The following is a 57671-nucleotide window of genomic DNA, read 5'->3' as shown; positions in this document are numbered from 1 at the left end:
CATCATAATCATCTAATGCTACAATGGCATCAATTTGATTCGACTTCATTAAGTTCCCAACACCCAATAATAAATGCTCTAAGTTCCAATCGATATCCTGACCTTGCATATAAAAGGTTTCGTCTATAGAATCATGCGGCCATGGTTTGTCTCTCAGTTTTTCACTGGTTATGAGGTAGACTTTGTTGCCCAAACTTTTTAAATGAATTAAAAAATCGGCTCCCTTGAAATAATTCGAAATACAAATGAAGGTTTTAGGATTTTGCATAAGCTTATAAATTTTCAATGAATTTGGTTAATAAATGTACTCCGTATGCCTTAGCATGTTTGCTTTTTGCAAATTCATCGTCGCCAAATGCTACACCAGCGACATCCAAATGTGCCCAAGCAGCATGCTCGTTTGTAAAATATTCTAAAAATTTAGCCGCGCTAATAGCACCAGCTACTGGTTTTCCGCTATAATTTTTTACATCTGCAATGTCACTTTCAATGTCTTGTTTGTAGACATCCCAAAGTGGTAATTGCCACAGACGCTCGCCTACTGAATCTCCCGCTTCCTGCAGCTTTTTGGAAATAGTTTCATTATTGGTAAACAAAGCACCACATTCGTATCCTAATGTTCCAACACTACTTCCAGTAAGTGTAGCGATATCAACTATATATTCTGGCTTGTAATTTTTTATAAGATAGGAAATACCATCTGCTAGGACCAAACGACCTTCAGCATCAGTATCAATAATTTCGATTGAAGTTCCGTTGTAACTATGAATCACATCACTTGGTAAAAATGCTTTTGCATCGACAGCATTTTCTGCACAAGGGACAATAGCAGTGACTTTTACAGGCAATTGCAAATCAGCAATCAATTGCATGGCTCCAAACACGGCAGCACCACCAGCCATGTCACACTTCATATGAACCATTCCTGCTGTTTTTATATTCAAACCTCCAGTGTCAAAAGTAATTCCTTTACCCACTAGCCCAACATGCTTTAAGTTAGGAACATCTTCTTTTGGGGTATAAGTCATGATAACAAATTGTGGTTCATTTTCACTGCCTTTTCCAACCGCTAAAAAAGCACCGAGTCCTTCTATTTGACATGCTTCAAGACCAAGAACATTGACCTCAAATCCATATTTACCGCCTTTATCTTGAGCCCAATTTGCAAGATACTTCGGTGTTACTTTATTTGGTGGTAAATCAACCAGTTCTAAAGTTTGAAGTTGGGCGCGAGCAATTTTGATCGCTTTATCGATTGTTGCCGAATAATCTTTAGAAGATAAAATTTCTAGTTCAAAATCCGGATTTAAAAAAGGATGTTCGTCCACTTTTTTGAAATGACCTAAATTATAAGTACCTAACAATAGACCAGAAACGGTTGCTTCTACTTGGTCAGTATTGAATTCTTCTGGAACAAATAATGCTACATTTTTTCCAAAAGATTCTTTTTCCTTAGCGGAAATTCTCCTCGCTATTGTTTTTAATCCCTTGTACTCGATTGCTTTACCTAGTCCAATAAATAGGTAGGTAATGTTATTATTCTCGGCTAAATAAGAGGTATCCTTCTTGCCGTAGAAAACTTTAGACGATATTTCTAAACCTTCAAATTGGATTGGAACTATACTTTTTGCATTAGTTTCAAAAACGGGTATTAAAACGGTTCCTGAAAAATTCTCTAATTTATCTATTTGCTTCGTTTTCATTTAATTATCTTTTGTGTTAAAAAAAAGCCACTCAATAGCTTTAGGAAATTCATCACTCCAATAGGTCTCGTTGTGTTTTCCTTCTTTATTGATGCTCAAATTAATTTTCATTTTATCTTTTACAAATTCGTTTGCAATGGCGCGATCCTTGAATTTTTTTACATGTTCTATCATAGTGTCACTTTCATCACCACCGGCATATAAATATATTTTGGTGTCTTCTGTAACGTCTTCGTCCACTTTTATTTTCATATCAGGCTTAACCCAAAGCGAAGGAGAAAAAATCATCAATTTACCAAACACTTTTGGATATCTCAGTCCACTAAAAATACTGATTAATGCACCCATTGAACTACCCCCTATTCCGGTATTAGCGCGGTCTGTTTTAGTACGGAAATTAGTATCTACAAACGGTTTCAACGTTTTGGTTACAAAACGGATGTATTTTTTTCCCTGTCCTTTTCCTAATATTGTTTTACCTACATTATATTCTTTTAGTCTGTCTTCTTCCGCATGTTCAATGGCAATTATAATAATCTTTCCAATTTTATACTCTGACATTACAGCCAATTTTTTGTCAATCTCCCAATTACCATATTCTGTATTCTCATTGAATAAATTCTGGGCATCCTGTAAATACATCACGGGATAGCTTTCGTGTGAAGTATCATAATCGTGAGGAAGCAACGCCCATATTTTCCTAGTTCGATTCAGTTCAGTAATTTCAAATTCATCCGAAATGAGTAGGACTTGTGGCAAATAGCTTGGTTTGAATGGCAGCCAGTTTTTTCTCCACCTACTTACATGTTCGTTTTGTATTCCCGTATGCTTCTTTGTTGACCTGTTTTCAGTACGATTGCCGTTCCTGTCAATTTCCACTTCGCTCCAATCCCCTTTTGTAAATTTATACAATAAAGTTTCAGGATAGTCAAAATCATGGGTGAATTTGAAATGATATAAACCACTTCCAATTTTTTCCATTACGAACTCTTTATCTTGCGTATCCCAATCGTTAAAATTACCCGAAAAATATACTGGACGTAAATCATCTTCATCGGTGGTTAATATTATGTGCAGTCCTGTTTTTATGATTGTACCTTTAAGATCTAAAGTGTTGCTTGTATTGTCAAAATTCATAACGTGTAATGTGGTATTTTATAAATAATAGTAAATATAGGGGATTGCAACTTGAAATAAAAGAAAAAATAAAACCCAACAGCAAATGAAATTACTGTTGGGTTTTATATCGTTTAATTAAAAAGAAAAAAAATATCTATTTTTGGCGACTTTTTAATACGTCAACTACATCGTTGATTTTGAACCCTTTTGCCTGTAGTAGAATTAGGTAATGGAAAAGTAAATCGGCACTTTCACTTAAAAACAAGTCGTCGTTTTCATCTTTTGCCTCGATAACCACTTCGACTGCTTCTTCACCGACTTTCTGTGCAATCTTATTGATTCCTAATTTAAATAAAGAAGCCACATAACTCTTTTCAGAATCTGCATTTTCTCTTCGTGCTTGAATGGTGTCTTCAAGAGCAGAAATGAAACCGTAATTCGTTTTGTTTTTTGTTGCCCAGCAGGTATCAGTTCCTTTGTGACATGTAGGGCCTTCCGGTTTTACTTGAATTAGCAAGGTGTCATTGTCACAGTCATTTTTGATGTCTATTAGATTCAAAAAATTACCACTTTCCTCTCCTTTTGTCCAAAGTCTTTGTTTCGATCTGCTGTAAAATGTCACTTTTTTAGTATCCACAGTTTTTTGATAGGCTTCCGCATTCATATAACCTAACATTAAAACAGTATTGGTTTCACTATCCTGAATTATGACAGGAATTAATCCGTCTGTATTTTTTGAAAAATCTATATTCATTATTTTTAGTCTAAAGTTATAAAGTCGAATGTCTTAAAGATAAAACTATATTCTAACCTCAATATTATTATTTTTAAGTTCTTTTTTTAGTGTTTTGATTTCAATTTCTTTAAAGTGAAATACGCTTGCTGCCAATGCTGCATCTGCCTTTCCATCAATAAAAGTATCTACAAAATGTTGTATGTTCCCAGCACCACCCGAGGCAATTATTGGAATATTGACTAAACTTGAAAGTTTGGCTAAAGCTTCATTTGCAAATCCGTTTTTGGTTCCATCATTATCCATTGATGTAAACAGGATTTCCCCCGCGCCTCTTTGTTCTACTTCTTTTGCCCAATCAAACAAGTTCAATTCCGTTGGCACTTTTCCCCCTACCAAATGTACAATCCAGCGACCGTCAATCTGTTTGGCATCGATTGCAACAACTACACATTGACTTCCAAATTTTTGAGCCAAGTCATTAATCAATTGGGGATTTTTTACAGCCGAGGAATTGATTGAAACCTTATCCGCTCCATTCTGAAGCAAAATTTCAACATCCTCCACGGATGAAATTCCACCACCTACCGTAAACGGGATATTAATTGTAGAAGCCACTTTTCGTACTAAATCAACCAAAGTTTTTCTTCTTTCTTCTGTTGCAGAAATATCCAAGAAAACCAATTCATCAGCTCCTTCATCGGAATAGATTTTGGCTAATTCCACAGGATCACCAGCATCACGCAAATCTACGAAATTTACACCTTTAACGGTTCGTCCGTTTTTTATATCTAGACAGGGGATTATTCTTTTTGTTAGCATGTCATTTTTTGTTACACAGAGGTTCGCAGAGCTTCCACAGAGATACGCAAAACTTTTGTCAAGCTCTGTGTTCTCTTTGTGTTACTTTGCCGAATACTCTATGGCATTATACATTCATTTAATTGTTTATTCCACATAGATTCTCGAAGTTTTCACACAGACACACAAAAATCTCAGCTAATCTTCGTTTTTCCTTTGTGTCTCTTTGCGAAATACTTATTTATTTAATATGTAGTTTTCTAATTGTTTCAAACTAATTCGTCCTTCGTAAATCGCTTTTCCTATTATAGTGCCTTCGCAACCTAATTCGGCTAATTTAGGCAATTCATCAAAGGTAGAAATTCCACCTGAAGCGATTAATTTTATTGCTTTGGCTTTCGCCAACTTCTCGACTGCGCTCGAAGTGACGTTGCATTCATCAATAATTTTTTTATACAAATCAAAACTTGGTCCTTCAAGCATTCCATCTTTGGCTATATCTGTACAAATAACGTGTTGAATTCCTTTAGCTTGATATCCTTGTATAAATGGAATTAAGTCTTCATCAGATTCTTCTAACCAACCTGATACAGCTACTTTTTCATTAGTTGCATCTGCTCCAAGTATGATTTTATCAGCACCGTATTCTTGAATCCATTTTTCGAATAAGGCTCTGTTTTTGACTGCAATACTTCCACCGGTGATTTGGTTAGCACCACTTTCAAAAGCAATTTTCAAGTCGGCATCCGACTTCAATCCACCGCCAAAATCAATTTTCAATTTTGTTTTAGAAGCAATTTGCTCTAATATTTTGTAGTTGACAATCTGACTTGACTTTGCACCGTCAAGATCCACTAAATGTAAATATTCAATTCCGTGCGCTTCAAATTCTTTGGCAACCTCAAGCGGATTTTCATTATAAATTATCTTGGTGTTGTAATCCCCTTTTGACAAGCGAACACATTTTCCGTCGATGATATCTATTGCAGGTATTATTCTCATTTGATTTTCGATTGTAGATTAACGATTTTTGATTTCAGATTGTACTTGAAATTGATTTTTGCCATTGTCATTAAAATAGTTATAATTTTAGAAAGTTTCCAAGAATTTTCTCCCCTACATCACCACTTTTCTCGGGATGAAACTGGGTTCCGTAAAAATTATCCTTTTGCAATGCTGATGCATATTCTACTTCATAATTTGTTGTGGCAATCGCTTCATCACAAAGTGGTGCATAAAAACTATGTACTAAATACATGTATTCGTTTTCAGCAATCCCGTCGAATAAAGCCGACTTCAAATTGTATATTTGATTCCAACCCATTTGTGGCACTTTTACTTTTGAAGTAAATTTAATCACATCTATATTAAAAATCCCCAAACCATTGGTATTCCCTTCTTCTGATTTGTTGCACATTAACTGCATTCCCAAACAAATTCCTAAAACAGGTTGCGTTAATGTTGGAATTAAACTGTCCAATCCGCTTGCTAAAAGCATTTTCATCGCTGAACTGGCTTCACCCACTCCTGGAAAAATCACTTTGTCAGCTGCTTTGATTTCATCAGGGTTGTTACTCAAAACCGCTTTGAATCCCAATCTTTCGATAGCAAACATAATGCTCTGAATATTTCCTGCTCCGTAATTTATGATTACTATTTTCATCTATTTTTGTTTCAAGTTTAAAGTTTCAGGTTTAAAGTTATCGTGCTAACTTTAAACCTGAAACTTTAAACAACTTTTTTAAAGCATCCCTTTCGTCGATGGCAAAATCATTTTCTCGGTATCGCGTTTTACGGCTACTTTTATCGCTTTGGCGAAAGCCTTAAAAATTGCCTCAATTTTGTGATGTTCATTTTGTCCTTCCGCTTTTATATTGATGTTCGCTTTGGCACCATCAGAGAAAGATTTAAAGAAATGCAAAAACATCTCTGTTGGCATTTTTCCTACCATTTCGCGTTTGAATTCGGTTTCCCAAACCAACCAGTTTCTACCTCCAAAGTCAATCGCTACTTGCGCTAAGCAGTCGTCCATAGGCAAACAGAAACCGTAACGCTCAATCCCTAGTTTATTTCCTAATGCTTTCGCAAAAACTTCACCTAAAGCAATCGCGGTATCTTCAATTGTATGATGTTCGTCCACTTCTAAATCTCCTTTTACAAGGATTTCTAAGTCCATTTGTCCGTGACGTGCAATTTGGTCTAGCATATGATCAAAAAAAGCAATTCCAGTTTCGATTTTGCTCTTTCCTGTTCCATCCAAATTTAAATTGATGTAAATATCCGTTTCATTCGTTTTTCTCGAAATTGTAGCCGAACGTGCCTCTAATTTCAAATACTCATAAATCTCTTTCCAGTCCGTTGATTGTAATGTAATAACATCATCTAATTCTTCACGCTTAGAAGCGATTTCAGTACTTCCCGCACCTTCACTCACGTTCATGAAAATTGCTTTTGCACCTAGGTTTTTAGCCAATTCCACATCTGTTAAACGATCTCCTAATACAAATGAGTTAACCAAATCATAAGCTGGGTTATCGATGTATTTTAGTAACATTCCAGTCCTTGGTTTGCGCGTTGGCGCATTATCCTCTGGAAACGACCGATCAACAAAAATATCATCAAAAAGAACGCCTTCATTTTCGAAAGCTCTTAAAATAAAATTCTGTGTTGGCCAAAACGTATCTTCTGGAAAACTGTCTGTTCCTAAACCGTCTTGGTTGGTCACCATGACCAATTCGTATTCTAATTCCTTAGCAATTTTTGCCAAATATTGAAATGCTTTTGGATAAAATTCTAATTTATCTAAACTATCTAATTGGTATCCTTCTGGTTCTAAAACCATAGTTCCGTCACGATCTATAAAAAGTACTTTTTTCATTTGTTATAATTTAAAAGAAACACAAATTTCACAGATTTTCACGAATTAGCAATCGCTTAAATTCTATTTATTTTGAGTTCTATTTTCTTATTTTTTTTCTAAAACTATTTTATTTTTAATAACTACACTTTCAAAATAACACTTCTAAAATTTGTGTTTAAATTGTCGTCAATGCCTCCATTAACTTCTTATTTTCTTCTGCTGTACCAATAGTCAAACGCAAGGTATTTTCACATAAAGGTTGCGTAGTTCTATTTCTAATCACAATTCCTTTGGCAATTAATTCATTGTATCTTTTATTGGCGTCATCTACTTTTATTAAAACAAAATTTGCTTCTGTCGGATAAATTTTAGATACAAATTTTACCTCATTTAATACTTTAAGTAAATCATCTCTTTGTATTACAATTGAGTCTATTTCTAATTGTATTTTTTCTTTATCAGCTAATCTTTCTAAGGCTCTTTGTTGTGTTAACTCATTCACATTATAAGGTGGTTTTATTTTGTTTAAAACCGAAATAATGGCTGCAGATGCATAGCAAATCCCTAAACGAATTCCAGCTAAACCGTACGCTTTTGATAAAGTTTGTGTAATGATTAAATTAGGATATTCGTCCAATTCATTTAACCAACTTTGCTTTTTTGAGAAATCAATATACGCTTCGTCAATGACTACTAATCCCTTAAAATTTTGAAGTAAAGTAACCACACTTTCATCATCAAATGAATTTCCTGTAGGGTTATTCGGCGAACATAAAAAGATCATTTTTGTATTTGTATCAACCGCTTCTAGAATGGAATCGATCTCAGGTTGGAAATCTGTAGACAATAAAATTTCTCTGTTTTCAACTGCGTTAATATTAGCCAATACGCTATACATTCCGTATGTTGGTGGCAAAGTAATTACGTTATCTGTTTTAGGTTCGCAAAAAGCCCTGAACAATAAATCCAATACTTCGTCGCTTCCATTACCTAATAAAACTTGATCTACTTTCAGGTTTCTTTGTTTGGCTAAAACCGCTTTTACGCTGCTTTGCTCAGGATCAGGATAACGATTCACTCCATTTTGATATGGATTTTCATTGGCATCCAAAAATATCATTTGAGCCACATCAAAATCTTTGAATTCATCACGAGCAGATGAATACGGTTTCATGGTTTTAACGTTCTCACGAACTAAATTATTTATGTCGAAACTATTTTCCATCTTTAATCGCTTTTAATCGTAATGTAACTGCATTTTTGTGTGCTTGCAAGCCTTCCTCTTCGGCCATCACTTCAATTGCTTTTCCAATATTCTGAATTCCTACTTCAGAAATCTTCTGAAAAGTCATTGATTTTGTAAAACTATCCAAGTTTACACCGCTATAGTTTTTAGCATAACCATTTGTTGGTAAAGTATGATTAGTTCCCGAAGCATAATCTCCAGCACTTTCAGGCGTGTAGTTTCCTATAAAAATAGAACCTGCATTTTCGATTCCGTCAATATAAAAATCATCCGATGATGTGCAAGCTATAAAGTGTTCTGGTCCGTATTCATTGATTAAATCCAAAGCGATTTGGTTATTTTCGACAAAAATCAACTTTGAATTAGCAATTGCTTTCTCGGCAATGTCTTTTCTTGGTAAAGCGTCTAATTGGATTTGAATTTCTTCTTCAACGGCGTCAATTAATGTCTTTGAGGTTGAAACCAAAATCACTTGACTATCCGTACCGTGTTCTGCTTGCGACAACAAATCTGAAGCTACAAAAGCAGGAACAGCAGTATCATCTGCAACAATCAATAGTTCGGAAGGACCAGCAGGCATGTCTATTGCTACACCAAACTGCGTTGCTAATTGTTTCGCTACGGTTACAAATTGATTTCCTGGTCCGAAAATTTTATATGCTCTAGGAATTGTTTCCGTTCCAAAAGTCATTGCAGCGATAGCTTGTATCCCTCCTACTTTTAGAATTTTAGTAACTCCACATAAATTGGCAGCATATAAAATAGCTGGATTTATATTTCCTTTTTTATCAGGAGGAGAACAAAGAACAATTTCTTTGCAACCTGCAATATTTGCAGGAACAGCCAACATTAAAACGGTTGAAAATAAAGGTGCCGTTCCACCAGGAATGTATAAACCAATCTTTTGAATAGGTCTTTTTTCTTGCCAGCATTCAACTCCTGCAACTGTTTCAACGGCTACTCTTACTGTTTTTTGAGCAGCATGAAACTTTTCGATATTATTTTTAGCTAACTGAATGGCTTCTTTCAATTCTGTCGAAACAGCAGCGACCGCGGTTTCAATTTCAGCTTTGGTGACTTCTAATTTATCGATGGCAACACCGTCAAATAGAGAAGTATATTTGGCTACAGCCTCATCTCCTTTTTTTTGAACTTCCTTAAAAATTTCTTTTACCGTTAGTTCGATATCGTCTACCGTTTTAGTAGGTCTTTCTAGTATATCTGACCAGGTTTCTGGCGTTGGGTTGTATATTTTGTTCATAGTTTTGTCATTTAACCGAAAAGATTTTTCGAAAAGTTTACAAAAGCATCAATCAGCAAGTTTTTCAAAACTCATAATTCATACTTACTAATTTATAATTCTAAAGTACCATTTTTTCAATTGGACAAATCAAGATCCCTTCGGCACCAGCGTCTTTCAACTGGTCAATTACATCCCAAAAAGTGTCTTTATCTATTACCGAGTGTACACTACTCCATCCTTCTTGTGCTAAAGGCAATACCGTTAAACTACGTAAAACTGGAAGAATTTTTCCAACTGCATCTATTTTATCATTAGGCACGTTCATCAAAATGTATTTTGATTTTCTGGCTCTCAAAACAGATTCAATTCTGAATTGTAATGTGTCAATTAGTTTTTGAACCTCTGGAGTCACTTTAGGAGAAACAGCTAATACTGCTTCACTCTTATAAATGATTTCAACTTCTTTCAGATTATTTTTGAATAAAGTACTTCCACTAGATACAATATCAACGATAGCGTCAGCAAGACCAATATTGGGAGCAATCTCTACAGAACCTGAAATTTGGTGAATATCAACATTTACTCCAAAAGAATTGAAATATTCAATCACTGTATTTGGATAAGAAGTTGCAATACGCAGTCCGTTTAAATCTTGAATCGAATTGTACTCGAATGTTTTAGGAACAGCGACAGAAACTTTACATTTTGAAAAACCTAGTTTTTGAACTACTTGAATTCCTTTTCCTTTTTCGACTAATAAATTATCTCCAACAATGGCGATATCTACCACACCGTCAATCAAATATTGAGGAATATCTGAATTTCTTAAATATAGAACTTCTAATGGAAAGTTTGAGGCTTCCGCTTTTAATTGATCAATTCCGTTGTTAATAGAAATCCCACAATCTTTCAAGATCTGAATGCTGTCTTCGTTTAAACGTCCTGATTTTTGAATTGCAATTTTTAATGTACTCATTGTAATGTTTTTTAGTTTGTTTGTAATATTATGTTTGAGTACAAAGGATATTAAATAAAAAACCCGTTTGATGTACTCAAACGGGTTTTAAAATATGATGATTTACAACCATATCATTAACACATCGCTTGAGAGCAATAATGGAAATGATGATGATGTAATTGTATTGTGAACATAATTTTTTTTATTTCTTTATACAGCAAATATAAGAGCTTTTTTGATTAAAAAGCAATTTTTAGTTTAACTAAATATGACTAATTTGTTAAATAAAACTATTCTTCGTTTTTATCCGTAGTACTTTCTGATTGGAAATTACCATTTTCAACAGCTGAATTCAATGTATTATCACGAATTTCAGTATGACGTATTTCTCCTCCTGAGGTTCCCACACTTGATCCCAAAACTGCAGCTCCTAAAGCTAAAACAAGCGTAATATAAGATGTAAATTTAGAAAATTTATGGTTCTTTATACTCGTATATAGTGATGCTAAACTAAAAATTCCCGTAGCATATAATAACAAGGCTAACTTTTCAGCTAATTCTTCATGTTCATGAATGATCTGTTTGCCAATATTTGGCATATCTTCCACCATTTCCTCAGCTCCATCGCCCGTATACATACTTAAAAATGCAAAAATAGCGGCGACAATTAATACTATATAAGCAGTATTTTTGACTGAATTGTTTTTTAAAACCAATCCAGCAATTAAAATTCCCAAACCAAATATTGTTCCGATAATAGGGAAATGGTTTACCACTAAGTGTAAATGAGCATCATTCATAAGTTTTATATTTTTAACAAACATTAATAAGGAACAAACATAATAAATTTATCCAGCTAATGAAACCCCAATTAAGGATCCAATACCATAAGTGATAGCAGCTGCAGCTAATCCAAAGAAAACTTGTCTAAATCCCGAAAACAAAATCCCTTTGCCTGTCAATAAGGTGATGGCAGCGCCAATTCCAAAAAGTCCGATAACACTGCTACCAATACTCAAAAGTATAGCATTTTTCCCGTCTAAAAACATAAAAGGATACAATGGTATAATCGCTCCAATTGAAAATAAAATAAAGGAAGCAATTGCTGCCTCCCAGGCAGAACCTCCCAGTTCTTCTTTATCTATACCTAATTCTTCGGTGATTATGGCGTCAATAGCTGTTTCATGGCTTTCAAAAGCTTTATCTGCCAGTTTTTGCGCTTCAATCACATTCATTCCTTTAGCCTGATACAATAAAACTAATTCTTTTTTTTCTTCTTCGGGAGATGCTTCTAATTCTTCTGTTTCTAAGTCGATTTGGCGTTGATTCAATTCTCTAGAACTTTGAACCGAAAGCCATTCTCCTAATGCCATTGAAATCGCTCCAGCCATCAGTCCTGCAATTCCCGTCAATAAAATAGTATTGTTAGAGACCGCAGCGCCAGCGACGCCCATGACTAAACTCATATTGGAAACCAGACCGTCATTCGATCCTAAAACAGCTGCACGTAAGGCATTTCCACCTACTGATTTATGACGGCTTTCAAATTTAGAAAGAAACCCTCCAGACACATTTAAAGCGGCATTATTGTTAACCGCTTCAATGATATTTAAATGGTTGTGTTCAAAACCAGTAGGTTTTTCACCCTTTTCAATTTTATTCTTTATAGCATTAATAGCAAACTGTTTTTCGACACTTGACAAACTACTGATTATAGATCCGTAACCAAACAACTTACCCAACTTAAGCTGAAATTTAGCTCTAGAAGATGGTGCAGGCATTTCATATTTCTGTTCAATAGTCCTTACTTTATCCAACATATGTTGCGCATGCCCTTTCTCAATATCTGACAAACTGCGTAAGACCCTATTGAGATTTTCATCCGCTTGAATTTCGGCGATGCTATCATAAAGAAAAGCAGTGTCAACTTCAGTTTGCAGTTGCCCTTTCAGTTTATTTAAATCCATACTTTAGAATTAATTAACCACGTCAAAAACGCCTTTTGTTAAAATTTTAGAAGAAGAATTAATTTGATTATCAGGAATAATTTCAACATATTTCTCTGATTTCTCTCCTATTTTTACTGCTATCTTTTTAAAGAAATAACTGTCGTTTTTTTCTTGCTTCAATAAAAGTACGAAATTTTTGTCGTTCTCAGTAATTAAAGCTCCTGTAGGGATTGCTAGGCCTTTTTTAGAATTTACCACAATAGCCGCTTCTACAAACATTCCAGTAATTAATTTTTGCTTGATATTATCGTCTAAATGCCCGTGAACATTGATCGTTCTGTCATTTCCTTCAATAGATTTTCCTACTAAATGTACTTTGGCATGGAATACTTCTTTTGTAGCTTCTGGCACGGTAAAATTGATGTCTTGGTCTACTTTTACTTTTAAGATGTCTTTTTCGAATACATTTAATTCTAAATGCAAATGATCCGTTTCTATAATTTCAAGCATTACATCAGAAGGTGCTACATACATACCAACATTGGCATTCATTACGACAATATCACCCGATATAGGAGCGAAAATAGTAATTACTGAGGTCAATTTACCATTTTCGACGTTTACAGCATTAATGCCTAACAGCTGCAATTTTGCTTTTAAACTTTGATACATTGCTTTTGCTCTTCGATACTCACTTTCCGCTTTTAGATAGTTTTTTTGAGAAGTAATTTTTTCATCAAATAATGTTTTTTGACGTTCGTATTCTGATTTTAAATATTTAATTTGTTCCGCTACTTCCAAATATTCTTTTTGAATATCAAGAAATTCTGTGTTTTCTAAAGTCAATAATGCTTGTCCTTTTCTCACTTTATCACCTACTAATAACGTAGTTGCTTTGATGTTTCCTCCAACAAACGTAGTTACTTTCGCTCTGTTTTGCGGCGGAACATCTATTTTTCCAGTTGTTTTTACAGTTACTTCAAAATCTTGTTCCACAGGACTTCCTATTTCCATTGCCGAAGATTTAAATTGTGGCAGTGTCACCGTTACTAAAGTAGTATCGGTAGCAACGGCTTCTTCTGTTTTAGTTTCTTTGCACGAAAATAGAACGATTGACAAGGCGAGTATATATAGTGTTTTTTTCATTTTTTAGGTTTTAGAAATTAAGGTATTGTGAATCGAGTTGGGTTCCATTGAATTTAAGTACGTTGTCGAGATATTCAACTTGAATAGCGGTTGCATTCTCTAAACTTTGAATGTATTGGAAGAAATCAATTTCTCCATGTTTATAGCTTAAATTCGCCACTTTAAGAATCTCATCCGATAACTTTTTTCCATATTGGTTGTAATAATTTATTGCTTCTTGATATTTCGCTAATTCGTTCTTTTTTTGATTCACAAATTGCGTTCTTTTTTGTTCTTCATTTTGCTTCTGTTGTTCCCAACTTTGTAATTCCAGTTGAGCCACTTTTGCTTTAGAAACATTTCCAGAGAATAAAAGTGGAACCCCAATTCCAATTTGAAAACCATTCAATGATTGCGACAATCCCTTATTGGACCCTCTAAAATACTCCAAATGCAAATCAGGCAACCAATGTTGTTTTTCAAGTTTAATTTGGCTTTTGTAACTATTCGTAACACTCTCTAAATATTTATTATGAACGGCTGTACTTAAATCTGCTGTTGAATTAAATAGCGGAGTGATTGAATTGTTTTTTATTGCAATTTTTTCATCGGTTTGAATCAAGGAATACAGCAAATCATACTGTGCTTTTTTATCATTTTCAATTTGAGAAAGGCTTGTTTTTATTTGTCTAAATTTAGCTTGTGCCGTTATTTTTTCGAGATAATTGGTTTCACCTAATTCAAAACGTCTATCACTTGCTTTTGAAAAATTTTGATATAAACTGTCCAAATAGAAATATAGTTTTTCTTGGTTTTGTAAATACACAATGTGATAATATACTTTAGAAATTTCTAACGAAAGTTTATTTTTTTGAATTTCAAAGCTGGCTTTTTCCTTTTCATATTCCGTTACATTTACCTTTTTCTGAGCTCCATATACTGTGGGAAAAGAAAAACGTTGTTGCGCTCCAAAAATCTTTAAAGGTTCATTATTAAAAGCCAGATTATTCTGGTCGTAATTGTAATAAATAGTAGTTTTATCAAAGGTATAAGCGCTTTTTATATTAGCCTGGTATTTATCAACCTGCAATTGATAGGCTTTTAAACCTTTGTTATTAGTGATCCCTTTTCCTATCAAACTATCTAGTTCCGGATTTGAATTTTGTGAAAAAGCAAATGAAGTGCTTAACAACAATAGAATTAGATAGGTGTTACTATGATGTTTTTTAAATTTTGCCTTTTTAAACTCTTTTCCATCGAAAACCTTGAATAAAATAGGTAGTACTACCATCGTTAAAATTGTTGCTGTAAATAATCCTCCAATTACGACTGTTGCCAAAGGTCTTTGCACTTCTGCTCCTGCAGAAGAAGATATCGCCATTGGTAAAAAACCTAAGGCTGCAGCGGCTGCCGTTAATAAAACAGGGCGCAATCTATCGGTTGTTCCTTTCAATATGAGTTCATCAATGTTTTTCATTCCTTGATGTTTTAATTCTTTAAAATGTTCAATTAATACAATTCCGTTTAAAACTGCAATACCAAAGAGCGCAATAAAACCAACACCCGCTGATATACTAAAAGGCAATCCTCTCATCCATAAAAATAACACTCCTCCCACTGCTGAAAGCGGAATTGCTGAATACACCATTAAGGCTTCTTTGATCGAACCGAAAGCAAAGTACAATAAGATAAAAATCAAGATTAATGCAATAGGTACGGCAACCAATAATCTGGCTTTGGCACTTTGAAGATTTTCAAACTGTCCTCCATACTGAACGTAATAGCCTGCAGGCAGTTTAACTTTTGTATCCACAATGTGCTGAATGTCAGTAACCACACTTTGTAAATCCCTGTTTCGAACATTAATTCCTACTACTATTCTTCTATTGGTGTTATCTCTTGATATTTTGGCAGGACCTTCAGTGTATTCAATGTTTGCTAATTCCTGTAGCGGAATCTGTTCTCCATTAGGAGCCGAAACATATAAATTTTTCAAGTCATTAATATCACGCCTATTGGTTTGATCCAAACGAATTACCATGTCAAATCGTTTTTCACCTTCAAATACATTACCCACTGTTTTTCCTGCGAATCCCAGCGCAATCATATCATTCAGCTCTGTAATATTCAAACCATAACGAGCAATTTTAGAACGATCATAACGCACGGTCATTTGAGGTAAACCTTCCGTTTTTTCGATAATAATATCTGAGGCTCCTTCTACTTTTTCAATGGCTTTTTTAATTTCATGTGCTTTCTTAGCTAATACATTCAAATCCTCGCCAAATACTTTAACAGCAACATCTGAGCGCGTTCCAGAGATTAATTCGTTGAATCTCATTTCGATCGGTTGGGTAAATTCAATTTCCATATTTGGAATTTGTTTTTCAATCGCTGCTTTAATTTTATCTGCCAGTTCATCTTTACTTTCTGCTGACACCCATTCTGATTTTGGCTTTAGCTTAACTATAACATCACTTTCCTCCATGCTCATAGGGTCAGTAGGAACTTCGGCAGCACCTATTCTGCTCACTACTTGTTCTACTTCTGGAAAGTTTTTTAGAATAATTTGTTCTATTTTAGTAGTGGTAGCAATCGTCTTTGTCAAAGAAGTTCCTGTTTTCAATACGGGCTGAATCACAAAATCTCCTTCGTCTAAAGTGGGTATAAATTCCCCTCCCATAGTCGTAAATAAAACTACTGCCATCACTAATAATCCCAAAGCGCCATATAATACTTTTTTAGTATTGCTTAAAGCCCATGTTATGACAGGGAGATACCACGAATTTAATTTTCGAATTAATTTACTAGAAAATGACTTAGGGTTCTCTTCTTTAGGTTTCAAAAATAACGACGAAACAACGGGAACATAGGTAAAGCAAAAGATCATCGCTCCCACTAAGGCAAAGCTAAATGTCATTGCCATAGGTTTGAACATTTTACCTTCTATGCCTGAAAGAGAAAGAATTGGAATAAAAACAATCAAGATGATCAATTGCCCAAAAATAGCCGAATTCATCATTTTTGAAGCACTTTTATAGGTAATCTGGTCAATTTCCAGTTGGCGGTCTACATCAGACATAGGACCTAATTGCGCCGCTTTACTGGCTATTTGAAAGGCTATAAACTCAACGATAATAACCGCTCCGTCAATAATAATTCCAAAATCGATAGCGCCTAAACTCATCAAGTTTGCATCTATTCCAAAAATATTCATCAATGATATCGCAAATAATAAACATAGCGGAATCACAGAAGCCACTACCAATCCAGAACGCCAGTTTCCTAACAATAAAACCACTACAAAAATTACGATTAAGCAACCTAAAATAAGGTTCTCAGCAACTGTAAAAGTAGTTTTTCCAACTAACTCGCTACGCTCCAAGAATCCATTTACATAAACTCCTTGTGGCAATGATTTTTGGATTTCGGCAATTCTTGCCTTTACATCGTTTATTACTTGTTTAGAGTTGGCACCCTTTAGCATCATCACCTGTCCAAGTACCTTCTCCCCTTCTCCATTACCAGTAATAGCACCAAAACGATTAGCAGAACCAAAACGCACATCTGCCACATTTTTCACATAAACAGGCATTCCGTTTATATTCTTCACCACTATATTTTCAATATCGGCTAGCGATTTTACTTTTCCTTCGGCTCGAATGAAATAACTCTGATTTACTTTTTCGATATAAGCACCACCAGCAATACTATTATTGTTCTCAAGCGCCGTAAAAACATCTGTAGTACTGATGTTCATGGCTTTTAATTTAGAAGGGGTTATTGCAATTTCATATTGCTTTAAATAACCACCCCAAGTATTTATTTCAACCACCCCTTTTATTCCTGATAATTGGCGTTTTACAACCCAGTCTTGAATGGTTCTTAAATCAGTTACTGAATATTGGTTTTTAAATTCAGGTTTGACTTCCAGCGTGTATTGGTAAATCTCTCCAAGTCCTGTGGTGATAGGTCCCATTTCTGGAGTTCCAAAACCTGCTGGGATTTTCTCTGATGCCGATTTGATTTTTTCGGCAATTAACTGTCTGGGTAAATAGGTTCCTAAATCATCGTCAAAAACAATGGTGACCACAGATAAGCCAAATTTTGAAATTGAACGAATTTCTTTCACGCCAGGCAAGTTTGCCATTTCAATTTCTACTGGATACGTAATGTATTGTTCGATATCTTGAGTAGAAAGATTTCGCGAAGTAGTAATAACCTGTACCTGATTGTTGGTAACATCTGGGACGGCTCCTATAGAAATTTGAAAAATAGAATAGATTCCGAATCCAAATATTCCTAAGGTAAATAGTAAAACAATAAGTTTGTTTTTAAGACTAAAAGCAATAATTTTTTCAAGCATTTTTCACTTTATTTTATTTTTCAAAAATACAGTAAATCGGTAAGGATTGTCTTAAGAACTACTTAAGGTCTTCTTTATGGAAGCTTAACATTACTGCCGTTCCAATATTTTCCTGACTTGAAATTCGAATGTCAATACTAAGTAATAGACATAACTTTTTCACGATTGATAGTCCCAATCCCGTTCCTTTAATTTCAGGATGCTCTGTTGAATTAGATCTGAAAAATTGATTAAAAACTTTTTCAACATCCTTAGAAGCTATCCCAATACCTGAATCGATTATACTGCATTCGATTGTATTATCATTTTCTGTTATAGTAATAGCTAATTTAGCATTTATATCTGAATATTTTAACGCATTGGAAATCAAATTATTAATTATTATTGAGAATAAATAAATATCCGTTTCAATATAATAGTCCTTTTTAAATTCTGTCGCAACCTGAATATTTTTGGTTTGTATTGTATTCGAGTATCTTGAAATTGAATCTAGAATAACTGCATTTAAACAAAGTTTCTCCCTTTTTAAGCTTTGTTTTTGATTTTCAAATCTCGCTAGCAACAGCAATTGATCCACCAGATTGTTTAAGCGATCCACTTCAGCGATACAATAGCTAATTTTTTCTTCGTATTCTGCAGGGTTTCTCGGCTTTCTTATTAAAACCTCTAAGGTTCCTTTTATGACGGTCAACGGAGTTCTTAATTCATGCGAGGCGTCAGAAGTGAATTCTTTTTCTCTTTCAATCGTGTTTTCAATTCTGTCCAATAAATTATTTATTGTTTTTGATAAAATATAGAGTTCATCCCGATTTAAAGGTAGTGGAATTCTGGACGTTAAATTATCTTTGGTAATGATATTAGAAGTTTCGATAATAGAACTAATGGGTTTTATGCTTCTTCCGGCAATAAACCTTGCAATCAGAAAAAGTACGATTAGAATTAACGGATAAGCGATAATCAATACCTCGGATAAGTTTTGAAGTACCATCGAAGCATCTTCAAGAGACATGGCAATCAATAAATAGCCTATTTTTTTTGTTCTGTTGTATATTGGGATCTGTATTTGCCGAATTTTGTTATCTAATAATTTGGTATCAAATAACTCCTTATCTTCAATATGGGTATGAAGCGATAAGGTTTGTTTTTTTAAATTGGGCGATTTTTCAATTAAATTACCATTATTATCTAAAAATTGTATAAAAACGGGGTTTACATCAACGGTGTTATGCTCTCTTTCTTTCCATTCCTCCATGTGAATAAGAAAAATAGAGCTGTTTCTTATTTCAATTTCATTCATATGATTCTTTACCTCCTTACCAATATCATTATTAAGGTGGTTGTAAACACTCAACTTTACAATAGAATAGATAGTAAAAAACACCACAAAAATCAATAAAGCTGTGGTGATAATATAATTGAAGGCGATTCTATTTTTAAATGAAAATTGTTGCATTAGTAATTAGTCATTTGCGATGTAACCTACACCGCGCACTGTTTTTATATAGTCTTCTTCGATTTTTAAATTTAACTTTTTACGGATAGCATTGATAAAAACATCAATGACACCAGTGTCATAATCAAAATGTATGTCCCAGACATCTTCTATAATTTGATTTCTAGTACAAACTTTTCCTTTATTTTTGACTAAATAACACAAGAGATTAAACTCCCTATTTGTTAACTGTATTTCTGTTTGATGAGATAAAACAGTATGTTTTGCGATATCTATCTGTATTGTTCCAAGAGTTAAAATATCTTGTTCATTCTGATTCCGAAAATGAATTTTGATACGTTCCACTAATTCTTCAAAACTAAACGGTTTTTTAATATAATCATTAGCTCCTGCTTTAATACCCTCGATTGTTTCTTGCACCGTATCTTTGGCTGTCAAAAATAGTATAGGTGTGTTACTATCTTTTCTTCGAATAGCTTTACACAAATCCAATCCACTCATTTTGGGTAACATCCAATCCAAAAGAATCAAATCAAAATGCTGTTGCTGAATAAGTTCAAATCCTTGCAAACCATCAGCAGCACTGGTGATTTGATAGCCTTCCTCCTCTAAACCTTGCTGGAGAAATTGTACAATACCTGCTTCATCTTCCACTATTAAAATATGCATATCCCTGTTTTTTATTCCAATAAAAATTTAAAACCTAAAGAACCAATATTTGCTGACAAGCCATCACTTCTTGTATAATGATTCAATCGTAAATCTATTGATTTTAATCCTAAAACAAAGATTCTAGCACGAGTAAAAATATCAGTATACGTGAAACCTAAGCCATATTGACTACTGTCAAATTTTGATAAGTCATAATCCGAAGTATAATATTTCTCCGTTGAAAGATGTTTCTCATAAGGAGCAAAATAATCTGAAGCTGTTTGCGTATAATAACGGAACATAGGATAAGCAGTAAAACTGGAGCTAATTTTAATAGGTAACTCAATCGAAGCAGTATGCGCTTGAATACCCCAATTGTCTTGATAATATCTGTAGTAGGTTCTGGCGACTACGTATTCATTGATATAAAAATTGAGTCTTGCTCCTATCGGAATTTTAAAATGGGTACTCGGTAGTCGCTCTTTGTCATCAGCTAATTGATAGACTCCTTTATTTTCGGAAGTGGTATATACCGGAATATATTGAGATTGTCCAATATAATAATTTGCTTTATCAGCAAAATAGACTCTCTGATAAGGAGTTCCCAATAAGCCTTCTTGTTGCAAAACATCCATAAAAACAGACATTTGAATCTTTTTTGTCAGTATTTGAGAAAATGAAATAGAGGCCGAGTACGAATTTCTGTTTGACTTGTCATAAGGTTTAAATGCCGATGGCAAATATCCATTTGATGTAGCACCGTTTTGATCTATTATAGAAACGCCAGAAAAGAATCCGTTATTTTTAAAATTAGCTCCATACTTTGCATATTCATGTAATTCAGTAGGATAAATGGTTCTCCACTGGTCTAAATAAGCATTAGCTTTTATGCTTATTTCTGTATTTTTCTCATTAAACAACTTGGTAAACCCACCCCCAAAGCCAATTGAAGTATAATCATACTCATTCGAAAAAGAAACATCAGCAGTCCAAATGTTATTTCTATTATCCGAATTATGACTGTAATTTGCACTAACAGAAGCCAGCTGGTCACTCTTTGAAGCTCCCGATGAAGCTTGCCAAGGAGTGCCATAAGGACTGCTTGCAGCCGTACCTTTCTGAATTGCCTTTTTATCATCATAACCTCCCGCTCCAGAAGCACCAGTCGCATTAAACGGATTAATATTGCTTGAAGAGGCAGAAGTGTAGGCCGAAATCCCCACATCAAAAGTCAAGACATCATCCTCATTTAGCGGAACGGCCACTACGATATTTGAAGCTATGTCAGATAGTTTCTCTGAACCAATTCCACCGCTAACGGCAGAATGCGTACCATCCTGATTGTAGTAACTCAATAACAAATCTACTTCGGTATTTTCTAAAACTCTCTTTTTAAAAGTAGTCGTTGAATCTTTAACTTGGGCAACAACAGCCATGTTTATTAACAAAGCCAGCGCAAATATTATTTTTTTCATCTTAATGTTCTAATTACAACCACATCCACCACCTGTTTTTCCACCATTGGCACCTGCTGCAGCCTCACGATACACCTGAAAAGTGGTTTCGTATTTCTCAGACGGTTTCGCCGCTAACTTCATGTCAGGATCGTTAATGTATAATTTATCATATTCCTTAACTGCAACACAAGATTGCAGGGTAACTAAAACGATTATAAAAAGAGCTAGTTTATTCATTGTTGAATTTTTTTAAATCTATATTTTTTGAAGCGAATATTTTTCCCTTGTCATCGACATATATGCATCCTATTCCCGGTAATTGATTGACTAAATCCAATCCCACATCTACTCCCATTACAAAAATACCAGTTGCTAAAGCATCAGCAAACTCTGTTGATTTTGCAAAAACCGAAACGCTAATCACTCCTGAAGCAGGATAACCAGTTCTGGTATCAATGATATGTGAATATCGTATTCCGTTAAAAGTCACGTATTTTTCATAACTTCCTGAGGTCTCTACAGCGCTATCTTCTAGAGGAAAAGTGGCGAAAATTTTGTCCTTGTTTAATGGGTTTTTAATTCCAACTTTCCATTTTTCTCCATTGAGCTGTTTTCCCCAGGTGTTGATATCCCCTGATATGTTTACTATTCCTGCAACGACACCTTTAGAAATAAGTAATGCTTTAATTTTATCAGCAATGAATCCCTGACCAATTCCGCCCAATCCTAATTTCATTCCTTTATTTTTAAGGAAAATTGTATTGTTCTCAGCGTCTAGAATTATATTTTTATAGCCTACCTTCTCCACTGATTTTTTAATTTCCTCCGGCGTGGGCATTTCGGTCATACTGCCATCAAATTTCCAAATTTTATCCATCGAGGCATAACTGATGTCAAAAGCTCCTGAGGTTAATTCAGATATTTTTATCGAGCGTTGTACTAAATCAAATACTTCTTGAGGCACTTTAACTGGTTTAATTCCAGCATTTCTATTGACGTCAGAGATTGGCGTCGTCGAAATCCAGTCTGAAATTAAATTTTCAATGCGGGATACTTCGGCCACAGCCATATCAATATATGCATCTGCCGCTGGAATGTCTTTGGCTTCAACAATCATTTCAAACGGACTCCCCAGCATGGACAACGTTCTTTTTTGGGTGACTTGCGAAGTAGCTGCAACACCACAAAAGAGGAACAAAATTAAAGATAGCTTGCGTATCATTATCCTTTTATAAATGAGTTAAGTAGTTCTATATATTCTTTTGGAGTTACGTTTTTATAACTTGTTTTACCCAATACTTTTCCGTTAGAATCCAAAATAACAACTAATGGAAAAATACCGTCTTTATTGTACATTTCAGCTAGACCTTCATTTTGCTTTTTAATGTCAGCTTCCAGTTGATTTTGTTTTTTCTTAGGAAAATCAGCACGCTCTAATACTAAATTAGTTGCAGCATATTCCTTGAATTCTGCAGATTGCCAAATGCTTTTATCTAATTTTATGCAGGGTGCACACCAATCTGATCCTGAAAACACTAATAAAATTGGCTTATTTTGACTAACAGCTTCTTTTTTTACGAGTTCAAAATTTGTTTTCCAATCTTGAGAATACCCTAGACTTATCACAAAAAGGAACACTATTACCATCACTTTTTTCATTATCACTATCATTTTAATTATAAATCGATTATTATTAACTCCTTCAAAACCAATTTGTATGCGGTCTTTTCTCACCACTACATAATCGTCATCAAATGTAACTCTAAATTGAAATCAATATTGTTGATTGCTTCTCATCTTAAGTGAAAATTAAGAATGATTAGCATCTTAACATAAGCCATTTATCAATCTAAATACCGTAATTTGTGTAAAAAAAAAGTACCTATGTCGTTCTATAAAAAATTATCCCCTTTTTATAACCTTATTTTTTTCTATGTCGCAGTTAGTTTAATTCTAAGAATTGTACTACTGTTCCACCCCATTACAGACACTACATTTATTTGGACAGATGCTATCAAGATTTTTGCTTTTGGTTTCGTTTCTGATGTTTTTGTTTTTATACTCGCCACCGGTTTCTTATGGCTGTATTTGATTTTTATATCTAATGCAAAATACCTGAAGCCCTATGGATATATCATTTTCGGTTTATTAGTTGCGCTTCTGCTATACATCTATTCTGGAAAATCAATCCTGAATGAATACGGTGGTGCATTACCTAAGATTGGGATGATTTTCGTCGGAATCAAAACATTATTATTTGGGCTTTTACTTTTTCTACCAAAGCACAGAGACAAAATTAGATATTGGCTTTTTGCCTTTGTAATGTTTTTATTTGTTGTTTTGATTTTACAAAATGCTATCAGTGAATACTTCTTTTGGAACGAATTTGGAGTTAAATACAACTTTATAGCGGTTAATTATTTGGTTTACACCAATGAAGTTATTGGAAATATCATGGAGTCTTATCCAGTAATTCCTTTATTTTCAGGGCTATTTATAATAGCAGGCACGGTTACTTATTTTATATTAAAAGGATCCCGAAGCTACATTGACAGCATCCCTACATTTGTTGAAAAAATTAAAATATCAGGGATTTACTTTGTCTTATTCGGACTGTCATTATTGGCGATTCCGTTTTTGGCCACTAAAGAAAATTCACAGAATATTTTTTCAAATGAATTACAATCCAATGGTGTTTATAAATTCTATTTGGCTTTTATGAATAGTGAATTGGATTATTTTAAATTTTATAAAACACTACCAGAAAAGCAAGTTTATTCTCTACTAGGACAACTAGTTCCTGGTGTGACTGGAGAATCTACCTTAAGACAAATTAAAAGTGCCGCTGCCGAAAACCATAAAAATGTAGTTTTAATTACTATCGAAAGTTATAGTGCCGACTTTATGAAGGCCTATGGTAATGACCAAAATATTACACCATTCTTAGATAGCTTAGCGACGCAGAGTTTACTTTTTACTAATTTCTATGCTTCTGGTAACAGAACAGTACGTGGCTTAGAAGCCGTAACCTTGTGCTTCCCTCCTACAGCTGGAGAAAGTGTCGTAAAAAGAAAAGATAATAAAGACAAATTCTCAACAGGAAGTGTATTTAAAGAGAAAGGATATAGTGTAAAATACCTTTACGGAGGTGATGCTTTCTTTGACAATATGGAAGATTTCTTTTCAGGAAATGGATATGATGTCGTTGACAAAAAAACATTCGAACCCAACGAAATTACTTTCGATAATATTTGGGGTGTTTGTGATGAAGATATGTACAACAAGGCCATTAAAGTAATGAATAAAGAAGCTAAGGAAAACAAACCTTTCTTTAATCACATCATGACGGTAAGTAATCACAGGCCATTTACGTTTCCAAATGATAAAATAGATATCCGAGGTGATGCTAAATCACGTGAAGGTGGTGTGAAATATACTGATTTTGCGATGAAGAAATTCTTCGAAATGGCAGAAAAACAACCTTGGTTTTCCAATACGGTCTTTGTGATATTAGCTGATCATTGTGCTTCAAGCGCTGGTAAAACAGAACTTCCGGTAGATAAATACAGAATTCCTGCCATGATTTATAGCCCAGGATTTATTCAACCACAGCATTATACCAACCTAATGTCGCAAATCGACATCATGCCAACTGTTTTTGGATTATTGAATTTTAGTTACGAAAGTAAATTCTATGGTCAAGATGTACTGCAAGCGGATTATAAGCCGAGAGCTTTGATTGCGACTTATCAGGATTTAGGAATGATAAAAGATAATGTTTTGACTATAATCTCACCAAAACAAGAAGTTAAACAATTTAAAATGACTTTATTGCCGAAAGCTGGAGTTGAAGATGATTTCCAAATTTATTACGATCAAAAGCCTTTGAAAAAAGAACGAATCGATTTAGTGAATGAAACCATCTCTTTCTATCAAACTGCTTCGGATATTTTGAAGAAAAAGAAATACCAAAAAAATTAAGACATAATAGTCCTTGAATAACTAAAAATCAATTGATTATACTTGCATAATGTAATTTTAAATTTAGACACGAATATCACAAATGATCATTAACTAATTTGTGATATTCGTGTCAGTAAATAGTTAAAGTAAAGAGAGATACAATAAAGCACTTAATTTTAACTATCATTTGAGAATAATAAAAAAGCCTGTGAATTTAGTTTCACAGGCTTTTTTATTATCTGATTAGAATACTTCTATTCAGCATCTTTATCGCTTTCCATACCAAAAAGATCTCCTTTTTTAAACAGTTTAGTATCCTTCTTTAGTGCTTTGCGGTTGCGTTTTGTAAGTACTTCAGCATCTAACTTGCTTAAATCCGGTTTTCCTGCGTTTACCCATGCCGTATACCAGAAGCTTGCTGTTGCCGTAACCGCTTTTTTCATTTGGCTTTCTACCATCCCGTTTAGTGCAGTATGGAATTTCCCTGCATATTCATTAGAATATTTTGCGCTATTGTATTTGTTTTTTACCACATTTCCTTCCGCATCAGTTACAAATATTTGATTTACAGTTAATGCTGTTCTCAAACCTTTATCTGCTGCTAATAACGGTTCTACTAAGCTGTGGGTATCCATAATCATATCCCAGGTTGCCTTGTTTACGTCCTCATAATAGTGTGCGGGCGCAACAGTAAATTTATAGTCTTTAACAAATAATTCGGGTAACCTGCTCTCCCACAAAGAGTGAATCCCTTTTTGGTCACTCAATTGTCCGTCATGATTGTCAGATGTGTGTAATGGCATGTGCGCATCAGCGATATAATGTCCCAATTCAGCTGCAATAAATAAGATTTCTGATTTTCGTTTGTCTTTGAATGCTTGCGTTAATTTACCCATCATATCTTGGATATACCAAGGCAGCGTTCCATTTTTAGACAAAAACTTATCATCATACTTCTTTTTGGCCTCAGCCATAGTTTTAGGAAAACTATCAACTGAACCAAAATTTTCCATATCAAAATAATGTCTCGGTCCTTCGGCCTTGTCTTGTAAAATGTATTTCCTTAAATCGGGAACAGTAGATTCTTGCGTTATGAAATCAATATGGTTGTAAAAGAAAACTTGTAGCGGTTTTGGCAAAGCCATGACAGCTGCTTTATTAATTCTTTCATGTCCAACTATTCCCCATGATAATGTTAGAAATCCAATGAATATTGCAGTTAGCAACATGATTGTAGGCTTAAATTTGATATTTATCATTACTTTTATTTTTTTGAAGTACAAATGTATTTGTTTTTCAGACAATTTAAAAATATCTAGTTTAAGATTATGTAAATTAGGAAATAACTTATCCATAATTATGTTTCGACACCAAGGAAAAAACAGAACTTTCATTCATAATTTACGTTTAGCCACTTTACTTTCATTCGTAGCAGGAATTGTAAATATTACGGGTGTATTGGCAGTAAAGACTTTGACGACTAATGTTACTGGGCATTTTGCCTTCTTTGCTGAGGAAGTCATTAAACAGAACTATAGCGCGGCAATTACATTTTTTGTTTTTACTCTTTTCTTCTTAGCTGGCGCTTTTATATCGAATTTTTTAGCCGAATCAGTTGCTATAAAGCGCCCTGATTTATCACATGTAATTCCAATTTCACTAGAAATAGCGATTTTACTTTTAGTTGGATTTTTTGGTGTACAAGGTGATTTGTCAACATTTTCAGGGAAATGGATTGCCTTTTCAATGTTATTTTCTATGGGAGTGCAAAATTCTATGGTAACACAAATATCAAACTCTATTGTAAGAACAACGCATTTAACTGGACTATTTACCGATTTAGGAATCGAATTGTCGCAATTATTTTTCTATAAAAAAGTAAACGAGAGAAAAAGATTAAATGCCAGTATTTATTTAAGGTTATCAATTATTGTTTTCTTTTTTATCGGCTGTATCTCTGGAGGTTTCCTTTATACTTTCTTTGAAATTAAGACTCTTTTTGTCGCTGCATTTTTCCTTTTACTAGCACTTATGTATGATTATGTCCGACTACAATTTTTTGTACTTAAAAGAAAGAAATTCACTCGGGTTCTTAAATAAAATACAGAATGGAAAGCAAGGCCGTTATCGCAATACATGCCCAAAGTAAAACTCCTTGAACTAGAGGTTTGATACCCACAGACTGTAACACGGTATAACGTAAGCCCGCTCCAATTAAAAACAAGGTAACAGTAAGTCCTATTTTTGCCAAAGAGACTAAATACGGAGCTACAAGTGCCGTTTGCGGGACATACGTATTTAGTATCATAGCCAAAATAAACACTGCGATAAAATAAGGGATTTTAATTTTACTCGATTTGTTTTTAAAAACCATTGCGGTAATCAAGGCAACTGGAATGATCCATAAAGCTCGTGCTAATTTTACAGTTGTGGCAATCTGCAGCGCTTCAGCCCCATATTTATTAGCCGCACCAACTACTGAACTAGTATCATGAATTGCAATCGCACACCATAACCCAAACTCTTGTTGGCTTAAATGCAACCAATGCCCAATTGCAGGAAATAAAAATAGCGCAATAGAATTCAAAATAAAAATCACTCCTAAAGCCACAGAGGTCTGTTTTTCATCAGATTTAATGACCGGTGCGATCGCTGCAATAGCACTACCGCCACAAATCGCAGTACCGCATGAAATTAAATGAGAAGTTTTTTTATCAATTTTAAGCCACTTCCCCAAAAAAAGTCCCAAAACTAAGGTGCTAAAGATAGAAGCCACAGTAAAGAAAAAACCCGTTTTCCCAGCAGATATAGCAGCGTTTACATTCATTCCAAAACCCAAACCGATGACAGAGAGTTGAAGTAAAACATTGATAGCTTTAGCATTATAACGTAAAAAAGGATTGCCTGTTATGTTGGCAGCAATTAAGCCAAGAACTAAAGCGACTGGCGGCGAAATGAACCCAGAAATACAAACCAAAAGTAATAGTACAAAAATGAGTTGCTGTACTTTAATATTAGTATTAAAGAAAGTAAAGGTGTTTTTAGTGATGATTTCAGGCTGATTTTCCAAGGTGAAATTGTTGAATTACTACCCAACAAAGATGCGAGGATAAATCGATGTTCACCAATCATAATAAACAATCTCCTATAACTTTAAATTATAGTGTTTTGAAATGTTTTTAATAAACAAATCTGAAAGAGCATTTGTTTTTCCTTGCAAACTAATGATGTAGAAATAACGTTCGATTATAAGGTTATCTACGTCAATAATCATTAACTCCTTGTTTTTTAATTCCTTTTCTATAGCGTGAATCGAAACAAAAGCAACGCAATTTGAGTTCATCAGATAAGATTTTATACTTTCAGTACTTCCTAATTGCATCTCCACAATCAACTCAGACATTTTAATTTTTAAAGGTCTCAAAGCATGCTCGATTACTTCTAATGTTCCTGATCCTTGCTCCCGCATTAAAAACCGCAATTGCAAAAGATCTTCTTTGGTGATTTCTCCTTTGTTTACCAATGGGTTCGAACTATTGCAAACCAAGACTAATTCATCTTTTAAAAACGGAGTATATTTAATCGCCTTATTTTTAGATTGTCCTTCTACAATTCCGGTTTCGATTTCTTTATTCAATAAGGCGTTTTCAATCTGTTCTGTGTTTCCATTGCGCAAAATGACTTTGACTCCTTGCATTTCCTGATGAAAGCGAGCTAACAATGGCGGAATTATATATTGCGAAATAGTGGTACTGGCTCCTAGGCGAAGCGTCCCGTATTGCTCTTTTATAAGCGTACTCATTTCAAAATCAATTTCACGGTAAATTTCAAAAATACTCTTAGCCTGTTTGACTAATTGTTCCCCAGCATGCGTCAAGGAAATTTTTGAGCCGGTTCTGTCAAAAAGTTTCACTTTATAAGTTTCTTCCAGTTCTTGTATGTGTTTCGATACAGCAGGTTGTGTAATAAACAATTCTGTTGCTGCTTTAGTGAAACTCAATCGGGTAGCGACCGTGAAAAATACTTTCAATCTAAAATCCATAATTGTATTGTGTTGGTTAAACCAGATGGAATTTACAACAATCCGTTGTATTTCCTGACAAACCATTCGATTGCAAGAAATGAGACAATAAAAATTAACAGCAAAGTCCAATCAATTAATGGCGATCGGCTTACCGTATTTTTTTCTATTGCTTTATAATTATCATCTTCTAATAGCGACTTGATTAGTTTATCTACTTGGTCTGGATAATAAACAACTCCTTCCGTTTGTGTGGCCAACTGCTGTAGTTTTTCCAAGTCTGGATTGACAAATTGTTTTTCTCTGTCGAAATCTAAAATTTCAAAATGACTCGAATAACTGGTATTTGAATTTAGTTCTTTTACAGAAAAATTATAGGTTCCTGCTGCAAGTCCGTCTAAATTCACTTTGTAAAATGCATTTCCCTTCAATAAATCGTAGTTTTTGGTTTGCTTCGTGGCTGTATTTGTTACAATAATTGTCAAACGTGCTTTATCATCAAACTCGTAGTTTTTATTGAAATATTGGGCTGTTATTTCGATAGCGTCGCCTGAATTATAAAAACTTTCATGATTTACAACCAATGCTTTTTTAGAACTACTGGATGCTAAATACTGAATTGTTTTATCTATAAAAACGTCAAATTTAGCAAACGACTGTGTATCAAGATGACTTTGCAATCGCCATTTCCAAACATTTTCGCCCAATAAAAATGCACTACGGTTTCCTTGATTTTCAGCATAGACTAATAACGGAGAATTAGTTTCCAAACTTCTAATTTTAGAAGAAAGTAAAACAGAGGCGTTACCCTTAACAGTTATATTTCCGAAGGAATTTTCCAATGGAGGAAAAGTTTCGAAACCAATATTATCGATGGCGAACAAATTAAATTGCGGATTAAAACTCGCCAAATAATTCTCTTTTTGATTACTCATTTTAAACGCTAAACTACTTTGCTGCTGATTTAAAAAGGAGAAATCAGTAGAGGTTCCGGTAATGATAAAAGTACTAATTCCCGCCGATTTGCTCTCTTCAAAAACAGATTGAAATGCAGCAGTAGGCTGATATAAAATCAAAACATTGTAATCTTTTAAAGAACTGACAGCGTTTGCCTTAACAATAGTTACTTTACGCTGCGCATTAGATTCAATACTGCGTTTTAAAGCTCCTAGATCAGGATGGTTTATCGCTGTTACTAGAGCGATATTTGTTTTTTGATCAATAACTTCTACGGCAAAATTCTTTGTATTATTATACGTGTTTTTCTCTTTTTCAGCACCAGAGATTGTTGCTTTAAATATTTGGGAACCTATTTTATTGGCTGGTAAAAGAACATTTAAAATTGCTGTTCTTTTAGAGGAAGAAAAGGAAACACTTTGTTTCGTTAGTACTGAATTGCCTTGTGATATAGTAAAATTAGCAGACACATTTTTGTCTCCTGAATAGTTCAGAAAAACTTCTACAGGAAATTTATTCTTGTAAAAAGCATATTTATTGACATTAATCTGGCTGATTTTTAAGTCAACTACTTTGGTCGTATCGCCCAAAACTATGGGAAAAACGGTATTGGTAGCATCAAAGCTATATACATAATCATTGCCTGAAGTCTGGTTTCCGTCCGTTAATAGAATTGTAGCGAACGTACTGTTTCTGTTGCTACTTCTTAACTCTTTTGAAATTCCGCCCAGATTAGTTTGCGTCCCTTTAAAATCAAATTGCTCAGCAAGTTCAAATTCCGCGTCAAAGCGATACGATTGTATATCAAACTTTTCATTTAAAGCTTTGTTAGCTCTTAATGCAGCATATACTTCTAACGCTTTTTTGTTGGCGTCTAAGGCCGTTATCGAACTTGAATTGTCTACAACAATTGCCAAAGGCGGTTTGATAATCTCTAGCGTATTTCTGGTTATTATGGGATTAATCAACAATAACAAAATCCCAAACAAAGCTAGAAAACGCAATAAAGCCAAAAACAAATTCAATTTAGATTTGCTTTTGGCTTTATAAAAATATTGGTAAAATGACAAACCACCTGCTACTACTAAAGCTAGCAATAATAATAGAATGGTGTTTGTAGTCATATTTATTTAGTAATAAGTGGTCAGTTGTATTAGTAGTCAATTTTAGTATTCGCCGAATACTAAAAAACTGAACACTGAATACTTTTTTAAGTAAGCATTCCTCCACATACATTCAGAACTTGTCCCGAAATGTAAGCACTCATATCCGAAGCCAAGAAAAGACAAGCATTAGCCACATCTTCTGTTGTTCCACCACGTTTCAACGGAATTCCGTCTCTCCATCCTTGAACCACATCTTCATTCAATTTTGCAGTCATTTCCGTTTCAATAAATCCTGGTGCAATCGCATTACAACGAATATTACGAGAACCTAATTCAAGTGCAACCGATTTTGTAAACCCAATAACACCTGCTTTTGAAGCAGCATAATTCGTTTGACCAGCATTACCCTTCACTCCCACTACACTACTCATATTGATGATCGATCCAGCGCGTTTTTTCAAGAAAGTTCTTTGAACAGCTTTAGTCATATTGAAAACAGATTTCAAATTGACATCAATAACTTTATCAAAATCTTCTTCAGACATACGCATTAATAGGTTGTCCTTAGTGATTCCAGCATTATTGATCAAAATATCGACAGTTCCAAAATCAGCCAATACAGCATCAACCATAGTTTGTGCTTCATTAAAATCGGCAGCATTAGATTGGTATCCTTTGGCTTTAATCCCAAGGGCATTCAATTCATTTTCTAGTGCTAAAGCGGACTCAACAGATGAGCTATATGTAAAAGCCACATTTGCTCCATGTTTTGCAAAAACTTCTGCAATTCCTTTTCCTATTCCGCGACTTGCCCCTGTTATAATGGCTACTTTTCCTTCTAGTAATTTCATGTTCTAAAATTAGTTTAATATTTATTTGAAGCTATTCCTGCTATCCACTGCAATCTTTTATGTTTTTAAGAAAAAACATAAAAGATTGCAGTGGATAGCAGGGCTAAAAACGACTTGTCAAATATATAATAATTCCTTTCTTAAAAAAAATTTCAATTCTAATAAACGAGTACTAAAACAAAACTTTATATTTTAAAAAATTTATTCACCCATTTATCCCAATGCCCGCTATAAATGGCCAATAAAGTAAAACCTAATAAAAATAAATGATACCAGGCATTACTAATTAAATCAAAAAAGTCCAATTTTCCATTAGAAAAACTCAATATCAACAAAACTTGTGCTCCATAAGGCAAGATTCCTTGAACAATACAGGAAAAGATATCTAAAATAGCAGCTGTCTTTTTTGGATTCAAGTCATATTCGTCATTAATTTCTTTTGCAATAGGTCCCGTAATTACAATTGAAACCGTATTATTGGCTATAGCCAAGTTAGCAAAACCAACCAATGCTCCTATTCCTGCTTGTGCTGATTTTTTACTTTTAATGCGTCTTTTAATTTGGTACAGTAAATAATTAATTCCGCCCGCTTTTTCTACCATAGCCGCTAAACCACCTGTAAGCATCGATAATAAAAAGATGTCAGTCATACCGGTAAAACCTTCATATATCTTTTGGATAAACTCCATAAAGGTAAAAGAACCGCCAATATAACCAATGACTCCCGCTATAAGCGTACCGATAATTAAGGTAGAAAAAACATTTACGCCAATCAAAGCTAAAATAATTACTAATATATAAGGTACGATAGGAATCCATTCAAAACTAGCTTTTGGAAGCGCAACAGTAACAATATCTGAATTTAAACCGAGGTAAAAGAATAAAATAATAGTAATCACTGCGGCAGGAAATGCAATAAACAAATTGATTTTGAACTTGTCTTTTAATTCGCAACCCAAGGATTGCGTTGCTGCAATAGTAGTGTCTGAAATCATCGAAAGGTTGTCCCCAAACATAGACCCACCCAATAAGGCTCCAGAAATAAGTGGTAAAGAGGCTCCACTTTTATCTGCTAGTGTTACCGCTATAGGTCCTAAGGCAACAATTGCCCCCACAGAAGTTCCAGTTGCAGTTGATAAAAAACCTGCAATCAAAAAGATCCCTAACGGGAAGTAAGCCACGTCAATAGTACTGATTCCTAGGTTTACCACAGCATCAACTCCCCCCATTGCTTTACTTACCACTGCAAATGCACCCGCAAGCAGATAAATCAAACACATAGTCATGATTTTACTTTCTCCACAACCTGCGATTAAGGTTACTACTTTTTCCTCTGTGGAAGACTTGAATAATAAAAAGGCGGCTATAATACCCACCATAACAGCAACTGGAGATGGGAATGCGTAAAAATCATGCAATACAATTCCGGCACCTAAAAAAGTAAAAATAAAAACAAAAAGCGGAATCAAGGCGTACGGATTTCCTGTTTTTTTTGAAAAAATAGTCATAAAATTAATTTAAAAATGAATTAAATATGACGAAAAACAAAAGCTAAAAAATGGGAATGAAACAACAATTTTTCCAAAGGATTTGGCTTATCGTTTTAGCACCTTGCTCGTTTTGCAGGTTGCTATCTCATAATGAGATTCGTGATAACGGCTGCAAAAGTACTACATCTTTTAGTAAAAACGATAGATATTTTATTTTTTAGCATAAAAAAAGCCTTACCGAAGTAAAGCTAATTTATAAATATATGGGTTGAAATGTCCTAGAAAGCGACATTCCATCTTGGTAATCTACCATTTTCATCTAAGAAATTTTGTAAAACTTGTCCTTCTACAGCAGTTGGAATTCCTTTAGTCTCATCATTGAATGTTTCGTACCAAACTATTTCTAACAAACTGATATCTTCTTTTTTCATTTGTGCTGGCCAAGAATATTTTCTTCCTGTTTTTGCGAATTGATGTCCTTCAACAATCTTTTCTTTTAAACCACCATTTTTTATTTTCAAAGTTCCATCATTTTGTACCGTTCCAGTAGAACCCACCATGATCAACTCTTTTTCTTCTGCTACTGCATACACTAAAAACACGCCGCTACCTTCTGAAGCATTACAAACTTGTTCTAAACTGTCATCTGCAGCAAATGAAAATTTGTCGCTAACTTTAAATTTTTTTAATTCCTTATACATATTTTATTATTTATTTTATTTGGCTTTCACAAAAAAACACCCCACAATAAGTGAGGATTACTACAACCATATGTTTTTTTATTAAATTAAAGGACAAAGAATGACCTCTTTTAATAAAGTGCAAAGATATTTCTTTAATTCTATTTTATAATAAAAAAGCCCCACAAATGTGAGGCTTATTCTATTTTAGTTTAAAATAGCGAACTATCCTAAAACTTCTTTTACCTTTTTACCAATTTCAGCTGGAGAATCTACTACGTGAATTCCACATTCTCTCATGATTTGTTTTTTAGCTTCTGCTGTATCATCAGTTCCACCTACAATAGCACCTGCATGCCCCATTGTACGACCTGCTGGAGCGGTAACTCCTGCAATAAATCCTACTACTGGTTTACGGTTACCATCAGCTTTTATCCAGTGAGCAGCATCTGCTTCTAGTTGTCCACCTATTTCACCTATCATAACGATACATTCTGTTTCTGGATCATTCATCAACAACTCAACTGCTTCTTTTGTAGTTGTTCCAATGATAGGATCTCCTCCAATACCAATTGCAGTAGTGATTCCTAATCCTTGTTTTACAACTTGGTCAGCTGCTTCATACGTTAATGTTCCTGATTTAGAAACGATACCTACAGTTCCTTTTTTGAAAACAAAACCTGGCATAATACCAACTTTAGCTTCACCTGGAGTAATTACTCCTGGACAGTTAGGTCCTATTAACCTTGCGTTTCTTTCTTTAACATAAGCATTTGCTTTGATCATATCAGCTACAGGAATTCCTTCTGTAATGGCGATAATCACTTTTATTCCTGCATCAGCAGCTTCCATAATTGCATCAGCAGCAAAAGCGGGTGGTACAAAAATGATTGTAGTATCAGCACCTGCTTGTTCAACCGCATCTTTTACAGTATTAAAAACGGGACGATCTAAATGAGTTGTGCCACCTTTTCCTGGAGTTACACCACCTACAACGTTTGTTCCGTACTCAATCATTTGAGAAGCATGGAAAGTTCCTTCACTTCCTGTAAATCCTTGAACAATTATTTTGGAATCTTTATTAACTAAAACACTCATGATATATATTTTATGTGATTTTTAAAAATTGTCTTGCAAAAGTAAGGTTTTGAAATTATTTTGAGGCCATTTCTTATCAAAATATATTATGATAATTGACTCATTTGATAACCTCTATATAATTTATTATCTTTTATTTCCCAAATTACTATAAAATGTGCCAATAACATCTCCTCTCTAGGGTTTTCAATTGTTTTTACAAAATGAGAATAGCGTACACTAATTAGATCATTTTCGGCAATGATGTGACTGATCCTGATCTTTGAGCGAACGTAGGCTTTGCCTAATTCTTCAGAAATATTTAGTAAAGCATCGTAGTCTAATTGCACAAGACCCTTACTACTATTCCAATCGACCAAAGCTTCAGAGTGCAAATATTCTTTCATAGTAGCGCTGTCAAGCAGAGCATCAGATTTGTAAAAATCTTGAACGAGTTCTTTTGCTGTCATATTATTTTAATTTATTTAAAATTTCTGGTATTTTTTTAATATTAGCCAGTTGTTTTAATTTTTCTCTAGACTCTTCTATTGGTGTTCCAAAATAGGATTTCCCGCCTTCAACAGATTTCGTTACTCCTGTCTGGCCTAGAATCACTGCTTTCGTGCCTATTGTGATTCCACTAGTAGTTCCTACTTGTCCCCAAATAGTAACTTCATCTTCAATAATAACACAACCTGCTATCCCAGTTTGGGAGGCAATTAAACACTTTTTTCCAATTACAGTATCATGACCTACATGAACCTGATTGTCAATTTTTGTTCCTTCACCAATGATGGTATCTCCTGTAACTCCTTTGTCTATTGTACAAAGCGCTCCAATACCCACATGGTCCTTTATTACAACCCTACCGCCCGAAAGCAATTGGTCAAATCCGTCTTCTCGTTTTTTGTAATAAAAGGCGTCGGCGCCAAGAACTGTTCCTGCATGGATGATTACATTATTTCCAATTACGGTATTATCATAAATGGCAACATTAGCATGAATCAAACAATTCTCTCCTATCACAACATGATTACCTATAAAAACATTCGGTTGAATTACAGTTCCTTGCCCTATTTTAGCTGAAGCAGAAATAGAAGCACTTGAGGACTCAAAAGGCTTAAAGTATTTTGTTAACTTATTGAAATCATTAAACGGATCTTCTGATATCAATAATGCTTTTCCTTCTGGGCAATCTACTTTTTTGTTAATCAAAATAATCGTTGCCGCTGAATTTAAAGCTTTGTCATAATATTTCGGATGATCTACAAAAACAATATCACCCTTTTCTACAACGTGAATTTCATTCATTCCAGATACTAAATAATTAGCATCGCCAACATATTCACAGTTGATAATAGCGGCAATTTCGTGTAGAGCGTAAACTTTTGGAAATTTCATAAATTTAATTAGAAAATGTATTAATTAGAAAATGTGATATCTATATAATTATCACATTTTCTAATCATCAAATTATTTACTCTTTTACGCGCTCCATATAAGAACCTGATGCCGTATCGATTTTGATTTTATCTCCTTCATTTATAAATAAAGGTACATTTACACTTGCTCCTGTTTCAACTGTCGCTGATTTCGTAGCATTAGTAGCTGTATTTCCTTTAATTCCTGGCTCAGCATAAGTAACTTCAAGAATTACAGATGATGGCATATCCACAGAAAGAGGTAAATCAGTTTCTGTATTGATACTTACCATTACACTTTCACCTTCTTTTAATAAATCTGGAGAATCTAAAATGTTTTTGTTCAAAGATATTTGTTCAAAAGTCTCCGTATTCATAAAGTGAAAATCATCTCCTTCTGGATATAAATATTGAAATTTATGGTTTTCTACTCTTACTTCTTCAATTTTATGCCCTGCAGAAAAAGTGTTATCTAATACTTTTCCATTACTTAAACTTCTAAGTTTTGTTCTAACAAAAGCAGGTCCTTTCCCTGGCTTCACGTGAAGGAATTCTATGATTTTGTAGATGTCATTATTGTACTTAATGCATAATCCGTTCTTGATGTCTGATGTAGATGCCATTTTATTTGCTTTTGGCTACTAGCTTTTGGCTACTAGCAATTTATATTTAATTATTTATTTTTAGGCTAAGAGCTTAACGCCAAGAGCCAAGAGCTTTTATTTAATAATTCCCTGTATATCCTTTCATAACCCCACGTGATGAGTTTCTGATAAAATCCAGGATCTCGTCGCGTTCTGGAGTTGCTTCCATCTCTGCTTCGATAATTCCTATAGCTTGTGTTGTATTATAGTTTTTTTGATATAAAATTCTATAAATATCTTGAATTTCCTTGATTTTCTCTGTTGTAAAACCTCTTCTTCTCAATCCGACAGAATTGATTCCTACGTAAGACAAAGGTTCTTTTGCTGCTTTTGTAAAAGGAGGAACATCTTTACGAACTAATGAACCACCAGATATCATCGCATGGTCTCCAATATGAATAAATTGGTGAATCGCTGCCAAACCACCTATTACGGCATATTTACCAACAGTAACATGTCCTGCCAATGCAACACCGTTCACAATTATAGCATTATCACCAATATGGCAATCGTGCGCAATATGAGCTGTAGCCATGATCAAACAGTTGTTTCCAAGAGTAGTTTGACCGGATGCAATTGTACCTCTATTGATAGTAACACATTCTCTAATCGTACAATTGTCGCCAATTATAGCTAAAGAATCTTCGCCTCCAAATTTTAAATCTTGTGGTACGGCAGAAATAACCGCTCCTGGAAAGATATTACAATTCTTTCCAATTCTTGCGCCTTCCATAATGGTGACATTAGATCCTATCCAAGTACCATCTCCAATAACTACATTATTGTGGATGGTTGTAAAAGGCTCGATGACAACATTTTTGGCGATTTTCGCGCCAGGATGAACATATGCTAAGGGTTGATTCATCTATTTTTTTTTATAATTTATATATATAAAACAAAAACCTTGAAATAGTATATTTCAGGGTTTTATTGTATTTCTAGTTTACTGTTTTTTAGCGATTTGAGCCATTAACTCAGCTTCTGCAACTAACTTACCATTAGCATAAGCATTCGCTTGCATATGACAAATTCCTCTACGTATTGGTGTAATCAAATCACACTTAAAAATAAGGGTATCACCAGGTAAAACCTTTTGTTTAAACTTAACATTATCAATTTTCATGAAATAAGTCAAATAATTTTCAGGATCTGGAACCGTACTTAGCACTAAAATCCCTCCCGTTTGAGCCATTGCTTCCACAATTAATACTCCTGGCATTACTGGGGCTTCTGGGAAATGTCCAACAAAGAAATTTTCATTCATCGTAACATTTTTCATTCCAACTACGTGACTTTCAGACATTTCTATGATTCTGTCAATCAATAAAAATGGAGGTCTGTGAGGAAGAACAGCCATAATTTTATGAATATCCATCAGTGGCTCTAGGTTTAAATCATAAACAGGAACGTAATTTCTCTGTTCGATTTTTATGATTTTAGCCATTTTTTTAGCAAATTGAGTATTTACAAAATGTCCTGGCTTGTTGGCGATAACTTTACCTTGTATTTTTGTTCCAATTAGAGCTAAATCACCCACTACGTCAAGTAGTTTATGTCTTGCCGCTTCATTAGGATAATGCAATGTAAGATTGTCTAATATCCCGTTTGATTTTACATTGATCGTTTCTTTTCCAAAAGCAGTTTTCAAATTTTCCATTGTGGCCGCAGATATTTCTTTATCTACATAGACAATAGCGTTATTTAAATCGCCGCCTTTAATCAAACCATTTTCTAATAACGATTCCAATTCATGCAAAAAACTAAATGTTCTCGATTCTGATATCTCTTTTTTAAATTCAGAAACATCTTTCATAGTCGCATTTTGAGTACCTAAAATTTTAGTTCCAAAATCTACCATGGTAGTAACACAATAATGATCACTTGGCATGATTAAAATTTCGCTTCCACTTTCCTCATCGATAAATGAAATAACTTCCTTTACCACATAAACATTACGTTTTGTATTTTGTTCTTCAACTCCTGCTTTTTCAAGTGCTTCAACAAAATACTTAGACGAACCATCCATTATAGGTAGCTCTGAAGCATTTAATTCTACAATAACATTGTCTAAATCACAACCCACTAGAGCCGCTAACACATGTTCTGGGGTTTGTATTTTTACTCCTAGTTTTTCTAAATTTGTTCCTCGTTGTGTATTAACGACATAATTTGCATCAGCCTCAACAACAGGGTGTCCTTCTAAATCTACTCTGACAAAAGTGAAACCATTATTTATCGGAGCAGGTTTGAAAGTCATTGTAACTTCTTTACCTGTGTGCAATCCAACTCCTGTTAGCGAGATTTCTGTCTTTATAGTCTTCTGTTTAACCATTATTCCCGTTTTTTTGGTTTAATATTTGTTTTTTTAATTCTTCTAATTCTGCGACAATTCTGGGTAAATTCTTAAAGTGTACATACGATTTACTATAATCATTGTACCCAAATGTTGGACTTCCCTGCAAAATTTCATCATTCTTGATGTTTCTTGCTACACCAGATTGTGCTTGTATCCGAACATTATTCCCTATAATCAAATGTCCTGATATACCGACCTGACCGCCAATCATTGCGTTTTTACCAATTTTAGTCGAACCAGCAACACCAGTTTGAGCTGCAATTACAGTGTTCTCCCCTATTTCTACATTATGAGCAATCTGAATTTGATTATCCAGTTTTACTCCTTTTCGTATAATTGTAGAACCCATTGTAGCCCTGTCAATCGTGGTACAAGCACCGATATCTACGTTGTCTTCTATAACAACATTACCTATCTGCGGAATCTTTTTAAAAGTCCCATCAGGATTTGGCGCAAAGCCAAAACCGTCCGCTCCTATTACTGAGCCAGAATGTATGGCACAATTATTTCCAATTACCGTTTGCTCATAAATTTGAGTGCCGGCAAAAATAGTGACATTATTTCCAATGACAACATTATCACCAATAAAACAATTGGGATAAATTTTGACATTATCACCTAAAACGACATTTGAGCCTACATAACTGAAACTACCTAAATATAAGTTAGTCCCATATTTGCTGTTTTCTGCTATGACGGAGGGCTGTTCTATTCCGCTCTTGCTTCCTTTTGCTTGATCATAAAACTCTAATAATTTAGAAAAAGCTAAATAAGCATCGTCTACTTTTATCATTGTGGTCTTCAATTCTGACTCAGGAGTAAAGCTTCTATTTACAATCGTGATTGTAGCCTCAGTATTGTAAATATAGTTATTGTATTTGGGATTTGATAAAAAAGTAAGTGAACCTTCCTTTCCTTCTTCAATCTTGGATAACTCATGTACTTCAGCATTGGGGTTCCCAACAACTTCTCCATCTAATATTCCCGCTATTTGTTCTGCTGTAAATTTCATTGGCACAAAAATATAAAAAAATAGATTTTAAATGTTCATTTCCACAAGTTGTTTTGGGAAACAGATATAATATTTGGTCACAGATTTAGATAATGATTTTAAATTCAGCTGATCAGATGATTCAATAACATCCTCGACAGTCTTATCTTTTTTCAATATTCGAATCGGTTCCGCCTCCTTACTATATGCTTGGTTTTTTATTTTTCCTTTAAAAATAAAATAATTAGTTTCCAGTAAACTGATATTGTTTTCCAAAGCAAATCGCTCTTTTAAAGGCTGTAAGTCTTCCGAGGGCACTTTTTCACTGGTTAATTTTATTTTCAATAAATCTCTATTAATAATCATTTTACTCAAAGAAGACAAAATAAAATCGCCATGACGTTGCCATCCTTTTAAAGCACTGATAATATCAAAATCATCTAATTGAGCAAATAAATCTAAGGTCTCTGCATCAAATGTATCCATAGTAACTTTATGTTGTAGAAAATACTGCAAAGGTTCACTACAAGGTAAAACCACTCCTTTCAATGTTAATTCTTTGGCACGTTTCAGGATTCGGGTCAAAATTAATTCGGCCACTAAACTGGTTTTATGCAAATATGCTTGCCAATACATTAGTCGTCTGGACATCAAAAATTTCTCAACAGAGTAAATTCCTTTTTCTTCGATAACCAAAACATCATCTACGACATTCATCATTTGAATCAATCGCTCTGAGTTTACATTTCCTTCTGCAACACCCGAATAAAAGCTATCGCGTTTTAGATAATCCATACGATCCATATCGAGTTGACTGGAAATCAGCTGTAGCATAAACAAGCGATGGTATTCGCCTTTAAAGACCTGAATGGCCAAATCTAATTGTCCATCAAATGCAGCGTTTAATTGATGCATAAATAGTAGTGAGATTTCCTCATGATGTACATCTTCTACAATGCTTCTTTCCATTGCATGAGAAAAGGGCCCGTGTCCAATATCATGTAATAAAATGGCGATATACAGCGCGTTTTCTTCCTCTTTTGAAATTTCAATGCCCTTAAAACGCAATACATCAACTGCTTTTTGCATGAGATGCATACATCCCAAAGCATGATGAAACCGCGTGTGATTAGCTCCAGGATATACTAGATAGGACAATCCCATTTGGGAAATACGTCTTAGTCGTTGAAAATAAGGATGTTGTATTAAATCGTAAATTAAAGCGTTGGGGATGGTAATAAACCCATAAATGGGATCATTAAATATTTTTAGCTTATTGATTTGACTCACTATAAGTTTGTTTTTAGGTTAACAAATATAGGTAAAATAGATTTTACTTATTAAAGTGTTTTTTGTAGCGCTAATTATTGTCTAAAATATTTTTTTTGGAAGTGATTTCGAAGAATAAACCAGCTTTGATAAAATTAACATAAAATTAAGTTCGGTTAGTTCGGTGTATTACGAACCAATTGTATCTTTGCAAAAAAAAATATGAACGATTTACAAAAAGAGAAAGACGAAATCGTTGAGATATTCGGTATTCATTTTGAGTCTTTATTTAATATTTCACCTTTAGCGGCAAGAATTTTAGGATTGCTGATCATTGACGGATGCAAGTCGGGATTAACCTTTGAGAGTTTAGTCGAAAAATTATCTGCCAGCAAAAGCTCAATATCTACTAATTTAAATTTACTGCTAAAGATGGAGAAAATATTCTATTTCACGATAGCTGGTGATCGAAAGAAATATTTTAAAGCAGCTCCTTTAAGTGAACGCCTTTTGAATTATAAAAAAATGCTCGAGTCAGAAAAATTTGTCATTGATAAGATGCTTCTCTATCGTGAAAAAACAATTTCCTGTGCAGAAGAAAAATGCAATCTGGAAAATGTGAAAGCCTATAAAAATCACATTATGGAAGTGGAAGAATTGCTTGTAAAAACTATAGATAAATTTAAACTAATAGAAATCAATAATAATAATAATAATAACCAATAATTACTAAAATTCAATCAAAATGAAAAAAATTTCATTATCCATAATAGCTTCTTTACTACTACTTTCTTCCTGTGGAAAGAAGGAAGAAAAGTTGCCAATACAGGGACCAGCTCCTTTTGCGGTACAAGAAATAGTAATGCAGGATGCGACAGTATACCAAGAGTTTACCGCTAATCTTGAAGGACAACAAAATGTCGAAATCAGACCTAAAGTAAGCGGATTTATTCAAAAAGTATACGTTGATGAAGGTCAGGTGGTTAAAAAAGGGCAGCTTTTATTCAAATTAGAAACTCAAATGCTAAACCAAGACGCTTCGGCTGCAAAAGCAATGGTTTTAGCAGCGCAAGTTGAAGTGGATCGTTTAAAACCCCTTGTAGATCGAAATATCATCAGTAATGTACAATTGGCGACAGCCAAAGCCAAGTTAGCACAAGCAAAAAGTGCCTATGGAAGTATTGCTGCTAATATTGGGTATGGAACTATCTATTCTCCTGTAAATGGAGTTATTGGAAGTTTGCCCTTTAAAGAAGGTAGTCTAGTAAGTCCAACTGCCGAAATACCAATGACAACAGTATCTGACACGAAAATTGTTCGCGCGTACTTTTCAATGAATGAAAAACAAGTACTGTATTTTAATAGAACTTTTAAAGGATCTACAACTGCCGAAAAGCTAAAAGTGGCTCCTCCGGTTAGCCTGATTTTAGTTGACAATTCGGAATACGATCAAAAAGGGAAAATTGCTACCATGAATGGTTTAGTAAATTCCACTACGGGAACTACAGAGTTTAGAGCTGAATTTACTAATCCAGAAGGGCTTTTACGAAGCGGAAGTAGCGGAATCATTCGTTTACCAATCGTACAAAGCAATGTTATTTTGGTACCCCAAGTGGCTGTTTTTGAAGTACAGGGAAAACAAATTATATATGCTGTCGAACAAGGAAACAAGGTTAAATCAAGAATCATAGAAACCAATGGGACTTCTGGTTTGGATTACATTGTAACGAATGGTCTCGCCGCAGGGGACGTTGTCGTAATTGAGGGTGCTTCAAAACTAAAAGATGATATGGAAATTGTACCACAGCCTACTAAAAATGAGGTAATAGCAAATACTGCTACAACAAAGGCTACTGCTACAAAAACGACTACTAAAAAATAATTGCAAAGATGTTAAAAACTTTTATAGAGAGACCTGTACTCTCGACCGTAATCTCAATTCTCATTACCATATTAGGTGTATTAGGATTGATGTCCTTACCCGTAGAACAATATCCCGAAATAGCACCGCCAACCGTACAGGTAACCGCCAATTATACTGGAGCCAACGCTGAAACGGTATTAAATAGTGTGGTAATTCCGCTGGAAGAAGAAATTAATGGTGTAGAAGGTATGACGTATATGACGTCTTCTGCAGCAAATGATGGTTCCGCTAAAATTTCTGTTTATTTTGCATTAGGGACTGATCCTGATATTGCGGCAGTAAACGTGCAAAATAGAGTAGCTAGAGCCACTAGTAAGTTGCCTACTGCAGTAGTACAAACTGGGGTTACCACAGTAAAAAGCCAAACTAGTTCTTTGATGTTCTTTGCATTATATTCTAAAAACAAAGCTTATGATGAAGTTTATATTCAGAATTATGCTAAAATCAACTTGGTACCCAAATTACAACGTGTAAAAGGAGTTGGTCAGGTAAATGTTTTTGGAGCCAAAGATTATTCGATGCGAATTTGGATTAATCCTGAAAAAATGGCTACTTATGGAATTGCTCCAAAAGATGTTCAGGCAGCCTTGCAAGAACAAAACGTGGAAGCTGCTCCAGGAAAATTTGGAGAGAATGCAGACGGAGTTTTTGAATATGTTATTAAATACAAAGGAAGACTTTCGGAAATAAAAGATTATGAGAATATCATTATCAAATCTACTGGAAACGGAAATTTCTTAAGAATTAAAGATGTAGCCACTGTTGAATTAGGCGGTTTCAATTATGGAACTAAGAATATCGCCATGGGCAAAGAAGGGGTTGTAGTAGGAGTTTTTCAAACTTCTGGTTCCAATGCCCAAGATATTACCACAGAGATCATGAGTATCTTAGAGGAGTCAAAAGTAGATTTCCCGTCTGGCGTAGACTATATTATTCCTTTTAACACTAAAACATTTCTGGATGCTTCTATCGACAAAGTAATACACACTTTAATCGAGGCTTTTCTATTGGTTTTTCTGGTTGTTTATTTATTCTTACAAGATTTTAGATCCACTTTAATTCCCGCTATCGCTGTACCAGTAGCTATTATAGGTACTTTTTTCTTCCTGCAAATATTTGGGTTCTCTATCAATATGCTAACGTTGTTTGCAATGATTTTGGCCATTGGTATTGTCGTTGATGATGCCATTGTCGTCGTCGAGGCAGTGCATGCTAAGCTAGATGAAGGCGCAAAATCAGGGAAGGAAGCTACGATTTCGGCAATGAATGAAATTACAGGAGCCATTGTTTCTATTACTTTAGTAATGGCGGCAGTATTTATTTCGGTATCGTTCTTAAGCGGACCATCGGGAGTATTTTACCAACAATTTGCTATTACTTTAGCGATTGCTATTTTAATTTCGGCGGTAAATGCCTTGACTTTAAGTCCTGCTTTATGTGCGTTGCTATTAAAACCGCATCCGGACTCTGACCATCATGATGCTAATTTTAAAGACCGTTTTTTCATTGCTTTCAACTCTAGTTTTGATCGAATGAATGCTAAGTATGTGAAATCTCTTGGTTTCTTAGCTGCAAAAAAATGGATTACCGTTGTTGGCTTATTAGTTTTTACTGGTATTACGATTTTGTTGTTCCAAACTACTCCTTCTGGATTTATCCCAAATGAAGATAGAGGAATTATCATGGCCGATTTAACACTTCCTCCTGGAACTACTTTGGAAAAGACTAAAAAGACCGTACAAGAATTGGATTCCATCATTGCTTCGATGGATATCGTTGAAGCCCGAATGAATATCGTAGGCTATAGCTTGCTAAACGGCGTAAATGGAGGTTCATATGCGTTTTCAGTAATTAAATTGAAAGACTGGAGCGAACGTACCGAAGCCAATCAATCTGTAGATGCTGTGGTTGGCCAATTGTTTGCCAAAACAGCCGGTTTAAAGGAGGGTCGTGCCTTATTCTTTACACCTCCAAGTGTACAAGGTTTTGGTAGTGCCGATGGTTTTGAATTGAAAGTACAAGACAAAGGAGATGATGATTGGGCAACCGTTAGTAAAGTGACAAACGAATTCTTAGGAGAGTTGATGAAACGTCCTGAAATTCAATATGCCATTACTAATTTCAATCCTACTTTCCCACAATATCAAATGGATATTAATATAGAAAGAGCAAAGGATGCTGGAGTAGCTATCTCTGACATATTTAATACCATGCAAGGCTATTATGGTGGATTGTATACAACGGATTTCAACAAGTTTGGAAAACAATACCGAGTAATGATTCAAGCAAAACCGGAAGACAGGGCAAACCTTGAATCGATTAACAATATTTATGTTAAAAATGGAGCCGGTCAAAAAGTGGCAATCAGTCAGTTTGTAGATTTTAAAAGAATATACGGTCCTGAGGCTGTTGCTCGTTTTAACATGCTAAAAGCCGTTAATATTAACGGTAAAGCAAACGCTGGATTTAGTTCTGGTGATGCTATTAAAGCGGTTCAAGAAGTAGCAGCACAACATTTACCAAAATCATATACCTATGAATTCTCAGGAATGACACGTGAAGAGATTCTTGCAGGGAACCAAGCTCTTGGGGTGTTCTTATTAAGTTTAATCTTTGTTTACTTCTTATTAAGTGCGCAGTACGAAAGTTATTTAGTACCATTATCAGTATTACTTTCACTTCCTGTAGGTATTGCTGGTGCTATCGGTTTTGTAAAACTCGCAGGATTAGAAAATAATATCTATTTCCAGGTGGCTCTAATCATGTTGATTGGACTACTCGCCAAAAATGCGATTTTGATTGTGGAGTTTGCTATACAAAGGCGACGAAACGGAATGGACTTGACACAAGCGGCTATTGAAGGTGCAAAAGCACGTTTACGTCCTATCCTGATGACTTCGTTGGCATTTATCTTCGGGTTAATGCCATTGGCACTAGCCTCTGGAGTTGGCGCTGTAGGAAACCGTTCTATTGGTATGGGTGCCGTTGGAGGAATGCTTATCGGAACTATTTTTGGAGTTTTTGTTATTCCAATTTTGTTTGTAATCTTTCAAGGATTACAAGAGCGTATCTCTGGAAAGCCAGTAGATACTAAAGAATCAAATGTTGCACTTTTAGAAGAAGAAAATGAAAAATAAAATATATAGAGTCGCGCTTTTAGGACTAACAGCAACTGTAATGCAATCGTGTTTTGTTGCCAAAGACTATAAAAGACCCGAATTAAAAACAGCTGATTTGTATCGTAATGAAGTGGTGTCGACTGACACTACTTCATTAGCAAATGTATCCTGGGATAAAATTTTTACTGACCCGCTTTTGCAAGGCTATATTTCAAAAGGCTTACAGAATAATTTGGATATCCGCATTGCTATGCAAAATATTGTGGCAGCACAGGCAACGATGAAACAAGGAAAATCAGGCTACTTCCCTAGCCTGTCTGTAGGAACAGACTGGACTCATCAAGAATTGTCTAAAAACAGTCAGTTTGGAGCTTTTTTGGCAGACCGTAGTACGAATCAATACCAATTGTCAGGAAATCTTTCTTGGGAAGCGGACATCTGGGGGAAAATAAGAAGCAATAAACGCGCTACTAATGCTGCTTATCTACAAACAACGGCAGTAAATCAAGCGATAAAAACACAATTAATTGCAAATATCGCGACCGTTTATTATCAATTGCTTTCAGTAGATGCACAAATAAAAGTAGCTGAGGAAACTTTAATCAACAGGGATAAAAGTGTCGAAACTATTATTGCACTTAAAAAAGCTGGGAATGTTACTGAAGTTGGGGTCAAACAAACAGAAGCTCAAAAATATGCTACTCAAATCATCATTGCTGATTTGAAGAATAACATCATTATCCTGGAGAATACGATGAGTATACTTCTTGGAGAACCTTCGGCTAAAATTGAACGTAATACTTTTGAATCTCAGTCTATGCAACCAGCAATTACCTTAGGGGTTCCTGCCAGTTTGTTGAGAAACAGACCAGACGTGATTGCAGCAGAATATAATTTGATTACTAATTTTGAAATGACAAATGTGGCCAAAAGTGGATTTTATCCAACTTTAAAGGTTACCGCTTCAGGAGGATTTCAAAGTATTGATTTGAAAGAATGGTTTAGTGCTAATTCTATCTTTGCTAATGTAATTACGGGTTTAACACAACCTATTTTCAATCAAAGACAAGTAAAAACGAAGTTTGAAATAGCGAAAGCAAATCAAGAGAAAGCGTATTTACAGTTTGAACAATCACTGCTTACTGCTGGTAAAGAAGTTTCGGATGCACTGGCACAGTACAATAATGAGACCTATAAAATTACAATTCGTACAAAACAGGCAGATGCACTTAAAAAAGCATCTAATTACTCCGATGAATTGTTAACCTATGGCTTAGCAAATTATCTCGAAGTATTAACGTCTAAAAATGACGCTTTAAATGCTGAATTAAGTTTAGTAGACAATAAGTTCCAACAATACAAAGCGGTAATTCAATTGTACAAAGCCCTTGGTGGTGGATGGCAATAAAGGATTTCGAATAAAAATATAATAAGTTGTTAATTCAAAAAAAGCCACTGAGTATCGTACTTAGTGGCTTTTTTGCGTTTTGTAAAAGCTTTTGACTGATTTCTATTCTTAAAGTATAAAAATAATGCAAAAGGTTATTTGTAAAACATTGATTTAAATTGATTTCAAAGGCAGTTCATTTCCATATATAGCTCTATCTACGGATGCATTAGACCAACATTATATTTTTCAGATAAAAATTTTGCAATCAAAGTAGTAGAATTTATGAACAGAACGTCCTCGTAAGCTGTAAAATAGCTAACATCTATATTATGAGTTTCCTCTTTTGAAATGATAACTACAGGACTACCCTGGTTCTCTTCTCCTATTAATGCTACAATTTTCCTTCTGGGTGTCGTGAAGTCTACATAAACGATGTCTAATTCCTTTCTAAGATCTGGATAATAGCTTAGAATACCTTCAATAATAGCACAGTCTGGACAATAATAGAGCGTTCCCTTCTTATCTGCTTTTGGGTCAATAAAATTTGGCTCTAATAAAAATAATTGAATCATAATATTTTTTTTATTTTTTATATTTTTTAAATCAGCGGAAGGCGATATTTGTTGTTTTATTTCCTATTCAAATTAAATACTTCTTTGCCATGCTGCCCTGCTGATAAAACGCATGTATTAGCTCCAAAATTATATTTTTTTTCGAAAAAAATAATTAGTTTAAACAAAGTAATCAAATATTCCAAGTGTTAGCAAATAGCCCAATACTGCTCCGCCCAAAACAATAATTGCACTGTTTACTTTTTTGTAATTAAACACAATTACAACACTCACTATGGCTATTAAAATCGTTCGCCAGTCTGTGATCGTTTCCTTACCCAATTCATAACAAATGGAGACGATTATAGCGATAGAGGCCACGTTTACGGCATCCAAAAATACAGCAAAAGACTTCGAATTCCTCATCTTTTTTACCAAAGGATTTAATAATGCTACAAACACAAATGAAGGTAAAAATATCGCCAGCGTTGCAATGAGTGCGCCGGATATTCCATTGATTTGATACCCCACAAAAGTAACCGAGGAGAAAACGGGTCCCGGTGTGAATTGTCCCACCGCAATGGCATCTATCAATTGGGTTCGTGTCAGCAATCCTTTGGCTACCAATTCGGCATCCAAAAAAGCAAAAAGTACATAGCCACTGCCATATAAGATTGCACCAATTTTTAAGAAAATTAGAAATAAATTAAAATTTGTAGGTGCAAGTAAAGCCGTTTTAGAAACCGGAACTAGTGTGAGCGAAATCCAGCTGTTCCCTTTTACATTCGAATTGGGTTCGGTTAATGAATTCCAAAACAACGCTAGGAATCCGGCACCAAAAAGTAGTGCAATTTCATTGAACTGCAACAGCGAAAGCAGTAAAATAATACTACCTATAACTCCTAACCGAATTGTCTTCAAGGATTTTTTTGCCAAAGGAAAAATGGCACCCAGAATAATCGCAATTATCGCGGGTTTTATGCCATACAAAAAAGGTTGTATTTCAGGTAACTGACCGTATTCTTTATAAAGCCAGGCAAAGATTCCTGTTAAGATAACGGCTGGGACAATAAAACACATGCCCGCAACAATAAGTCCCTTCCACCCTGCCCTTTCATGACCAATATGAATTGCCATTTCGGTACTATTAGGCCCTGGAATTAAATTAGTAGCTCCTATTAAATCTAAAAAATGCTGTTCCTCAAGCCACTTTTTTTTAACAACTACTTCCTCTCGCATCATAGAGATGTGCGCGGCTGGACCACCAAAACCTATAATTCCTAACTTTAAAAAAAGTGCAGCTACTTCTTTTAATTTTTGTTTTTCATTCATTACGATCGCTCGTTTATTATTTTATTTATGATGGGTCAGTTATTTTTTTTTAAGTTTTATCGGTATCCAAATTTCCTCTTCGGAATCAGGATCGTCATTTTTATATTTAGCACCATAAATTTCAAAATGAGGTCTGTAATCTATAATATATTCTGAACTAGGCAACCAAGAAGCAAAAATATATTCAAATGCAACTGGAACGCCACTCGCATCGCCTTTGTAATTAAAAACAGTATAAAGTCTGCTGTTGATTGTAAAAGATTCCATATTGTTAGGAATTCTTTTAAAACCAGTGACCGCTATCGCAGCCCAATATTCAAAGGAGTCATGGGATTTGTGCTGAGCCGTCTGTGTTACGTTTTTGGTTGCACAGACTTTCAGTTTTCTACAAATTAGTACTCTTTGTTTTTATAACGCTAATTTATAAAGTAGCACCTCTTCTGTATCGTCTGTAAGTTTAATTTTTTTCTCAAACTTAAGTCCTAGTTTCATCAATAATTTTTGAGATCCTGTATTTTTTTCTGAGGTGATCGCACTAATTTCTGTTAAATTAAAGTCAGTAAAAGCGGCTTCTTTTAGCGTATTGGCGCTTTCAAAACCGTATCCTTTATTTTCATATTTTGGAAGAAAAGCAAACCCAATATCTATACCTTCCAGACCCTCCCGATCGTAAAGTCCGCAGAAACCTATTTTTGCATCATCAAATTTTCTAGTGACCGTAAAATTCCCAAAACCATTTTTTTGGATTGATGGAACGATCTTAGTTTCGATATATACTTCGGCATCTTCGATGCTATTTAATTTTCTATCTCCAATAAACTCTAGCCATTTTGGAGAGTTGAATACTTCTAAAATTAATGCTGCATCTTCTGCAGTGGTGGGTGTTAGAAATAGTCGGTTTGTTTCAAATGTTTTCAATTCGTTTGGTTTTAAAATTCAAATTGTGTGTTTTTACCTAAAAATTCCGATCCTCTTTTCCGAAATTTACAAAAGTAAATATACTACAATTGTCCTACAAAAAATAGGTATTTATACGCGAATTTTTAAGAATTTTGCTATTAAGGATTATAGAACAACAACGATTCTCCTTCTAGTGCTCTAAAAACTACTTCTTTGTCAAAACATTTTTTGTTCCGCCCTGAATGATGGTCATTTGATTTGCTGTTGGATTAAATTCCAATACAATTCCAGCTGCTCTAAATTCGAATGTGTCTTTTTTAATAGCGTCCAACGGAAAACCGCCTTGTCCCGTTGCTTGCGCCATCAATTTCGCATCATCCTTTGTAACAGTAATAGCTAATGGAAATGCAGTACTTGCGTATACTCCTAAATATTGATCTAAATCTTCTGTCTTTAGGTCTAAAGTGGTAAACGTGGGAATTTCAAATTTTCTATTATAATAGCTCGATAAAATGGCGATGACAATGTCGTTATTCCCATAATTAATCCCATTTGAAGTGATAGCAATACTCAGTTTACTCTCTGGGAAATACGATATTGCCGAGCGAAATCCATCGATTCCTCCAGTATGTCCGTATCCTATTTTATCATAAAACGGCACCTGAAAAATCCCCATTCCGTATTTATCTTGGATTGTTTTCATTTGTTCCAATGAAGCTGCAGAAATCAATTTTCCAGTAAATAATCCATCAATAAACTGTGTTAGATCAGTTGGGGTTGATACCATCGCTCCTGCGCCCATTGGGATTGAGGTGTTAGTTTCTGTTTCCTTGTTCCATTTGTCTGTATAGCTGTAGGAATAACATTCGTTGTTAGCGATACTTATTTTACCTCCAAAATAAGTGTTTTTTAAATCTAAGAGCTTCACAATTTTTGTTTGCACCAATGCGGCATAAGGCTTTTTGTAGACTTCCTCTAGAATATAACTCAACAACACATAATTAGAGTTGCTGTATTCTCCTGTACTGTTGGGTTCAAAAACACTTTTACCGTTGGCAATGATAGCAACCATTTCTTTGGCAGTTTTGGCTGTTGCGCTGTAGGACATATACTCAGGAGCGTTGGTGAAATTATAAATCCCACTGCGGTGGTTTAATAAATTGCCAATAGTAATTTTAGCAGCATTTTGAATAGTTGGGAAATAGCCTTCAATAGTTTGATTCAGGCTTAATTTCTTTTCCTCGATGGCTTTAAAAACTAAGGCCGAGGTAAACATTTTAGAGATGGAACCAATTCTATATTTGGTAGAAATGGTTGTTGTTTTATTACTTGCCATATCATCTTTTCCTATGGCATTCGTATAGATAATTTTCCCGTTCTCAGATACGGCAACGCTTCCCATATACTTGTCTTTGGATTCCAAAACCTGAAACAGACTATCAATTTTAGCTTTATTGAAGTTTTGAGCAAATGTGGGAATGGAAACAAGTAGAACTAAAAAGACAAGGATTTTTTTCATATTGTATTTATTTATAATGGTTTGCGTATTGGTGAAGTAAAAATAGGTAAAACTTCTTTTTGTTGACATTCTTTATGAGTACACTTCCGAAGTTTCGGAAGCAATTTTGCACCAGCTTTAAGTTTGTAAATCAAACTGGTATAAATAAACACAATCAATACCCCATGCTGTCATTAGGACAAAAGAGAAATCTCCGCGTGCTTTGCGGTTACATATCGCAGCGTTAGGAGTTTATTTCTTGATACTCTTTTCAGCATTTCTAATGTCTAGGTAAGACTTCATAAACAATACTGCTATTGCCATTCTAAACAATCGATAAACCCAAATATTAACTTCCCAGAAGAAAATTTTTTGTGTCTTTTCGATATCAAATAAGGAATCAATAAAAGATATTAAAAATAAAATAGCCAATGCTAAATAAACGTTTTTGTGCATTTTCATATTAAAATTATTAGGTATTTTTTGTTACTATTATTTTAGTGACAACTTTGTAGTTGACTTTCGTTTCGGGCACAAGCGAGACGCTTGCGCTAGCGGGAGTTCCGTTCAACCGCGGTTTCATTGTTGGCTTTTCAAGCCCAACGAGCATCTATGTAAAAGCAGTAAATTGAGCCTCAAAATAATTACTAACTGCAGTACAGTTTTGGCTGTCTGCTAATACTTTAATGATATGAGTACTCAAATTACTACTAGTCCAAAAGTATATATTGGTTTGGATATACACAAGAAAACATGGACAGTTTCAATTCAGACCGATTTATTTTTATATAAAACGTATTCTATGCCTTCAAAATCTTGTGATTTAGAGCAATATGTAACTAATAATTTTCATAATCATGAGGTTTATTTAGTTTATGAAGTAGGTTGTTGTGGGTTTTCTGTAGCTCGCTATTTTTTAAATTTAGGATGGAATGTACTAGTGGTCAATCCAGCTGACGTGAAAACAGGAAATAAAGAACGCTATCAGAAAACAGATGCTTTGGATGCCAAAAATTTATCCAACCAGTTGAAATCTGGCACTTTAAAAGGAATCAATATCCCTACAGAGGATGAGGATCAGTTCACGAGTTTGGCACGCCATAGAACACAGGTTACAAAAAAATTGAGGACAACTAAATTGCATATCAAGAGTTTATTGTTGTTTCACGCAATAGAAATCCCCGTAGAATATGATAATTCGAATTGGTCTAATGGTTTTATAGAATGGTTAGAAAAGGTGAAATTTAGTACTACTTGTGGAGATTTAGCTTTACAAGGAAAAATTAGAATGTATAAATTTGTAAAAACAGAATATTTAGAAATTGCCAATCAAATGCGAGCCTATTGTCGAAAAAGCCACAAAGAAGATTACAATTTATTGAAGAGTATTCCTGGTATTGGGGGTTATCTAGCCTCTGTTATTATTGCAGAATGTGGTGATTTGAGGCGTTTCAATACCGAGGGACAATTTGCTAGTTTTGTTGGAATTGTTCCTGGAATACATAATAGCGGTGGTAGCGAGAAATGTTTGGGAATAACTCCTCGGAGCCGAAGTCAATTACGAAGCTACTTGATTGAAGCGGCTTGGATGGCTGTGAGGAAAGATCTTGAAATGCAACAGTATTATAGAAAACATCAAGGAAAAAATGTAAAAAGCATCATCGTAAAAGTAGCACATAAAATGACTCGAAGGATATTAGCAGTTATTAAGACACAAACCCCATATAAAATTAATAAAAACATAGTTTTAGAAAAATCAATAGCATAAAATTAAAAAATAAGAGTAGCGAAAATCAAAAAATAACTTTCTTAAAAGTCTCACAAAATGACAAGAAAAAATAGACTGCAAAGCTAAGGTGGTAGCCACGCTAAAGCGTGGGCTACATAACGAGCAGGCAGCTATTTTATTATTCTTACAACCACACAGGTGCTGGTGGCTATTGATTTAGACCACAAATAGGAGCCTGAGCTTTAAGAATTTAAAGGAAAAATATGATATAAAAGAGGAAAAAAAAATCGTGGCATTATTGAAAAAGTTAGAATAACTTTTTCTGTCCAAAGCCTACGGCGGACAAAAAGTTGTTTCCAACTTTTCCAACAAGCCGTTGGAACGGCATTTTATACTCGAAAATCACCCATATATCGCTCAGAGAAAAAGTTGTTGATAACTTTAATTGCTTTACATAGGAACCTTAGCTGTTGTAAGTAGTTTTTACCATATTTTCCACCAAGGTTTAATATTTCTTTGTTTTGAAATTATATTTTCTAATTTAACTGCACTTTATTCGACTCTTACCTCATTGGTAATATTTGATTCTATAAAATTTGGAGGAAATGTTTTTGACCCTTCAATGTAATGATATATTGCTTTCCCAAAGCCAATTTCAGCTTCTATGTTAGGACTTTGTTGAATGATAAAAGCAGTTGCAATTGCAGTTGATTGAGCTAATTGTTCAAAAGTCAAATTATACTTATTCATTATTTCTAATGCCTGATTCTGCACCAAATTAATTGCATTTATAAAGTCAATACTAGTTTCATTTGCTGAACTCTCATTCATTTTCTGATTATCTATTGTTATTCCAAAACTATATAAAACATTATGAGTTAAGTTAACCAATTCAGGTCCTTTTATGTTAGCGTTTTCAGACAGCATAACAGTTCCAGGTTTTGCATCTTTAATTTGAAAATCAAAAGATCTAAATAATAGACTTCCAGCAAGTCTCGCACAAGTCGAAATTGCGTCTATTATATTTATTTCTCTTTTTTCATCACCTAGTTTTGAAGCAATCAACTCAACAATGTCATTTACAGCTTCATTCTGTTCTTTACTAATATTCATTTTTTGGATTTTTCGGTTTAATATTGCCTACAACGTTTCTCCACTGTGAGATGGCTGGAAATTTGTAACCTTTTAGTTTCAGCTTAACCCAAACTTAATGCGGAACGGTAATTCCACTAAATTCCAGCTATATCAAAACAGCGGTTGGCAGATGTTTTTTTACTCTACTTTTATAAGTTTTGTAATTTTTTCAACTAATTCTCCTATTTCAGATAAGTTAGAAGGTACACTTTTGGATTCTTTTGATGTTTTAGTTCTGTTTCTTAAAGGGTCTTTATGTATTTCTTCTAATGCAGTTTTGATATAATGTATGTATTCTTCATTATTTTCTGTACCATTCTTTTTCAATTGCTCCGAAAAGCCAACTATTGATTTTGCTAAAACCATTTTATAAGCATAATCCTCAATAATATTTTTTTGCTTTGTATATTGGTTTGCACAAAATATTGCGCCAATAATAGGTAATGGTAATAAAGAAATACGAGCAATTAATATTCCAATATCATTTGGTATTGTGTGTAAAATCCAAATACCTAAACCAACTGTACCTAATAAACAAATTATTGCTCCAAAAACCCAACTTCCAAAGACCCATCTATTATCTGCATTTTCGTATTGAACTTGAAACGATGCGCTTATACCTTCAGCTGTTTTATAATTCAATGCTTTTTTGGCAGATTCAACAAGATTATTAGCTTCTGATAAAATTTTTTTTCTTTCAGTTTCGTAACTGATTAGTTTTTGGTTATTGTCGTTTGTTAAGACTTCCAATTCGCTTAATCGTTTTTCTCGTTCTTGAACTTTATTAGCAAAAGAAGTTATTAGCTTCTCATTGGATTTGCTTTCAGTCATTGAATTGACAATTTCTTCTAAATTATCGTCTGCTTTTTCTTTTGCTATTACTAAATCTTCATTGTATGATTTTAAAGATTCGGTTTGTTTTGTCAGTTCAAGTTTTTTCGCAATTATTGTTTCTAATTCAGTTTCAATTTCCTCCAATTTTTCGTTACTGGATTCAATATTTTCATTTATACTTTCATTATCTTTTTCAATTTCAGCTTTAATTTTTTTAACTTCATTTAATTCATCTTGGAGTTCAAGTTTAATTTTGGTAACGTTACTTATTTCATTTTCAAACTCAATTTGCCTTTCAGAAATTCCTCTGACATTAAAATTCCGTGTAAGAATTTTTAATTCTTCAAAATGAGTAATGTAATTATTTGGAGATTCAAAATATGTATTTATAGTGTTTAAATAACTGTATATATTATTTCTTTCTGTATAAGTTGAAATAGCAACAAATCTATTTGGAGCTTTTGTCAGTGTTGAGATATCAATTAATAAAGTATCAAGACCTCCAACAATACCTTTGAAAGTATATTCATTTTCACTTCCGTAGGTGTTTGTTTTGAATTGGCTGTAATTTACAGATTTGATTTTCTCACGAATTTCATCTCGTTTTTCTCGAATATTTTTTATTGAAGTTAATTCCATATGTTAATTTCTGGTTTCTGCGGTAAAATATCTGCCAACGTCAGTCTGTGAAAAAACCTCCGTTTAATTCTATCAAATATAAACAAATAATCTAATTATTAGACAGAAAAGTTGTATATTTAATGATGCAA

Annotated in this window: 51 protein-coding genes and 1 riboswitch (1 of these 52 running past the window's edge); of the genes, 7 read left to right on the top strand and 44 right to left on the bottom strand. The window is 34.3% G+C overall.

The genetic code is table 11. The annotated features are described in order from the left end of the window. The 21 genes from BMW63_RS09675 to BMW63_RS09575 all read right to left on the bottom strand — a co-directional run. On the bottom strand, window positions 1-268 hold the 5' end (the start) of the coding sequence (locus BMW63_RS09675; protein WP_074723393.1) for an ATP-grasp domain-containing protein. The gene continues 947 nt to the left of window position 1, outside the view; only the first 268 of its 1215 coding nucleotides appear in the window; its start codon is at window positions 266-268; the stop codon falls past the left edge of the window. Between the two features lie 4 nt (window positions 269-272). Continuing rightward, a complete protein-coding gene (locus BMW63_RS09670; RefSeq protein ID WP_074723270.1) occupies window positions 273-1703 on the bottom strand; it encodes a leucyl aminopeptidase family protein in 1431 nt (476 codons plus the stop codon). Then, the gene (locus tag BMW63_RS09665) at window positions 1704-2840 is read right to left on the bottom strand and encodes an alpha/beta hydrolase (protein WP_074723269.1); all 1137 of its coding nucleotides are present in this window, start codon (window positions 2838-2840) and stop codon (window positions 1704-1706) included. Window positions 2841-2976: 136 nt separating this feature from the next. After that, on the bottom strand, window positions 2977-3576 hold the full coding sequence (hisIE, locus tag BMW63_RS09660; protein ID WP_074723268.1) for a bifunctional phosphoribosyl-AMP cyclohydrolase/phosphoribosyl-ATP diphosphatase HisIE: 600 nt from the start codon (window positions 3574-3576) through the stop codon (window positions 2977-2979). A gap of 45 nt (window positions 3577-3621) precedes the next feature. Then, the gene (hisF, locus tag BMW63_RS09655) at window positions 3622-4377 is read right to left on the bottom strand and encodes an imidazole glycerol phosphate synthase subunit HisF (protein WP_074723267.1); all 756 of its coding nucleotides are present in this window, start codon (window positions 4375-4377) and stop codon (window positions 3622-3624) included. Window positions 4378-4593: 216 nt separating this feature from the next. Beyond that, window positions 4594-5358 (bottom strand): 1-(5-phosphoribosyl)-5-[(5-phosphoribosylamino)methylideneamino]imidazole-4-carboxamide isomerase, encoded by a 765-nt coding sequence (hisA, locus tag BMW63_RS09650; RefSeq protein ID WP_074723266.1) that lies wholly within the window; start codon window positions 5356-5358, stop codon window positions 4594-4596. A 79-nt stretch (window positions 5359-5437) separates the two neighbouring features. After that, complete coding sequence (gene hisH, locus BMW63_RS09645) at window positions 5438-6019, bottom strand: imidazole glycerol phosphate synthase subunit HisH (RefSeq protein ID WP_074723265.1); 582 nt, start codon at window positions 6017-6019, stop codon at window positions 5438-5440. Window positions 6020-6097: 78 nt separating this feature from the next. Further along, window positions 6098-7234, bottom strand: a complete 1137-nt coding sequence (gene hisB / locus BMW63_RS09640; protein ID WP_074723264.1) for a bifunctional histidinol-phosphatase/imidazoleglycerol-phosphate dehydratase HisB — start codon at window positions 7232-7234, stop codon at window positions 6098-6100. A gap of 157 nt (window positions 7235-7391) precedes the next feature. Further along, the gene (hisC, locus tag BMW63_RS09635; protein ID WP_074723263.1) at window positions 7392-8441 is read right to left on the bottom strand and encodes a histidinol-phosphate transaminase; all 1050 of its coding nucleotides are present in this window, start codon (window positions 8439-8441) and stop codon (window positions 7392-7394) included. Continuing rightward, on the bottom strand, window positions 8431-9723 hold the full coding sequence (gene hisD, locus BMW63_RS09630; RefSeq protein ID WP_074723262.1) for a histidinol dehydrogenase: 1293 nt from the start codon (window positions 9721-9723) through the stop codon (window positions 8431-8433). The genes hisC and hisD overlap by 11 nt, the downstream gene beginning before the upstream one ends. 100 nt (window positions 9724-9823) lie before the next feature. Beyond that, window positions 9824-10681: an ATP phosphoribosyltransferase gene (hisG, locus tag BMW63_RS09625; protein ID WP_074723261.1), complete on the bottom strand. Its 858-nt coding sequence runs from the start codon at window positions 10679-10681 to the stop codon at window positions 9824-9826. Between the two features lie 272 nt (window positions 10682-10953). Next, complete coding sequence (locus tag BMW63_RS09620; RefSeq protein WP_074723392.1) at window positions 10954-11463, bottom strand: DUF2231 domain-containing protein; 510 nt, start codon at window positions 11461-11463, stop codon at window positions 10954-10956. Window positions 11464-11511: 48 nt separating this feature from the next. Further along, window positions 11512-12630, bottom strand: coding sequence for a VIT1/CCC1 transporter family protein (locus tag BMW63_RS09615; RefSeq protein WP_074723260.1), 1119 nt, complete (start codon window positions 12628-12630; stop codon window positions 11512-11514). A 9-nt stretch (window positions 12631-12639) separates the two neighbouring features. Continuing rightward, window positions 12640-13758 (bottom strand): efflux RND transporter periplasmic adaptor subunit, encoded by a 1119-nt coding sequence (locus tag BMW63_RS09610; RefSeq protein WP_074723259.1) that lies wholly within the window; start codon window positions 13756-13758, stop codon window positions 12640-12642. Window positions 13759-13768: 10 nt separating this feature from the next. Then, complete coding sequence (locus tag BMW63_RS09605) at window positions 13769-18103, bottom strand: CusA/CzcA family heavy metal efflux RND transporter (protein WP_074723258.1); 4335 nt, start codon at window positions 18101-18103, stop codon at window positions 13769-13771. A 58-nt stretch (window positions 18104-18161) separates the two neighbouring features. After that, on the bottom strand, window positions 18162-19556 hold the full coding sequence (locus tag BMW63_RS09600; protein WP_074723257.1) for a sensor histidine kinase: 1395 nt from the start codon (window positions 19554-19556) through the stop codon (window positions 18162-18164). 6 nt (window positions 19557-19562) lie between these two features. Continuing rightward, entirely contained in the window at window positions 19563-20225 is a 663-nt protein-coding gene (locus tag BMW63_RS09595; protein ID WP_074723256.1) for a response regulator transcription factor, read from the bottom strand. Between the two features lie 11 nt (window positions 20226-20236). Next, a complete protein-coding gene (locus BMW63_RS09590; RefSeq protein WP_074723255.1) occupies window positions 20237-21682 on the bottom strand; it encodes a DUF3570 domain-containing protein in 1446 nt (481 codons plus the stop codon). 9 nt (window positions 21683-21691) lie between these two features. Next, window positions 21692-21901 carry a DUF4266 domain-containing protein gene (locus BMW63_RS09585; protein WP_074723254.1) on the bottom strand — a complete coding sequence of 70 codons (210 nt, stop codon included), beginning with the start codon at window positions 21899-21901 and terminating at the stop codon, window positions 21692-21694. Continuing rightward, complete coding sequence (locus BMW63_RS09580) at window positions 21894-22886, bottom strand: FAD:protein FMN transferase (RefSeq protein WP_074723253.1); 993 nt, start codon at window positions 22884-22886, stop codon at window positions 21894-21896. The genes BMW63_RS09585 and BMW63_RS09580 overlap by 8 nt, the downstream gene beginning before the upstream one ends. After that, window positions 22886-23323 carry a thioredoxin family protein gene (locus BMW63_RS09575; protein ID WP_074723391.1) on the bottom strand — a complete coding sequence of 146 codons (438 nt, stop codon included), beginning with the start codon at window positions 23321-23323 and terminating at the stop codon, window positions 22886-22888. Before BMW63_RS09575 ends, BMW63_RS09580 begins: the two co-directional genes overlap by 1 nt. 225 nt (window positions 23324-23548) lie before the next feature. Here BMW63_RS09575 and BMW63_RS09570 point away from each other — a divergent pair, with 225 nt between their 5' ends. Next, window positions 23549-25645, top strand: coding sequence for an LTA synthase family protein (locus BMW63_RS09570; protein WP_074723252.1), 2097 nt, complete (start codon window positions 23549-23551; stop codon window positions 25643-25645). Window positions 25646-25881: 236 nt separating this feature from the next. On the opposite strand, the gene BMW63_RS09565 is transcribed toward BMW63_RS09570, so the two are convergent. After that, a complete protein-coding gene (locus BMW63_RS09565) occupies window positions 25882-26886 on the bottom strand; it encodes a zinc dependent phospholipase C family protein (RefSeq protein ID WP_074723390.1) in 1005 nt (334 codons plus the stop codon). Between the two features lie 100 nt (window positions 26887-26986). Here BMW63_RS09565 and BMW63_RS09560 point away from each other — a divergent pair, with 100 nt between their 5' ends. Next, window positions 26987-27727, top strand: a complete 741-nt coding sequence (locus BMW63_RS09560) for a YoaK family protein (RefSeq protein WP_074723251.1) — start codon at window positions 26987-26989, stop codon at window positions 27725-27727. Here the strand turns inward: BMW63_RS09560 and BMW63_RS09555 are convergent. The 14 genes from BMW63_RS09555 to BMW63_RS09490 form a co-directional block, all read right to left on the bottom strand. After that, window positions 27720-28676, bottom strand: a complete 957-nt coding sequence (locus BMW63_RS09555) for a YeiH family protein (RefSeq protein WP_139174228.1) — start codon at window positions 28674-28676, stop codon at window positions 27720-27722. The two genes, BMW63_RS09560 and BMW63_RS09555, sit on opposite strands and share 8 nt — an antisense overlap. Before the next feature lie 96 nt (window positions 28677-28772). Then, the gene (locus BMW63_RS09550) at window positions 28773-29669 is read right to left on the bottom strand and encodes a LysR family transcriptional regulator (protein ID WP_074723388.1); all 897 of its coding nucleotides are present in this window, start codon (window positions 29667-29669) and stop codon (window positions 28773-28775) included. 32 nt (window positions 29670-29701) lie between these two features. Further along, on the bottom strand, window positions 29702-31729 hold the full coding sequence (locus BMW63_RS09545) for a hypothetical protein (protein WP_074723250.1): 2028 nt from the start codon (window positions 31727-31729) through the stop codon (window positions 29702-29704). Between the two features lie 86 nt (window positions 31730-31815). Beyond that, window positions 31816-32562 (bottom strand): 3-oxoacyl-[acyl-carrier-protein] reductase, encoded by a 747-nt coding sequence (fabG, locus tag BMW63_RS09540; RefSeq protein ID WP_074723249.1) that lies wholly within the window; start codon window positions 32560-32562, stop codon window positions 31816-31818. Window positions 32563-32747: 185 nt separating this feature from the next. After that, window positions 32748-34070, bottom strand: a complete 1323-nt coding sequence (locus BMW63_RS09535) for a Na+/H+ antiporter NhaC family protein (RefSeq protein WP_074723248.1) — start codon at window positions 34068-34070, stop codon at window positions 32748-32750. Between the two features lie 57 nt (window positions 34071-34127). Beyond that, window positions 34128-34223, bottom strand: a riboswitch (SAM-I-IV-variant riboswitch). A gap of 107 nt (window positions 34224-34330) precedes the next feature. Then, window positions 34331-34753: a hypothetical protein gene (locus BMW63_RS09530; protein WP_074723247.1), complete on the bottom strand. Its 423-nt coding sequence runs from the start codon at window positions 34751-34753 to the stop codon at window positions 34331-34333. 204 nt (window positions 34754-34957) lie between these two features. Beyond that, window positions 34958-35830, bottom strand: a complete 873-nt coding sequence (sucD, locus tag BMW63_RS09525; protein WP_074723246.1) for a succinate--CoA ligase subunit alpha — start codon at window positions 35828-35830, stop codon at window positions 34958-34960. 86 nt (window positions 35831-35916) lie between these two features. Further along, on the bottom strand, window positions 35917-36279 hold the full coding sequence (locus tag BMW63_RS09520; RefSeq protein ID WP_074723245.1) for a nuclear transport factor 2 family protein: 363 nt from the start codon (window positions 36277-36279) through the stop codon (window positions 35917-35919). A gap of 1 nt (window position 36280) precedes the next feature. Beyond that, window positions 36281-37210 carry a UDP-3-O-(3-hydroxymyristoyl)glucosamine N-acyltransferase gene (locus BMW63_RS09515; protein ID WP_074723244.1) on the bottom strand — a complete coding sequence of 310 codons (930 nt, stop codon included), beginning with the start codon at window positions 37208-37210 and terminating at the stop codon, window positions 36281-36283. A 76-nt stretch (window positions 37211-37286) separates the two neighbouring features. Next, complete coding sequence (gene efp / locus BMW63_RS09510) at window positions 37287-37853, bottom strand: elongation factor P (protein ID WP_074723243.1); 567 nt, start codon at window positions 37851-37853, stop codon at window positions 37287-37289. Between the two features lie 100 nt (window positions 37854-37953). Next, window positions 37954-38739 (bottom strand): acyl-ACP--UDP-N-acetylglucosamine O-acyltransferase, encoded by a 786-nt coding sequence (lpxA, locus tag BMW63_RS09505; RefSeq protein ID WP_074723242.1) that lies wholly within the window; start codon window positions 38737-38739, stop codon window positions 37954-37956. A 78-nt stretch (window positions 38740-38817) separates the two neighbouring features. Then, a complete protein-coding gene (locus BMW63_RS09500; RefSeq protein ID WP_074723241.1) occupies window positions 38818-40206 on the bottom strand; it encodes a bifunctional UDP-3-O-[3-hydroxymyristoyl] N-acetylglucosamine deacetylase/3-hydroxyacyl-ACP dehydratase in 1389 nt (462 codons plus the stop codon). After that, window positions 40199-41242, bottom strand: a complete 1044-nt coding sequence (gene lpxD, locus BMW63_RS09495) for a UDP-3-O-(3-hydroxymyristoyl)glucosamine N-acyltransferase (RefSeq protein WP_074723240.1) — start codon at window positions 41240-41242, stop codon at window positions 40199-40201. Before lpxD ends, BMW63_RS09500 begins: the two co-directional genes overlap by 8 nt. A 27-nt stretch (window positions 41243-41269) precedes the next feature. After that, complete coding sequence (locus BMW63_RS09490) at window positions 41270-42511, bottom strand: HD domain-containing protein (RefSeq protein WP_074723239.1); 1242 nt, start codon at window positions 42509-42511, stop codon at window positions 41270-41272. Between the two features lie 201 nt (window positions 42512-42712). On the opposite strand from BMW63_RS09490, the gene BMW63_RS09485 reads away from it, so the two are divergent. From BMW63_RS09485 to BMW63_RS09470, 4 genes are read left to right on the top strand one after another with little or no spacing between them, the layout of a single operon-like run. Then, entirely contained in the window at window positions 42713-43216 is a 504-nt protein-coding gene (locus BMW63_RS09485; RefSeq protein ID WP_074723238.1) for a GbsR/MarR family transcriptional regulator, read from the top strand. Window positions 43217-43235: 19 nt separating this feature from the next. Beyond that, on the top strand, window positions 43236-44372 hold the full coding sequence (locus BMW63_RS09480; RefSeq protein WP_074723237.1) for an efflux RND transporter periplasmic adaptor subunit: 1137 nt from the start codon (window positions 43236-43238) through the stop codon (window positions 44370-44372). An 8-nt stretch (window positions 44373-44380) separates the two neighbouring features. Then, window positions 44381-47551 (top strand): efflux RND transporter permease subunit, encoded by a 3171-nt coding sequence (locus BMW63_RS09475; RefSeq protein ID WP_074723236.1) that lies wholly within the window; start codon window positions 44381-44383, stop codon window positions 47549-47551. Beyond that, entirely contained in the window at window positions 47541-48941 is a 1401-nt protein-coding gene (locus tag BMW63_RS09470; protein WP_074723235.1) for an efflux transporter outer membrane subunit, read from the top strand. Before BMW63_RS09475 ends, BMW63_RS09470 begins: the two co-directional genes overlap by 11 nt. Window positions 48942-49138: 197 nt before the next feature. On the opposite strand, the gene BMW63_RS09465 is transcribed toward BMW63_RS09470, so the two are convergent. The 6 genes from BMW63_RS09465 to BMW63_RS09440 all read right to left on the bottom strand — a co-directional run bounded on the left by BMW63_RS09465 (window position 49139) and on the right by BMW63_RS09440 (window position 53666). After that, a complete protein-coding gene (locus tag BMW63_RS09465) occupies window positions 49139-49495 on the bottom strand; it encodes a DUF3088 family protein (protein WP_074723234.1) in 357 nt (118 codons plus the stop codon). 159 nt (window positions 49496-49654) lie between these two features. After that, window positions 49655-50806, bottom strand: coding sequence for a chromate efflux transporter (gene chrA, locus BMW63_RS09460; RefSeq protein WP_074723233.1), 1152 nt, complete (start codon window positions 50804-50806; stop codon window positions 49655-49657). A 39-nt stretch (window positions 50807-50845) separates the two neighbouring features. Continuing rightward, window positions 50846-51187, bottom strand: coding sequence for a GyrI-like domain-containing protein (locus BMW63_RS09455; protein WP_074723232.1), 342 nt, complete (start codon window positions 51185-51187; stop codon window positions 50846-50848). Between the two features lie 27 nt (window positions 51188-51214). Then, window positions 51215-51724 carry a GNAT family N-acetyltransferase gene (locus tag BMW63_RS09450; RefSeq protein ID WP_074723231.1) on the bottom strand — a complete coding sequence of 170 codons (510 nt, stop codon included), beginning with the start codon at window positions 51722-51724 and terminating at the stop codon, window positions 51215-51217. 187 nt (window positions 51725-51911) lie between these two features. Continuing rightward, a complete protein-coding gene (locus BMW63_RS09445) occupies window positions 51912-53225 on the bottom strand; it encodes a serine hydrolase domain-containing protein (RefSeq protein WP_074723387.1) in 1314 nt (437 codons plus the stop codon). 231 nt (window positions 53226-53456) lie between these two features. Next, complete coding sequence (locus tag BMW63_RS09440; protein ID WP_074723230.1) at window positions 53457-53666, bottom strand: hypothetical protein; 210 nt, start codon at window positions 53664-53666, stop codon at window positions 53457-53459. Window positions 53667-53895: 229 nt separating this feature from the next. Here BMW63_RS09440 and BMW63_RS09435 point away from each other — a divergent pair, with 229 nt between their 5' ends. After that, window positions 53896-54972, top strand: coding sequence for an IS110 family RNA-guided transposase (locus BMW63_RS09435; RefSeq protein ID WP_074723229.1), 1077 nt, complete (start codon window positions 53896-53898; stop codon window positions 54970-54972). A gap of 513 nt (window positions 54973-55485) precedes the next feature. On the opposite strand, the gene BMW63_RS09430 is transcribed toward BMW63_RS09435, so the two are convergent. Beyond that, window positions 55486-56046 carry a hypothetical protein gene (locus tag BMW63_RS09430; RefSeq protein ID WP_074723228.1) on the bottom strand — a complete coding sequence of 187 codons (561 nt, stop codon included), beginning with the start codon at window positions 56044-56046 and terminating at the stop codon, window positions 55486-55488. A gap of 159 nt (window positions 56047-56205) precedes the next feature. After that, a complete protein-coding gene (locus BMW63_RS09425; RefSeq protein WP_074723227.1) occupies window positions 56206-57540 on the bottom strand; it encodes a hypothetical protein in 1335 nt (444 codons plus the stop codon). Window positions 57541-57671 lie beyond the last annotated feature (131 nt).

The organism is Flavobacterium frigoris (assembly GCF_900111075.1).
In the GTDB taxonomy this organism is placed as follows: domain Bacteria; phylum Bacteroidota; class Bacteroidia; order Flavobacteriales; family Flavobacteriaceae; genus Flavobacterium; species Flavobacterium frigoris.
The sequence above is the reverse complement of the archived record's forward strand: the minus strand, read 5'-3'. Positions and strand labels throughout refer to the sequence as shown.

Excerpts from the sequence above, each read along its gene's own strand:
- BMW63_RS09605 (WP_074723258.1), bottom strand. The coding sequence starts at position 18,103 with ATGCTTGAAAAAATTATTGCTTTTAGTCTTAAAAACAAACTTATTGTT.
- BMW63_RS09670 (WP_074723270.1), bottom strand. The coding sequence starts at position 1,703 with ATGAAAACGAAGCAAATAGATAAATTAGAGAATTTTTCAGGAACCGTT.
- BMW63_RS09445 (WP_074723387.1), bottom strand. The coding sequence starts at position 53,225 with ATGAAAAAAATCCTTGTCTTTTTAGTTCTACTTGTTTCCATTCCCACA.
- BMW63_RS09560 (WP_074723251.1), top strand. The coding sequence starts at position 26,987 with ATGTTTCGACACCAAGGAAAAAACAGAACTTTCATTCATAATTTACGT.
- lpxD (WP_074723240.1), bottom strand. The coding sequence starts at position 41,242 with ATGAAATTTACAGCAGAACAAATAGCGGGAATATTAGATGGAGAAGTT.
- fabG (WP_074723249.1), bottom strand. The coding sequence starts at position 32,562 with ATGAAATTACTAGAAGGAAAAGTAGCCATTATAACAGGGGCAAGTCGC.
- hisIE (WP_074723268.1), bottom strand. The coding sequence starts at position 3,576 with ATGAATATAGATTTTTCAAAAAATACAGACGGATTAATTCCTGTCATA.
- BMW63_RS09440 (WP_074723230.1), bottom strand. The coding sequence starts at position 53,666 with ATGAAAATGCACAAAAACGTTTATTTAGCATTGGCTATTTTATTTTTA.
- BMW63_RS09485 (WP_074723238.1), top strand. The coding sequence starts at position 42,713 with ATGAACGATTTACAAAAAGAGAAAGACGAAATCGTTGAGATATTCGGT.
- BMW63_RS09515 (WP_074723244.1), bottom strand. The coding sequence starts at position 37,210 with ATGAAATTTCCAAAAGTTTACGCTCTACACGAAATTGCCGCTATTATC.
- BMW63_RS09430 (WP_074723228.1), bottom strand. The coding sequence starts at position 56,046 with ATGAATATTAGTAAAGAACAGAATGAAGCTGTAAATGACATTGTTGAG.
- BMW63_RS09580 (WP_074723253.1), bottom strand. The coding sequence starts at position 22,886 with ATGATACGCAAGCTATCTTTAATTTTGTTCCTCTTTTGTGGTGTTGCA.
- BMW63_RS09610 (WP_074723259.1), bottom strand. The coding sequence starts at position 13,758 with ATGAAAAAAACACTATATATACTCGCCTTGTCAATCGTTCTATTTTCG.
- BMW63_RS09595 (WP_074723256.1), bottom strand. The coding sequence starts at position 20,225 with ATGCATATTTTAATAGTGGAAGATGAAGCAGGTATTGTACAATTTCTC.
- hisG (WP_074723261.1), bottom strand. The coding sequence starts at position 10,681 with ATGAGTACATTAAAAATTGCAATTCAAAAATCAGGACGTTTAAACGAA.
- BMW63_RS09585 (WP_074723254.1), bottom strand. The coding sequence starts at position 21,901 with ATGAATAAACTAGCTCTTTTTATAATCGTTTTAGTTACCCTGCAATCT.
- BMW63_RS09600 (WP_074723257.1), bottom strand. The coding sequence starts at position 19,556 with ATGCAACAATTTTCATTTAAAAATAGAATCGCCTTCAATTATATTATC.
- BMW63_RS09425 (WP_074723227.1), bottom strand. The coding sequence starts at position 57,540 with ATGGAATTAACTTCAATAAAAAATATTCGAGAAAAACGAGATGAAATT.
- BMW63_RS09475 (WP_074723236.1), top strand. The coding sequence starts at position 44,381 with ATGTTAAAAACTTTTATAGAGAGACCTGTACTCTCGACCGTAATCTCA.
- BMW63_RS09550 (WP_074723388.1), bottom strand. The coding sequence starts at position 29,669 with ATGGATTTTAGATTGAAAGTATTTTTCACGGTCGCTACCCGATTGAGT.
- BMW63_RS09590 (WP_074723255.1), bottom strand. The coding sequence starts at position 21,682 with ATGAAAAAAATAATATTTGCGCTGGCTTTGTTAATAAACATGGCTGTT.
- BMW63_RS09615 (WP_074723260.1), bottom strand. The coding sequence starts at position 12,630 with ATGGATTTAAATAAACTGAAAGGGCAACTGCAAACTGAAGTTGACACT.
- BMW63_RS09570 (WP_074723252.1), top strand. The coding sequence starts at position 23,549 with ATGTCGTTCTATAAAAAATTATCCCCTTTTTATAACCTTATTTTTTTC.
- hisF (WP_074723267.1), bottom strand. The coding sequence starts at position 4,377 with ATGCTAACAAAAAGAATAATCCCCTGTCTAGATATAAAAAACGGACGA.
- BMW63_RS09575 (WP_074723391.1), bottom strand. The coding sequence starts at position 23,323 with ATGAAAAAAGTGATGGTAATAGTGTTCCTTTTTGTGATAAGTCTAGGG.
- BMW63_RS09470 (WP_074723235.1), top strand. The coding sequence starts at position 47,541 with ATGAAAAATAAAATATATAGAGTCGCGCTTTTAGGACTAACAGCAACT.
- chrA (WP_074723233.1), bottom strand. The coding sequence starts at position 50,806 with ATGAATGAAAAACAAAAATTAAAAGAAGTAGCTGCACTTTTTTTAAAG.
- BMW63_RS09535 (WP_074723248.1), bottom strand. The coding sequence starts at position 34,070 with ATGACTATTTTTTCAAAAAAAACAGGAAATCCGTACGCCTTGATTCCG.
- hisB (WP_074723264.1), bottom strand. The coding sequence starts at position 7,234 with ATGAAAAAAGTACTTTTTATAGATCGTGACGGAACTATGGTTTTAGAA.
- BMW63_RS09665 (WP_074723269.1), bottom strand. The coding sequence starts at position 2,840 with ATGAATTTTGACAATACAAGCAACACTTTAGATCTTAAAGGTACAATC.
- hisD (WP_074723262.1), bottom strand. The coding sequence starts at position 9,723 with ATGAACAAAATATACAACCCAACGCCAGAAACCTGGTCAGATATACTA.
- BMW63_RS09520 (WP_074723245.1), bottom strand. The coding sequence starts at position 36,279 with ATGACAGCAAAAGAACTCGTTCAAGATTTTTACAAATCTGATGCTCTG.
- BMW63_RS09500 (WP_074723241.1), bottom strand. The coding sequence starts at position 40,206 with ATGGTTAAACAGAAGACTATAAAGACAGAAATCTCGCTAACAGGAGTT.
- sucD (WP_074723246.1), bottom strand. The coding sequence starts at position 35,830 with ATGAGTGTTTTAGTTAATAAAGATTCCAAAATAATTGTTCAAGGATTT.
- BMW63_RS09530 (WP_074723247.1), bottom strand. The coding sequence starts at position 34,753 with ATGTATAAGGAATTAAAAAAATTTAAAGTTAGCGACAAATTTTCATTT.
- BMW63_RS09465 (WP_074723234.1), bottom strand. The coding sequence starts at position 49,495 with ATGATTCAATTATTTTTATTAGAGCCAAATTTTATTGACCCAAAAGCA.
- hisC (WP_074723263.1), bottom strand. The coding sequence starts at position 8,441 with ATGGAAAATAGTTTCGACATAAATAATTTAGTTCGTGAGAACGTTAAA.
- BMW63_RS09545 (WP_074723250.1), bottom strand. The coding sequence starts at position 31,729 with ATGACTACAAACACCATTCTATTATTATTGCTAGCTTTAGTAGTAGCA.
- BMW63_RS09565 (WP_074723390.1), bottom strand. The coding sequence starts at position 26,886 with ATGATAAATATCAAATTTAAGCCTACAATCATGTTGCTAACTGCAATA.
- efp (WP_074723243.1), bottom strand. The coding sequence starts at position 37,853 with ATGGCATCTACATCAGACATCAAGAACGGATTATGCATTAAGTACAAT.
- hisA (WP_074723266.1), bottom strand. The coding sequence starts at position 5,358 with ATGAGAATAATACCTGCAATAGATATCATCGACGGAAAATGTGTTCGC.
- BMW63_RS09480 (WP_074723237.1), top strand. The coding sequence starts at position 43,236 with ATGAAAAAAATTTCATTATCCATAATAGCTTCTTTACTACTACTTTCT.
- lpxA (WP_074723242.1), bottom strand. The coding sequence starts at position 38,739 with ATGAATCAACCCTTAGCATATGTTCATCCTGGCGCGAAAATCGCCAAA.
- BMW63_RS09435 (WP_074723229.1), top strand. The coding sequence starts at position 53,896 with ATGAGTACTCAAATTACTACTAGTCCAAAAGTATATATTGGTTTGGAT.
- BMW63_RS09620 (WP_074723392.1), bottom strand. The coding sequence starts at position 11,463 with ATGAATGATGCTCATTTACACTTAGTGGTAAACCATTTCCCTATTATC.
- hisH (WP_074723265.1), bottom strand. The coding sequence starts at position 6,019 with ATGAAAATAGTAATCATAAATTACGGAGCAGGAAATATTCAGAGCATT.